The organism is Duncaniella dubosii (assembly GCF_004803915.1).
GTDB classification, from domain to species: domain Bacteria; phylum Bacteroidota; class Bacteroidia; order Bacteroidales; family Muribaculaceae; genus Duncaniella; species Duncaniella dubosii.
Genome location: NZ_CP039396.1, coordinates 2,709,339 through 2,767,009 on the forward strand (window position 1 = coordinate 2,709,339; position 57,671 = coordinate 2,767,009).

At 42.1% G+C, this 57,671-nt stretch carries 56 protein-coding genes and 1 pseudogene (2 of these 57 cut by a window edge); 3 read left to right on the forward strand and 54 right to left on the reverse strand.

Going from position 1 to position 57,671, the window contains the following annotated elements; translation table 11 throughout:
- From pglZ to E7747_RS12170, 19 genes are all read right to left on the reverse strand, one after another.
- Window positions 1-1,719: the 5' portion of a BREX-4 system phosphatase PglZ gene (pglZ, locus tag E7747_RS12080; protein WP_136416188.1), read on the reverse strand. The gene continues 729 nt to the left of window position 1, outside the view; only the first 1,719 of its 2,448 coding nucleotides appear in the window; its start codon is at window positions 1,717-1,719; its stop codon lies off the left edge, out of view.
- Between the two features lie 357 nt (window positions 1,720-2,076).
- A complete protein-coding gene (locus tag E7747_RS12085) occupies window positions 2,077-3,306 on the reverse strand; it encodes an IS4 family transposase (protein WP_136413786.1) in 1,230 nt (409 codons plus the stop codon).
- Between the two features lie 94 nt (window positions 3,307-3,400).
- Window positions 3,401-4,165, reverse strand: a complete 765-nt coding sequence (locus E7747_RS12090) for a hypothetical protein (RefSeq protein ID WP_136416189.1) — start codon at window positions 4,163-4,165, stop codon at window positions 3,401-3,403.
- A 146-nt stretch (window positions 4,166-4,311) separates the two neighbouring features.
- The gene (locus E7747_RS12095) at window positions 4,312-5,982 is read right to left on the reverse strand and encodes a hypothetical protein (RefSeq protein WP_136416191.1); all 1,671 of its coding nucleotides are present in this window, start codon (window positions 5,980-5,982) and stop codon (window positions 4,312-4,314) included.
- A 117-nt stretch (window positions 5,983-6,099) separates the two neighbouring features.
- A complete protein-coding gene (locus E7747_RS12100; RefSeq protein ID WP_136416193.1) occupies window positions 6,100-6,579 on the reverse strand; it encodes a hypothetical protein in 480 nt (159 codons plus the stop codon).
- Window positions 6,580-6,594: 15 nt separating this feature from the next.
- The gene (locus E7747_RS12105; RefSeq protein ID WP_136416195.1) at window positions 6,595-9,132 is read right to left on the reverse strand and encodes a phosphoadenosine phosphosulfate reductase domain-containing protein; all 2,538 of its coding nucleotides are present in this window, start codon (window positions 9,130-9,132) and stop codon (window positions 6,595-6,597) included.
- A gap of 6 nt (window positions 9,133-9,138) precedes the next feature.
- A complete protein-coding gene (locus tag E7747_RS12110; protein WP_175578482.1) occupies window positions 9,139-9,357 on the reverse strand; it encodes a helix-turn-helix transcriptional regulator in 219 nt (72 codons plus the stop codon).
- Window positions 9,358-9,428: 71 nt separating this feature from the next.
- On the reverse strand, window positions 9,429-9,992 hold the full coding sequence (locus tag E7747_RS12115; protein WP_317130196.1) for a hypothetical protein: 564 nt from the start codon (window positions 9,990-9,992) through the stop codon (window positions 9,429-9,431).
- A gap of 59 nt (window positions 9,993-10,051) precedes the next feature.
- Complete coding sequence (locus E7747_RS12120; protein WP_136416197.1) at window positions 10,052-11,314, reverse strand: type II toxin-antitoxin system HipA family toxin; 1,263 nt, start codon at window positions 11,312-11,314, stop codon at window positions 10,052-10,054.
- Between the two features lie 3 nt (window positions 11,315-11,317).
- The gene (locus E7747_RS12125) at window positions 11,318-11,638 is read right to left on the reverse strand and encodes a helix-turn-helix domain-containing protein (protein WP_120470935.1); all 321 of its coding nucleotides are present in this window, start codon (window positions 11,636-11,638) and stop codon (window positions 11,318-11,320) included.
- Between the two features lie 198 nt (window positions 11,639-11,836).
- A complete protein-coding gene (locus tag E7747_RS12130) occupies window positions 11,837-13,150 on the reverse strand; it encodes a hypothetical protein (protein WP_136416199.1) in 1,314 nt (437 codons plus the stop codon).
- Between the two features lie 13 nt (window positions 13,151-13,163).
- A complete protein-coding gene (locus E7747_RS12135) occupies window positions 13,164-13,931 on the reverse strand; it encodes a metallophosphoesterase (RefSeq protein ID WP_136416201.1) in 768 nt (255 codons plus the stop codon).
- Window positions 13,928-14,506, reverse strand: coding sequence for a metallophosphoesterase (locus E7747_RS12140; RefSeq protein ID WP_136416202.1), 579 nt, complete (start codon window positions 14,504-14,506; stop codon window positions 13,928-13,930). The genes E7747_RS12135 and E7747_RS12140 overlap by 4 nt, the downstream gene beginning before the upstream one ends.
- A 487-nt stretch (window positions 14,507-14,993) precedes the next feature.
- Window positions 14,994-15,269 carry a hypothetical protein gene (locus E7747_RS12145; RefSeq protein WP_021862420.1) on the reverse strand — a complete coding sequence of 92 codons (276 nt, stop codon included), beginning with the start codon at window positions 15,267-15,269 and terminating at the stop codon, window positions 14,994-14,996.
- A 126-nt stretch (window positions 15,270-15,395) separates the two neighbouring features.
- The gene (locus E7747_RS12150; protein ID WP_120470416.1) at window positions 15,396-16,025 is read right to left on the reverse strand and encodes a hypothetical protein; all 630 of its coding nucleotides are present in this window, start codon (window positions 16,023-16,025) and stop codon (window positions 15,396-15,398) included.
- 11 nt (window positions 16,026-16,036) lie between these two features.
- Window positions 16,037-17,428 (reverse strand): ATP-binding protein, encoded by a 1,392-nt coding sequence (locus E7747_RS12155; RefSeq protein WP_022276582.1) that lies wholly within the window; start codon window positions 17,426-17,428, stop codon window positions 16,037-16,039.
- 547 nt (window positions 17,429-17,975) lie between these two features.
- The gene (locus tag E7747_RS12160) at window positions 17,976-18,899 is read right to left on the reverse strand and encodes an IS110 family RNA-guided transposase (RefSeq protein WP_136416204.1); all 924 of its coding nucleotides are present in this window, start codon (window positions 18,897-18,899) and stop codon (window positions 17,976-17,978) included.
- Between the two features lie 557 nt (window positions 18,900-19,456).
- A complete protein-coding gene (locus E7747_RS12165) occupies window positions 19,457-20,686 on the reverse strand; it encodes an IS4 family transposase (protein ID WP_136413786.1) in 1,230 nt (409 codons plus the stop codon).
- A gap of 567 nt (window positions 20,687-21,253) precedes the next feature.
- The gene (locus E7747_RS12170; protein WP_136416206.1) at window positions 21,254-22,528 is read right to left on the reverse strand and encodes a hypothetical protein; all 1,275 of its coding nucleotides are present in this window, start codon (window positions 22,526-22,528) and stop codon (window positions 21,254-21,256) included.
- Window positions 22,529-22,646: 118 nt separating this feature from the next.
- Here E7747_RS12170 and E7747_RS12175 point away from each other — a divergent pair, with 118 nt between their 5' ends.
- Window positions 22,647-23,825, forward strand: coding sequence for a PDDEXK nuclease domain-containing protein (locus tag E7747_RS12175; protein ID WP_136416208.1), 1,179 nt, complete (start codon window positions 22,647-22,649; stop codon window positions 23,823-23,825).
- A 157-nt stretch (window positions 23,826-23,982) separates the two neighbouring features.
- Window positions 23,983-24,381, forward strand: coding sequence for a hypothetical protein (locus tag E7747_RS12180; RefSeq protein ID WP_136416209.1), 399 nt, complete (start codon window positions 23,983-23,985; stop codon window positions 24,379-24,381).
- Window positions 24,382-24,775: 394 nt separating this feature from the next.
- On the opposite strand, the gene E7747_RS12185 is transcribed toward E7747_RS12180, so the two are convergent.
- From E7747_RS12185 to E7747_RS12295, 24 genes and pseudogenes are all read right to left on the reverse strand, one after another.
- A complete protein-coding gene (locus E7747_RS12185; protein ID WP_136416211.1) occupies window positions 24,776-26,284 on the reverse strand; it encodes a hypothetical protein in 1,509 nt (502 codons plus the stop codon).
- 78 nt (window positions 26,285-26,362) lie between these two features.
- A complete protein-coding gene (locus tag E7747_RS17030; RefSeq protein ID WP_228449150.1) occupies window positions 26,363-26,518 on the reverse strand; it encodes a hypothetical protein in 156 nt (51 codons plus the stop codon).
- A 145-nt stretch (window positions 26,519-26,663) separates the two neighbouring features.
- A complete protein-coding gene (locus E7747_RS12190) occupies window positions 26,664-29,204 on the reverse strand; it encodes a restriction endonuclease subunit M (RefSeq protein ID WP_136416213.1) in 2,541 nt (846 codons plus the stop codon).
- Window positions 29,205-29,258: 54 nt separating this feature from the next.
- Entirely contained in the window at window positions 29,259-29,459 is a 201-nt protein-coding gene (locus E7747_RS12195; RefSeq protein WP_136416215.1) for a helix-turn-helix transcriptional regulator, read from the reverse strand.
- Window positions 29,460-29,624: 165 nt separating this feature from the next.
- On the reverse strand, window positions 29,625-29,882 hold the full coding sequence (locus E7747_RS12200; RefSeq protein ID WP_136416217.1) for an N-6 DNA methylase: 258 nt from the start codon (window positions 29,880-29,882) through the stop codon (window positions 29,625-29,627).
- Between the two features lie 76 nt (window positions 29,883-29,958).
- The gene (locus tag E7747_RS12205; protein WP_136416219.1) at window positions 29,959-30,222 is read right to left on the reverse strand and encodes a type I restriction-modification system subunit M N-terminal domain-containing protein; all 264 of its coding nucleotides are present in this window, start codon (window positions 30,220-30,222) and stop codon (window positions 29,959-29,961) included.
- A 57-nt stretch (window positions 30,223-30,279) separates the two neighbouring features.
- Window positions 30,280-31,122, reverse strand: a complete 843-nt coding sequence (locus tag E7747_RS12210) for a hypothetical protein (RefSeq protein ID WP_136416220.1) — start codon at window positions 31,120-31,122, stop codon at window positions 30,280-30,282.
- A gap of 20 nt (window positions 31,123-31,142) precedes the next feature.
- Window positions 31,143-31,364 (reverse strand): hypothetical protein, encoded by a 222-nt coding sequence (locus tag E7747_RS12215; RefSeq protein WP_123615796.1) that lies wholly within the window; start codon window positions 31,362-31,364, stop codon window positions 31,143-31,145.
- Window positions 31,361-31,848: pseudogene (locus tag E7747_RS12220) on the reverse strand (DUF3990 domain-containing protein). The gene E7747_RS12215 and the pseudogene E7747_RS12220 overlap by 4 nt, the downstream one beginning before the upstream one ends.
- Complete coding sequence (locus E7747_RS12225; RefSeq protein WP_136416222.1) at window positions 31,845-32,069, reverse strand: DUF3791 domain-containing protein; 225 nt, start codon at window positions 32,067-32,069, stop codon at window positions 31,845-31,847. Before E7747_RS12225 ends, E7747_RS12220 begins: the two are co-directional and overlap by 4 nt.
- Before the next feature lie 2 nt (window positions 32,070-32,071).
- Entirely contained in the window at window positions 32,072-32,281 is a 210-nt protein-coding gene (locus E7747_RS12230) for a helix-turn-helix transcriptional regulator (protein ID WP_123615828.1), read from the reverse strand.
- A 171-nt stretch (window positions 32,282-32,452) separates the two neighbouring features.
- Window positions 32,453-33,199 (reverse strand): hypothetical protein, encoded by a 747-nt coding sequence (locus tag E7747_RS12235; RefSeq protein ID WP_136416224.1) that lies wholly within the window; start codon window positions 33,197-33,199, stop codon window positions 32,453-32,455.
- A 2-nt stretch (window positions 33,200-33,201) separates the two neighbouring features.
- Window positions 33,202-34,056, reverse strand: a complete 855-nt coding sequence (locus tag E7747_RS12240) for a relaxase/mobilization nuclease domain-containing protein (RefSeq protein ID WP_228449318.1) — start codon at window positions 34,054-34,056, stop codon at window positions 33,202-33,204.
- Window positions 34,057-34,137: 81 nt separating this feature from the next.
- Window positions 34,138-34,524 carry a plasmid mobilization protein gene (locus E7747_RS12245; protein WP_136416227.1) on the reverse strand — a complete coding sequence of 129 codons (387 nt, stop codon included), beginning with the start codon at window positions 34,522-34,524 and terminating at the stop codon, window positions 34,138-34,140.
- 214 nt (window positions 34,525-34,738) lie between these two features.
- Window positions 34,739-35,227, reverse strand: coding sequence for a DUF3408 domain-containing protein (locus E7747_RS12250; protein WP_136416229.1), 489 nt, complete (start codon window positions 35,225-35,227; stop codon window positions 34,739-34,741).
- Complete coding sequence (locus E7747_RS12255; RefSeq protein ID WP_136416231.1) at window positions 35,224-36,309, reverse strand: DUF6371 domain-containing protein; 1,086 nt, start codon at window positions 36,307-36,309, stop codon at window positions 35,224-35,226. The genes E7747_RS12250 and E7747_RS12255 overlap by 4 nt, the downstream gene beginning before the upstream one ends.
- Window positions 36,310-36,398: 89 nt before the next feature.
- Window positions 36,399-37,754 carry a DUF3987 domain-containing protein gene (locus tag E7747_RS12260; RefSeq protein ID WP_136416233.1) on the reverse strand — a complete coding sequence of 452 codons (1,356 nt, stop codon included), beginning with the start codon at window positions 37,752-37,754 and terminating at the stop codon, window positions 36,399-36,401.
- A gap of 3 nt (window positions 37,755-37,757) precedes the next feature.
- A complete protein-coding gene (locus E7747_RS12265) occupies window positions 37,758-38,162 on the reverse strand; it encodes a helix-turn-helix transcriptional regulator (protein WP_136416235.1) in 405 nt (134 codons plus the stop codon).
- Window positions 38,163-38,254: 92 nt separating this feature from the next.
- Window positions 38,255-39,346 carry a hypothetical protein gene (locus E7747_RS16650; protein ID WP_168185335.1) on the reverse strand — a complete coding sequence of 364 codons (1,092 nt, stop codon included), beginning with the start codon at window positions 39,344-39,346 and terminating at the stop codon, window positions 38,255-38,257.
- Window positions 39,347-39,477: 131 nt separating this feature from the next.
- On the reverse strand, window positions 39,478-40,050 hold the full coding sequence (locus E7747_RS12275) for a hypothetical protein (protein WP_136416237.1): 573 nt from the start codon (window positions 40,048-40,050) through the stop codon (window positions 39,478-39,480).
- 27 nt (window positions 40,051-40,077) lie between these two features.
- Window positions 40,078-40,437, reverse strand: a complete 360-nt coding sequence (locus E7747_RS12280; RefSeq protein WP_228449151.1) for a helix-turn-helix domain-containing protein — start codon at window positions 40,435-40,437, stop codon at window positions 40,078-40,080.
- A 10-nt stretch (window positions 40,438-40,447) separates the two neighbouring features.
- Window positions 40,448-40,747 carry a type II toxin-antitoxin system HigB family toxin gene (locus tag E7747_RS12285; protein WP_136416240.1) on the reverse strand — a complete coding sequence of 100 codons (300 nt, stop codon included), beginning with the start codon at window positions 40,745-40,747 and terminating at the stop codon, window positions 40,448-40,450.
- Between the two features lie 76 nt (window positions 40,748-40,823).
- Window positions 40,824-41,930 carry a site-specific integrase gene (locus E7747_RS12290; protein WP_136416242.1) on the reverse strand — a complete coding sequence of 369 codons (1,107 nt, stop codon included), beginning with the start codon at window positions 41,928-41,930 and terminating at the stop codon, window positions 40,824-40,826.
- Between the two features lie 108 nt (window positions 41,931-42,038).
- Entirely contained in the window at window positions 42,039-42,923 is an 885-nt protein-coding gene (locus E7747_RS12295) for a helix-turn-helix domain-containing protein (protein WP_136416244.1), read from the reverse strand.
- Between the two features lie 570 nt (window positions 42,924-43,493).
- Between E7747_RS12295 and E7747_RS12300 the strand changes: the two genes are divergently transcribed.
- Entirely contained in the window at window positions 43,494-44,609 is a 1,116-nt protein-coding gene (locus E7747_RS12300) for a Fic family protein (RefSeq protein ID WP_136416246.1), read from the forward strand.
- A 109-nt stretch (window positions 44,610-44,718) separates the two neighbouring features.
- On the opposite strand, the gene E7747_RS12305 is transcribed toward E7747_RS12300, so the two are convergent.
- The 11 genes from E7747_RS12305 to mobC form a co-directional block, all read right to left on the reverse strand.
- Window positions 44,719-45,531, reverse strand: coding sequence for a TIGR02391 family protein (locus tag E7747_RS12305; RefSeq protein WP_136416248.1), 813 nt, complete (start codon window positions 45,529-45,531; stop codon window positions 44,719-44,721).
- 37 nt (window positions 45,532-45,568) lie between these two features.
- Window positions 45,569-46,483, reverse strand: coding sequence for a DUF5677 domain-containing protein (locus E7747_RS12310; protein WP_136416249.1), 915 nt, complete (start codon window positions 46,481-46,483; stop codon window positions 45,569-45,571).
- Window positions 46,484-46,517: 34 nt separating this feature from the next.
- Window positions 46,518-48,422 (reverse strand): ATP-binding protein, encoded by a 1,905-nt coding sequence (locus E7747_RS12315; RefSeq protein ID WP_136416251.1) that lies wholly within the window; start codon window positions 48,420-48,422, stop codon window positions 46,518-46,520.
- Window positions 48,409-49,569, reverse strand: coding sequence for an SIR2 family protein (locus tag E7747_RS12320; RefSeq protein ID WP_136416252.1), 1,161 nt, complete (start codon window positions 49,567-49,569; stop codon window positions 48,409-48,411). The genes E7747_RS12315 and E7747_RS12320 overlap by 14 nt, the downstream gene beginning before the upstream one ends.
- 61 nt (window positions 49,570-49,630) lie before the next feature.
- Window positions 49,631-50,224 (reverse strand): type ISP restriction/modification enzyme, encoded by a 594-nt coding sequence (locus E7747_RS12325; protein WP_136416254.1) that lies wholly within the window; start codon window positions 50,222-50,224, stop codon window positions 49,631-49,633.
- 8 nt (window positions 50,225-50,232) lie between these two features.
- Window positions 50,233-52,818 carry an N-6 DNA methylase gene (locus E7747_RS12330; RefSeq protein WP_136416256.1) on the reverse strand — a complete coding sequence of 862 codons (2,586 nt, stop codon included), beginning with the start codon at window positions 52,816-52,818 and terminating at the stop codon, window positions 50,233-50,235.
- Window positions 52,812-53,861 (reverse strand): DNA cytosine methyltransferase, encoded by a 1,050-nt coding sequence (locus E7747_RS12335; protein ID WP_136416258.1) that lies wholly within the window; start codon window positions 53,859-53,861, stop codon window positions 52,812-52,814. Before E7747_RS12335 ends, E7747_RS12330 begins: the two co-directional genes overlap by 7 nt.
- The gene (locus E7747_RS12340; RefSeq protein WP_136416260.1) at window positions 53,851-54,966 is read right to left on the reverse strand and encodes a DNA cytosine methyltransferase; all 1,116 of its coding nucleotides are present in this window, start codon (window positions 54,964-54,966) and stop codon (window positions 53,851-53,853) included. Before E7747_RS12340 ends, E7747_RS12335 begins: the two co-directional genes overlap by 11 nt.
- 240 nt (window positions 54,967-55,206) lie before the next feature.
- Window positions 55,207-55,716: a very short patch repair endonuclease gene (locus tag E7747_RS12345; protein ID WP_136416262.1), complete on the reverse strand. Its 510-nt coding sequence runs from the start codon at window positions 55,714-55,716 to the stop codon at window positions 55,207-55,209.
- Window positions 55,717-55,841: 125 nt separating this feature from the next.
- Window positions 55,842-57,599, reverse strand: a complete 1,758-nt coding sequence (locus E7747_RS12350; protein WP_136416264.1) for a relaxase/mobilization nuclease domain-containing protein — start codon at window positions 57,597-57,599, stop codon at window positions 55,842-55,844.
- On the reverse strand, window positions 57,596-57,671 hold the final stretch of the coding sequence (mobC, locus tag E7747_RS12355; protein ID WP_136416266.1) for a plasmid mobilization relaxosome protein MobC. Its footprint extends 302 nt past the window's final position; only the last 76 of its 378 coding nucleotides appear in the window; its start codon lies off the right edge, out of view; the stop codon is at window positions 57,596-57,598. Before mobC ends, E7747_RS12350 begins: the two co-directional genes overlap by 4 nt.

Here is a 57,671-nt window from a genome sequence, read left to right on the forward strand (position 1 = left end):
ATCAAATGAGTTAAGATGCGTGTTCGATGGAATAGTTGTGCGAGCGATTTGCGAAAGTATGGCTTCATAATTGCTCTGTGAGTTTTCAAGCAGGTAGTGAATGAATGGAATAAATTCTGCGCCGAGGCCGTCCACCCAATAGATTTTGTCTATGGGGTAAACTTGACTATTCTGAATTTCATTCAGCAAATCGTGACTATTCTGGAACGAGTAGTACCAATTATAAAAAGATTCAGCACTCGCGTTGCGTTCCTCTACAATTTCCTTGAGTTCTTCGGTGTAATTATCAACTATCTTTGCCCTACGGAATCGTTCTAGATAATCAGCTGCCCACGAGGCTGTAACTTTGGTCGCAACAGATTCATACGCAGTAAGGTACCCGGCAAGGTCAGGATAAAATTCTTTAAGGTGTGAAAGACCGAAGTCTTTCTCTGCCATAAGAACATACCAGCCGAGGAACAAGATTTTCTCAAAGTCAAAGATGGAAGTACAAAGTCGTTTTGCTTGAGAAAGGCTATCGTCCTTTTGAGCTATTTCAATGATATGATTCTTGACCCATAACTGATGTTCCTCAGGAACAAGTGTGCGGAACAATTCGCACTGAGACTGCATAATATATTTGCGGCTGTCGAAGTTTTGAAGACGTTCCGCATTAGTCATATAGAATATCCGCTCGGTAAGATTGACAAACAATGTGTTAGCAATCTTAAAGTCGTCGATCTCATGAAGGACATCGCACATATAACCCGACAGTTCATCCCCTTTGTAAGCAAGTGCGTAAGCTTTAAGAAGCCAACGCTCATAAGCCAGTGTTTCATTTTTTGCCCAAAGCAAAAGAATATCGTTTGCAGTTATCGTTTTTCGATTAAATAGGTCTTCAACATAGCTCGGAAAGTCGAACAGCTGAGCGGCCTTCTTGCCGATGTTTTGAAGCATTGCGTCCCAATATTCCAATTCTGATTCCTTATATTCTATGGGTAATGATATTTCAAGGAAGTCGGTTATAAACTTATGCGAGTTATCTACAGACTGGAATGTGAATATTGAGTCCGGCTTAGCATTCGGCCAGCGGTTTAGAATTGGTGATGCACCACACAAGATTTTATCTTTAGGTGCCTGTTTCTTCCAGAAACTAAGCCAATCACGCATGGTAGGCAGTGAGCAAATATTAAGCTTGTCAGGAATAGTATAGTTTTTGAATTTTGAGACGTATACCATTACCTTATCGTCCTTAGGCGTATAATATTGCCAAATGGGGGCGCTCTCTTCAATGCGTCCAAAGGATTTGAGGAAGTCTGTAAACCGGTTATGCAGCCCGATGATGGGAATATAAATTCGCTTTTGAGGATGTGCAATATCTTCAGATAAGATAATATCATTAAAGAAACCCTTGAACTCGTCCTCTTTGAAAAATCGAGCAAGTTCAGAGAAGGGTGTTACGATGCTAGAGACCTTCAAGTTCCGTACGGCATCGCTCAGAGTGTCGATGTCAATGGTTTTGTCCGGGCCAAACGCAAGCTTTTCAAGATCGAACTTTTCCACACCAAGTTCCAAAACAAGAAACTTGGTTAGTTCTCGAAAAGCATCAAAGTTATTCAACATAATGAAGCGTACACAATATCGTTGCGCTAGCACATCATATGACTTTACGTCAACGCTAATGGCCTCCTTAAGGTCATCAAGCGAGTGAAATGCTATTACTTTGTCGGTTGCATCCATTTTTATAGTCGATTGAAAAAATCTGCGGTTTCAGGATACTGTTCGAGAAGATTAAGTATGGCCATTTGCCACATGGTGTTTGGCATATTTGTGGTCTTGATTTTCTCTTTAGCCTGCTTAACGATGTCCGTCTTAGAGGTCTTATTTTCATTGTTAGAGTCTCCATCATTACCACTGTTGTTGCCGTCTTCACCATTGTCGCTGTCCCCATCGCCTTCTCCATTCTGTCCGCCGCTACCGGAGGTTTTACGGATATAGAATTATTGCTGTCCGATAAAACTCAAATAGCGCAATAAAGTATGGCTCGAACGCTGATTTTACGGTGTTCGAGTCTTCTTTTTTACCTTACAAGCCCCCTCAGTCAAACAATGACGGTTCGGGAGGCGCTCCGGAGGCCTCGGAAAGGATGATTTCCCACTCTTTTTCCGGGTTGTTAAACAGGCTGTTGAAGTCAACGTAGTACATCAGGGTAATTCTGACCATTGTTGCCAGCCCGGAGAAGCTCCACTGGCGTTTCAGCCCCTTCTGCATAACCATCAGCAGTAGATTGGCGATTAGTGTGATCCAGATCTGGATCTTGATGGCATTGGCGCTCTCGCCATAGAAGTATTTAAGTGGAAAGTTTTGTTTCATCTGCTTGAACAGCAGCTCAATTTCCCATCTCTGTCGGTATATCGCGATGATTTCCTCCGGGTCGGACTCCATATCGTTGGTCAGCAGCGATATCAGTTTGCGCTTCTTGACATCCACATAAGTGATTATGCGTGATTTATGTCGAATGACCTCTCCGCCTTTAACCTGCTTTACAAACTCCACTTGCTGTATCCTGACCTCCATCAGTCCGTCAGGAGTCTGATACATAGTGTCCGACAATATGCTGTATTTCAGGTTCTTCTTCATCTTGGTGACGTATGTTACGCCACGCTCCGTCAGTTGTTGGAACTTCTCATAGTCGATGTATGCGCGGTCCATTGCCATTATGTCGCCTTTACTCAATGTTGTTGGCTTGAGCATGAATGAGTCGTTTGTAGCCGCTGATGTGAACTTTATATCCGACGGCACACCTTCGTTGGCATGTATGACGGTATGAACCTTGATTCCGCCTTTCTTTTTTCCGGTCTTTGGATGGCGTCCGACTCCCTTGAACAGCAGGTTGGAGAACAGAGTAATAGTCGTGGAGTCGATAATCTGCAGCCGTTTCATCCATTTTGGAGTCTTGCGGCTGTGGCTGTCCGAGGAAAGAACGTGGCGGTAAGTGGCATATAAATCGCGATATATAGCCTCAAATATAGCTTCGGGGCGCCTCTTGTTGGCATCCGCGAGTGTGCTGCGCCCGATTTTGAATGTAATACCTATATGAGACAGTTTACGCGTCTCGGCAAGCAAACTGGCTGTTATCTCACGCAATGAGTCGAATCGCATTATCACCGCATAGAGCATTACCACCAGATGAATCCAGCAGTTAAACCGTTTGGTATATCTCTCTCCTCCGTATTCGCGGCTAAACTGAAGAATTTTCGACTTGTCAAGCAGTTTTATTACCTGACCATAGAGCGGCTGTCCGCTAAAATGACTACTTTTGGGCATAGTTTAGAATATGTTTTGACCAACACAAACTAAACTAAAAGGACTGACTCCTGCAATAGGTGCCAGTCCTAATTTTGTTTTGCCTCAAAAAGTTTTATCGGACAGCAATAATATAGAATTGGTAAATGGCTTTTTCAACATCGGACTCCTTACGAAATGCGATTTCGCTGGGAAGTTGCGAGAGCTTTTCAAGCATCTCGTTCCACCATGCTTTCTCGATTTTGATACCTTCTATACTGTCAACGAAGTTTACAAATCCTTTTTCGTAATTATCAACATTGGTGATAAGTATAAGAAGCTCCACATGATTGTTTTTGATGTTGCGATAAATCGCTTTAATTTTCTCGACAGGAGGAGCCTCCTGAGCAAAGATTGCAATAAGAGATTGTATCGCATTCTTCAAATCTTCCGATAAACTGGGAATATGGACAAGAGTCCATAGAGGTTGTTTTGCATATAGCTTGCAGAATTCCTGAATGTACCATTTAGCATTGTCGAGACTCTTGACATCATCTGGTTTGGCCTTAATTGTATGGCCGAGATCGAATGTATCATAAAGTAATTTGGTAAGGTCACTTTCCTCCTTCGAGCCAAAACGGAGAAGCATTTTGGAGTTTGAGTCAGACTTACCGTCTTTCCACATCTTGAATAAGTCGGTCACCATGGTGCAAAGTGCCTCGTCAGAGATGGGCTGGGATATAGTTGTTTGGAACAACTCAGACTTATATTTGCGGAGAGCGTATGCTATAGCTGCACAATTCAGCATGGAAGTAAACATGCCATAGGGTGGCTTTATGAACGAAGCGAACACTACAGGCAAACTGAATTTATCAGCGTATTCCTTACGTGCTTTTTCCATGCATTTTTCCACATGATGGCAGATTTCTACCAGCCACGAATGCCCGTTAAGAGCATTTTCAGAAAGCACTCCATCAGATTTAACAAGAGTATTTCCGTTTTCCTCAAAGAGATATTTTAGCGGCGAAGCACTACTGCCGTGCGATATTAGCTGATCACGGTTTTGCGCCTGCAGTATTTGTTGGATAACTTTCGGACAGTTACCGTCTTTGGAAAACGCATTGTCTCAAATCCCATGTTATAAATCTTAGCACAGAGCTTATTGTTAAGAAGGTCTGGAAGTTGATCAATAGTGCCTTCACGATAAGACTCACCATTGAAATATACATTATAGGTGTTGTGCCGAAGTTGTGTAATCCACTTAGAAACAAAAGCATGAGCCGCTTTCTCAAATTCCTTAGCCTCAGATTCATTGAAATGACTACGAGCAACTTTAGATGTGGCCACGGCATCAATGAATTTGTTATAAGCCTGTATAGAGAATGTTTCTTCAGCCAGTACAATAACCAGATTTTCAAATTCCTTTGAGAAATTGTTGAGCAGTGTCGATTTTATTTCACGGTTTTCTTCATCAAGAGCGAGGAAGAACGCAACGTGCATATAGTTGGGCTTGTCAGATGTGAACTTATTCAACCTACTGCGAAGGAGTTGCTCGCTATCCTCGCATGAGAAGAACTGGACGGCAGTTTCTCGCTTAACAGAAACGCCTATTTGGAACAACCCACCGAGGTCTTCTTTACTGACAGTGTCATAATCAAGAACAGAAATAGACGTCTTATAGGCCGACTGTTCGTCCTGCCGACGTTTGTTCATCTCATTCTGATTGTAGGAAGTGCCGCGGATTTTGAACTCGCCAAAGATGTCGCGGACTACAATTTTGTTCTCGTCGAGATAGTTCAAGATGTCGATAACTTTACTGTGAGCACGATCACCAGCAAACATACAACGGAGTACGTTGTCGTTTGGGGTCATCAGCTCGATTGACTTCTTGAACTTGGGTGATAATGCGTTGAGCAGCAAAATCGCTTTAAAGACTCGCAAATGGTCTTCACCTTGAGCACGCACTTTGTCTTCAAACGAATTGAATAGCCCAGTGAACGTTACGCTAGCGGGGTCTGCATCAAATGTGGGATAAAAGAAATCCCACAGAGTGTCAGCTGTCATCAGCATATCCACATCATAGCAATTTTCGTTATTGAGGAATGCCTCGAAGCCAGAGTCGCCATCGTGCATGAACTTAATGACGCTTCGATTTGAAGAACCTATGAAGTTTGATACTTCCGAGCAAAGGAAAGCTGTATAAGGATGCATTGGGAGGAGCTCCTTGATATGGCCTACCTGTTCGGCATTGCCATGTGTCAGGAAGTCAAGTACTTCTCCGATTTTTGGGAGTACAATATTTTTGAACGCCTTAAACTGCTCATTCGATTCGATATCTGGAATAGTAAAGCTGTGACGCATAATCAAATATGTACTCAGACTATCCATCTTATAATCAATTTCATCGAACCGATCACTCATCTTCGTGATGTCCTTCGCCTTGTTGTCGGTGCTTTGCGCCTCTACACGGTGCGAGATAAGGAACAGAAATATGTTGTGATGCTGTGATTTCTCAGCGATATTTTGGAGAAGGTTGATTCGATCGCTTTTCAATGTATCCATCACAGATGTGAATTCATCCCAGAAGATTATAAGTCCGTTAGCAATACTGCGCTTCTCTATTTCCTGTTCAACTTCAGCAAGCCATTCGGCAATCGCCGTTTGCTCAAAAACTGAGCCAATGGTTTCACGGATGGCATTTTCAATGGTAATATACATTCCGGGATTGTAGTTCTTAAGGAATGTAATGGCTTCATCAGCGGTATTAATGCTGTCGGAAAGGTCTTTTGCATTGGGGATGACTTCTTCCTCAAAAATGCGACGATGCCCCTCAATTCAGTTTATGGCGGCTGTGAAATCAGAATTAACAACAAAGTCTGGCACAACTGCTTTGACAGCCTTCGACACCTCGCGCTGCAACGACAGCGTGAAGCGTGGAATGTCATATGCCTGTTGCACCCCCTTAAGTGTTACGGCGAAGTAACGTTTGTTTTGGCGAAGGTTCCTTACTTGGGATTTTAGCGCTGGATCATTGATGTTTTCTATATATGTTTTAATTGAATCAAAGTCATCACAAAGCAGGTGCTTGACCACTGCACTTGCGTGACTTTTACCGGTACCGAAAGTACCGCGTACCCAGATGCTTCTTCTTTTACTTATCTCGCTGCTGGTAATTGCGGTGAGCGAGCGTTGGAGCATCTCATTGAACTGAGCAGTTGGGATGAATGATTGCCACGAAGAAACTCCTTCTTCCAGTATGTCGTATACCGGAAGGAAGTTCTGTAAGTGAATGAAGTCTGAATATTTTGTTGCCATGAGTTTACAGGTCAATTATTTCAACATTAGTTTGATGATGTCTTCTGAGGTGAGATCCTCACGAAGGATAATATTGTCAAGCCCCATTTTCAGTTCGGCGCGGAGCACTTGATTCTGCTCCTGCTCAAGAGAACGGAGAGTAGCCTCGAAATCTTCACGCTCAATACCGAACTGGCGAACGATGCCTTCTGTCTGACCGGGATTGTAGAACTCTGAAACGGTCAGTAAGTAACGACCATTTTTCTCTGCATAGCGATATAGAGAGTACGCAGTGGCTACGAGCGAAAGATCATTGTGTGCCTTGCGAATAACCCCAGGTTTACGGTCAACCGTAGTAGGTATAGCAATAGCGGATCCTAGCGGACTCTCCTTAAATGTATTCAGCAGAGAGTTTAATGGATTTTTCAATGTACGGTCTTTCAAATCGGGATAAGAGTCTTGAATCATAATTTCAAGTTCCTGCTTTGTGATGTTACGATCGTAAGGAACTGTTGATGAGAACCATCTTGCGATTTCTGAGTTTTCTGTAAGGTTAACCCAGATAATATCCCATACAGTATTGGCATTGTCTGCAAAAGTGTCAGCCATTCTTTTGCCAATCGGAGAAATAAATTTGTCTGATTGGTTGAGAATCCCTGCTTCACGAATCCAGTTTGTGAAAGGAGGAATCTGATAACGTGGATTTAGACCATGGTTATCGTTGTCAAAAAAAGTCTCATATGTGGCAAAATATTTTTTTAGCCATATTTCACGAAGGCCCATGCCATCGTTGTAGCGATTAATACCTGATTTAACGGATTGCATTTTATTTATTTTTTCTCCGCTCGAGATGCTGACCGAACTTGCGGAAAGGCAACCCTTGCCATCAAACTCGATACATTTCAAGCAATGTATACATTTGTTTTTGTCAATTTTAACTGTTGGAACAACAGAGAGAGCCCCAGTCGGGCACTCAACTTCGCAAACTTCGCAATGGATGCAATAAGTTGCTTTATAGAGCACCCTTTTTATGTGACTCATAAATACAACATCGTTCTCCGTTCCATTCACTTCGATGATTGAAATATTTTGCGAACCATAGGTTATTTTGAAGTTAACCATTTTTTTTCTGTATTTGAGAGTCCCAGAAAAAAAATCATTTTCAAAGTTTCCTTGAATTTCACCCAATACTCCAAACCAAGTTAAAATATCTTCTCTGGGATTGGAAATAGTTGCTTTAAAGTCCTGTCCTTCTTCTATGAACGAAATATCAGAGTGGCATTCAACTGTACGACCGCCAGCTCTTTCTTTCCATTTACCCAGCTTGATATAGTTGTCAATGCCATGTACTTTAGACTTTTCTAATGACAAACGAATACTATTAATAAAGGGCTGAATAGAGTTCGGATATACTTTGGATGCTATATTCTCGCTCCATTTTGACGAATAAGGACAAATAACACAGCCAACTCTTGAAAACCCTAAACGATAAGCAGAGTTAAACGGAAGTCCTTTAAGGAGTATATACAGATACGTTTCTGTGGCATTCCATGATATAATTGGGCTAACATTAATGATATTATTATGCTTTGCATTTTTGCCAATTCTGCTTCTGTTAGCTCTGTTAACACTTTCTTCGTTACGAACCCCATCAAAAAGTATTGCAGAAGGCTGTTTATCTCCACCGCAAATTTCTTTCAGAAGGCGAGCTAATGGAGCAGACTTCATAATGCTACAACACCAGCGTAAAACACGGCTTGGTGCCCCCATCCTATCCCAATACAACATCAACTCTTGATGGTTCTTAGATACGTAGAAACGTAAATTGGGATACTTCTCATGATAAAAATCCTTCACCTCATCGTATAAATCAAGCGAAGGAGGTAATTCATAACCAGTGTCTGAATAGATAACGACCAAATCTTCACTGGGAATTACTCTTGTAACAAGGTCTAGAATTACTTGTGAATCTTTACCTCCAGAGAAGGAGCAAACGAAGATGTCTATTTTACTCTTTAGTAAGGCTGATTTTCCAAGTTTCTCTATGTCCTGAATAGGCATAACGTCAAAGCTATCGCAAGACTCTTTTACCACAGCGTATTCTGTTTTAGTTCTTTTAGATAACTTTGAAGCTAATTCCTGGAAATCAAAATCAGGATTTACTTCTTTTGCTTTCTCTGCAGCCTTATATTTACGATACTCCCCATCAATAAATTCCATCGCTTCATGTTCGATAAGGAAAAGGGGATCTTCATTGGCTTTATTCAAAGCCGACATATTGACAGGCTCTATATCAAGTTGAGTGTTGGCAACAAAAGTAAAAATATGTGATTCAAACAGGTCTCCTCCATTGGTTTCGAGAACCATTTCACCTTTATAGAAATAGCGACGATCACAAGCCCATAAAAGAGGTTCTTCACAATGAGGATACCTCCAACCTATTTGGTCGAGTCCAAGAAAGTCAAGTTCTTCCCAAAACACGGGACGTGGACAAACATTTAGAGCCTCACCAGACGGTGGTGCCATCGTTAGACGAACTCCATTATTTTCTTTATCCCATATAACCTTAAACATACGCAATTACTTAGTTGGACATAATAATTCTCTCACATCCACATCAAGGATGTGAGCTATTTCTTGAAGTTGTGTAACTGACGGCTGAATTTTATTATTACACCATCGCGATATTGTGGTTGCATTTTTACCAACAGCGACACTAAGCTGTTTAGCTGAAATTTGTTTTTCTGCCAATACCGCTTTTATTCGGTTTACCGGAATAGGTCTATCTTCAGTTTTCATTTTATTACAACTTCTTGTAAGAAACTGCAAAGATAGCGAAAAACTCGAAAAGTCCACAGTGGTTATTGCTTTTATTCCTCATCTTCATCGAGATATGTCCAGTCTTTAACAGCATATTCCTTTTCAAACTCCGCCAAGTCTTCCTTGATGCGTTCCCGGAAGCTCTCCTCGCTATCATCGCCACTCATCATCCAATCTACGCGAATTGCATATATTTCTGCTATGCGCATTTGCCGATACGCCTCCTTCATTGCATTTATCGTCTCATCTGACAGTTCCAATACATCAGCATCATCCGGATAACGGTCATAACAACAATGATAGATTGAGTATAATACTGGAATTTGTTCACCATCAGGAGTATCAGACATATTATGCGTTGTTGACTGGAATATTATGTCATCTGCGATAAAAAGGTCTGCATATTTTTGTTCTGCCTTGATGATAGTTTTATCTCTCAGGAGAAAAGATTCTGCATCTTCATAACTAGCAAACTTCATATAGCTGTTATAGTTATGGAATGAGCTAAAGCTGTCTTTCTCATAAATTACCCAATAATCCATATGCTCCTTCTCTGGCTTTGGCTGTAAAGCTCTCGCAATATCACGCTCCATAGTATCTGCGATTTCACGCATTGCATATGTGCTCCTATCAAAATATCCTCCACTCATAGTTATTTTTCTCCTTATCAAATTTAAATACTACCATATCGTTCATCCAATACTCCTGAAAACATATCCATCTCTCTTTTGGAAATACTCAATCGTGTTGCCAGTTCTCGCCATCCTTTCACGGCTTCAATCACTTCTGAAATAATCTTTTCTGCCGTTTTTGGGTTAAGCATATAATCTTCGCTGGCATCCAGCAAAATACTCAGCTCTGCTTTATTAGAAGTTGATGAAACAAGCAAACTTTGATATTCATTCAAAGTTGGATTCATATCGTATGCAGGAGAAAGCGTCCAACCTTTTGCAGTCAAAAGAAAACCGTGATTACGGAAATGGTCATCGCTATTACCAATGCAGATATTGAAAGCCACACGGCGATAGAGTTCCTGCAGATTCCCTTCTACATTCGTACAGTTCTGGATTATGAAATCGATTATATCCAGATAACCGTGCCCTGTAGTTGCATTATCGCCGTCATTAAGACCCAATAAAGTCATGGCAGAAGCAAAATGAATCCGTTTCCCCTCTTGGGTTCTGTCGAAGCGTTGCGAAAGCAACGTATGATATTTCTCTCCTGTTGCCAGCACTTTGGTCTTTGCGGCATTTATACCGGATTTTGCAGCAAGAAGATGGCTGAAATGCTCCCAAAGTCCTGCATCGTAATCATCTTTGCGAGATGGGAACTTGGCTATACAAAGCGTTTTATCCGTGTCTATCACACTGGCTTTAGGTCTTGCGCCACCCAGTGAAGAACCGGGCTGCACGAGTTGGGCAACCCATTTCCTGTCAGGCAGGACATTCCCCTCTTCGCTTTTCTCGATTTCCGCACTGGCTGCAATCAACTCCCTTATATCCGTCAGAGGTGGGATTTTCAACGACTCACTTACATTTATAAATCCTCCGTCTTTTGACTCCTTGAAACGGAAAGCACCCATTCGGGAAAAGTCATCGATACCAGTCAAAAAATCGAAAGAAGACAGTCTCCGTACCGGTCGCTTCTCTTCCATCGCAGCAATCTGCTCACGTCGCAACAATAGCGTTCGCCCCCAACGATCCGGCAGGGCATCCGAGAAACATCCGAATATATCTTTCTCCGGTTGCGTATATTGCTGTCCCGGATAATTATTCAGGTCATCACTCAGGAACAAATCTCCATGTTTCTTCAGCCATTCATCGCTGAAGGTAAAGCAATAGCTGTCCGAGCCACGAAGAGATTCATAGCCTAACTCGCCAACGAGTTCTGTTTCCTTGAGCCAATCAAAATCGGCATAAACACATAGCGTCTTCATCGTTTACTCCTTTTTTGAAGCACGTTCCCTCGTCTTCAAACTCAAATCCTGCAAGGTTTTTCCCAATTTGTCTTCTTTGGCCAACCACAGAATATCATCATCAAGCTGTAAAGCATACAGCACACGCAAATAGATTCCGATTGCTACGGTCGGTGCACCTTTCTCTATTCGGGACACAGTCAATGGAGAGCAAGTGGCACGTTCCGCCACCTGAGCCACACTCAGATTCCTGCGCAAGCGAGCCAGTTTAATCTGCTCTCCCACAACTGACATTTTCTGCTCCAACTTTCGGGGCAACTTGGTTCCCATTGTATTTTTAGTCATAATCAACTTATCATATAATATGCAAAGATATTACTTTTTACCTATTTAATGATATATTGCGGACGCAAAAATCACAAATTCAAAAGATACGACTATTAAATACTGATTTTGCTACCAAAATAGAGATTTCAAAGAAGCAGACTTCTACCTTTATCTATGTTATAGTCAAGATAAAAGCCAGCTTCTTCAATTTAAGCATCACTCGATGGGCTTCACCAATTCTTCATCCTGCCATTCCGCAAGAGAAACAATCGCATTGTATTGCTCCAAAGTCAAATCCGATTCACTATCGTCTGAGCATTCGTATTCCCACGGCAGTTCGTAAACAGTACCTTCTTCCTGATAACCCATATAGTTATGGTACGTATTAGGAATTAACCGCACATAATCTTCTTCGCGCAGAATCATCAAAAGTTTCTCGGCATCACGAATCAATAATGGCACTCCGACCTTATATAGAGCAGTGGCAACCTCAATGGCCAGCTCGACATTTGCCGAGTAGCTATTAGAAACAACTATCATCCAACCCTGCTGTGGCACCTTCGATGCAATGATGTTCAAGCGCGAAAACCCCAACTCGCCATAGTGGTCTGTTGCAAACCGTATAAAATCCTCCGGGCTGTCAATGTCATAGAGTTTATCTACATCTACGAATTTCACTCGTTTGTAATAGACTACATCTCGCAGTTCTTCCGGGATATTCGGTTGTTCTTCGCAGAGACGGTTTCCAATACTTCGCTTCCGGTAGTATGCCTCATAAGCCTCGTTAGCGATACGATAATATGTGCAATATTGCCGAATGGTCATAGTCTTCAGATGAAGTGCGGAATGTTCCTTCGCAGAATCCTCCAAAGCCTTTATCGCTGTTTCCCGATCTTCCACATTAATCTTAAAGCTCGGAGCTATCCTATTGAGTTCCTTTCGTGCAATCCGCCCAATCCGTTGCTGGCACGGCAGATTGTGCGCCACATAGTCGTTGAACCCATCAGGATTTGCAACAATAACATCAACCAGCCTCTGCAAATAGCAGAAAAGTCGGGCAAGGGAATCCTGATACCATCCGTCATCTGATTCTCCGTCGGCACAAGAGGAGCGATTTGTTATGACGAAATGCGCATGTTTTCGGTCTGTAATGCGAATCGACCGGAACTCTTCGTATTTATAAGAGGTAACATGAAACCACTGCGTTTCCGTTGGATTGAACGCAAGCCAGTCCGCAAGGAAGGCTTCTTTGCTTTGATACTCTCCCGAAGCAATCAGTTCCTCGACATCACCCCATTCCTCTGGAGTGGGTCGCGGTACCACAATGTAGAAGCCACGGTATTCATCATCCCCCATTACGGTAAGTTGCTCGAACTGATGCTGAATTTCAACTAGACGTTCCAGCATATTGCCGCTAACTGTGATTTCACAATGACGCATTTCACCCATTGCTTCTATATGCGAAGCGTTCAAGCCAACCTCATTTGCCAAATCAATAAAGAGTTTTCTATCTATTATTCTTTCATCCATTGCTTAATGATCATTAAATTTCAACATGCTTTTTCGGATCAAACCCATTCACAATGTGCTCATTCGCAAAAATATATCCCATCTGATTACAGATTACTTTTGTACTACCAATCTCTGTGTCTATATTGGTATGTGAATGTCCATAAATCCAAATATCTATCCGACTGTTGGCAATCCAATCACCATATTCGCTAGCAAATGCACTATTCAGTACGGAGTTCTTGTGCTGTGGATCAATCACCTCCAAAGTAGGCAAATGATGAGTAACCACCACAATATGACCAGCCGTGCTCTCTTCGACACTTTTCCGGATAAAATCAATACAGGTCTCATGCATCCGATTGAATTCCTCTACCTGTAACAATTTTCCGTCAAATTTGATTTGGCGAAAGTCATTCATACCTTTCCACACGAAATACTCGTCATTCGGGTTAATCCGTGACCATAGCGTACTCAGGACAAAATCGGTATCATCGATACGGATTACCTGATTCTGATAGAACCCTACATTCTCACGGAACATCCACTTCCATTGTAGCCCTCGTTCCATCACGTCCGAATAATTATAGTATTCGTGATTGCTGGGAACAATCAGAACCTGCCTGTAATTATCCGAAGCCCATTTCCAGAATTTCATCATAGGAGCTATCCTATCCCTAAGATAGAATATATCTCCAGCCAAAACCAGCACGTCACCGGTAACAGGCAATTCATTATGCTTTAAATATCTGCTGTTCTCCCTTAACTCCAGATGTAAATCGCTCATGTATTGTATCTTCATTGCTCTTTCATTTTTGATTCTTCAACTTGTTTTTCAATAATTGTCTTCACCTGTGCAAATGGAACCGGCATAAAGTTGTTGTTATCAACACCTACGTCATATTGTGTAGGATAGAGGTACTGAAGCCGTGTGGCATCAATCCCAGTGTTATCCTTCCTCGTATGTACATGACCGAACAGTTGCCATACATCTTTATAGCCGCCATCAAAGCACAGAAACGGATAGTGATTCAAATATATCTTCTGTTTATCCACTTCTATATGCATCTGCATGGTCACACCTATCAATATACCCTGCCTCAAGTTCTTTAAATCATGGTTGCCGAGAATCAGATATATCTTGCCATTCAATCTATCAAGAATTTTAGTCCATTCAGCTGAACCGCCCAGACAGAAATCACCCAAGTGAAAAACAGTATCATCCAAGCCAACTGTATTATTCCAATTGGAGATAATCGTTTCATTCATCATTTCCACATTCTCAAAAGGTCTGTTGCAGAAACGAATGACATTTCCGTGATAAAAGTGGGTATCAGATGTAAAAAATACTTTGCTGCCATCAAATTTATAATTCATTTCTTCTCAATTTATGTGCATCACTGCACGTTAATAATCTGTTTGTCAATCACCCATCAGACGGAAATGACAGAAAAGCATCGTAAGGTAACTGTCACAAATGGGTATAAAAACAAAATAGTTGGAAAGTTCGGTAAAGACTCTCCAACTATTCAGTTTATATTTTCAATCAGGGTAGAATAAACTACACCATGCTATGTTCTTCGTTGGAAAGTATTTATAATACAAGGTTCAATGCCAAAGACATGAACACACAACACAGATTCAGGACGTTTGTTACCCCAAATTGTGACCTTAGATAATATGTTCATTCTATTTCTCTGCATTGCCAGTTTTTATATCGTTTCAAAAACAGCGCAAAATTAGCAAATAAATCCTATATCACACATTACTTTCCGAGAAAATCCACGTAACCTTTTGGTCTATATGCCACATAAAAACTGAACCTATGCAATTAATGCACAGATTCAGTTCCTTATCATTTAGCTCACTCCATTGATTCCCGAATAATCCGCCGAGTCTCTTTCTTATACTCCTTGCGGTCATATTCGAATCCCCTGCACATCCAACAGCTACACGGAGTACCTGTTGTTTTGTAAACTTGTGCCCATTTCTCTTTTGCCAATTCAAACCAACGGGGATGCTCATAATAGCTTCCATCCTCACGAATGATGCAATGACCATAAGCGGCATAAAGAATCATGCGAGCCTTAAACACACGAGCCATTTGTTGGCGTCTCCAAAATTTGTTTCTTTTGTCCATCGTCTCTTTCTATTAAAGTTAGGATGAACGATGATGTTACTTTGGTGAGACTTAATATATCCATAGAATTATACTTTTAATAATCAAATTATTGCAGCTGTATATCATTCTTAATCTTCCATCTGATTAGAGAGAATCTTCATCATCCTCTTCCTCAAAACCTTCTGATGCATTTGCTATCAGTGCCTTCCCTATTTCCAATTGTAGGTATTTCGGAAGACGAAGCAGTTTTGCCATAAGATGGCTATAAGTGAACTCTACTTTAGTGTCGAGTATTGGTTCTTCTTCAATGCTCGTATCAATTTTCTTAACAGCATCAGCATCTTTAATAAAGTCGGAAAAGTCTGGCTTCTCCATCCAATTTTCTATCATACCGTCATGTTTGATTCTTAAACGGATATAATCCCCACAATCATCCGCCTCCGGAATTAAGCCATTAGGTACATAATCGGTAATTTTACATATTACCTTTTTATCTTTATCAAGCAAGAAATAGGTTCCGCTATCACATACCTTAGCTTGAAGATATAAAGTTCCATATTCTGGTTTCCAATCAAGAAGTTTATGAACTTTCAAGTCAATTATGCCAGACCACATCCCTTTAGAAACCAAAGGATACTTGTTTTCATATAGCTCACCAAGCCAATCATCTGTATAGCTACACATTTCCTCATTGTATGGGAAGTATATCACCAGATAGTGAGCCACCTCATTCAAATTCTGTTCTTCAACTCCAACTAATATCTGTTTTGCCATAATCAAAATTTTTAAATAGTAGTCAACAGACTCACATCAACATCAGGAATGATAACGTCCGCAAGCCTGTCTTCGACAAGGAATCCCATATACAACGGAATGGTGAGTATATCTCCCTCACGTCCTACATTATATTGCCCCAACTTGATTGCATTCTTGACATGATACACATCCTTATTTTTAAGAATGGTAGCCATACTTTTTGCCTTACCGGTCTTAGCCTTGACTTCAAGGATGACGCATTCGCCTTTGAACCTTACCAAGAAGTCCAGTTCAAGCCCACTGTCCTTATGGAAATAGTATAGCTTCTGTCCGGACTTACACAGGAAATCCGCCATGAGGTTCTCAAAGATAGCTCCCTTATATCCAAGAAGATTCCCCTTCAATATATCAGCCTGAGTGCCATAGTCGAGCATTGCTACAAGGACACCTATGTCAGTAGTGTACACTTTGAAACAATCTTTGATGGAATTGCCCTCCAACGGCAGTTCCGTAATCTGCGTGTTATAGCACCTACGGACTATTCCGGCATCCTCCAACCATTGAATGCTACCGATGTATTGAGAAGACCTTCCTCCCTTTTTGACTATGGAATATTGGAATTTCTTATTCTCCTTGGCTAATTGCTTCGGAATGGATTCAAAACATTCACGGATATTAGGTTTGTCCGCATCATCTGCATATTTAACCATATCCTCCTCGTATTCGGCAATAAGATTACGCTGCTTCTTATATATGAGTTCGATATTCTTGGTTTCAAGGAAGCAATTCACCACTTCCGGCAGCCCTCCTACAATAACATATCTGTATAGCAGCTCCATCATTGCCTTGTGAATCCCATCGGGAACAGCCTTTTCGTTCTCAAAACATGATTTGACAGAATCGATAACAGCCTCACCGATTCCGTTTGCCCATAGAAATTCCTCAAAATCCAATGGGTACATATCAATTACGGTTTCATATCCGACAGGAACAGAATCTTGCCCGACATCCTCTTTCTTTTTCTTGCTTTGACCATAGCCTTTCACTCCTAAAAGAGAACCTGTGGCAATAACATCAAAACGTCCGTCTATATGAAATGACTTCAAGGCTGTCCTTGCTTCTTTACATTCCTGAATCTCATCAAGGATAATGCAGGTTTTCCCTTCAATGAACCGACTGCCTTGAATCAAAGCAGAGAGGTTGAGAATGATGGTATCGACATCTATATTGCCAGTAAAGGCAGACTTCTTGTCAGGTTCAAGAATGAAGTTCATATAGACCACACTTTCATAATTCTCCCTTGCGAATTTCTGGACAATATATGTTTTCCCACACTGGCGGATACCTTTTATCACAAGGGGCTTTCTGCCCTCGGCCTCTTTCCAATTAGCTAAATATGTTTCTATTTTCCTTTTAAGCATAGCGCAATCTTATTCTTTCCGCTACAAAATTACACTTTTTCGAGCGAATAAACCAAGGTTAAATACACTTTTTCAAGCGAATAAATCGAATTTAGTCACACTTTTTCCAACGAATCATCCCTATTACACGACATTTTTTCAAGCGAATCACAGCATAAACCTTTACTTTATCTCCGTATTCATATATACGTGCATTAAAGTAAAGCTAACAGAGGGAGAAAAAGAGATGGCTTCTCCAAAGCCATACTGAACCATATCTGCCGACTTTCTCTTTTGGCTGCAAAAGAATTCGACACCCCAACCCAAAAACAAAGCAAGACTCCCCTTATCAAACCACAAAATCCCACCCAAAAATCCGTAAATCCATCTCCGACTTTGCAGCCCGAATCGGCGAAATTATCCCCGATATGCCTTATCTTTGCGAAGCGGAGGTTTCGGGGCGAAAGAGAGCGATTTTCCCCATTTCCCCTCTGTTTTGAGATTGGTAACGAAGAAAAGTGTTAAATCTTCGATTTTTGACGAAAAAACAAGTAAATTTTCGAGTGGTCTATCTTTTAAGTCGTAAACTACTGATAATCAACTGGTATAATATACTGCATCGGAAAGTCTTCTCACCGACGTATTCCTTGTCGCCGCTTGACGACATCATCGGCACGAGTCCGAGGAACGATGCGAACTGGCGCTGGTTACTGAAGCGACCGATGTCGTCAATCTCGGTAAGCAGGCTCATGGCAATTGTCGAACCAATGCCTGGAACCGACATCAGGATGCCGTATTTCTCGGCATACCTGTCGCTGCGCGCCAGCGAGCGCAATCTGCGGTTCACATCAAGGAGGCGTTCCCTGTAATGGAGTACCTCGGCAATGAGCAGGTCAAGCGAGACCCGTGTGTCGGAGAGCAACCGCACGTCATTCTGCAACCACGTTATGAAACATCTTGTCCAGTGGCGGTTGCTTCGGAAATATTCTTCGGGGTACTCCACGCCGTTGTTGTACAGCAGATGCTTGATTCTGGATTTTATGCCGCCGGAAAGCTTCACAATAGTGGCGCGGTGGCGTACCAGCGCACGGTCGTCGAGGCTGTCCTTCGAGTGAATGTACACACTGCCGAGCTCACCGCGCATAAGGGCTTTGGCCAGCTTTTTTGAATCCACCGGGTCTGACTTCGAGTCCTTTTCCTTCTGGGTGGTCGGAACGTCAGCCGCATGTACCATGGTGCATTTTATACCAAGCTCAGTCAGGGCATAATAGGTCGAGAAGCCCGAAAACCCCGTCTCGTAGGCTGCATGGTAGCTACCGTTAGGATAATGCTTGTTCAAATGTTCAAAGAGCTCTTTGGCCGAAGCCTTTTGAGTATGAGTGCGCATAAAACCAGAGGGGGTGAGCACCGTGACACTCCATGTTCTCAGATGGACGTCGATACCAATAGAGATATTTTGTCCGCTGAAATCTTTTTTGTTACTTTGTACCATAGACGTATCGGTTTTGCTGTTAATGTATTTTGCTTTTACAAATTTACATGCAATTGCCCTTACGTCTATCTTTTCTCCTCACTCCTCTCGGGGGAAGCCTTAGCGGCAAGGGGCAGACAGCCCCCGTTGAGCGCCCCGTCAGCTAATCTGATGCAAACATAGTGACTTTATATTGGGGATAAATTCTCCTTATTTCTCCCGGATTTTGTCAACACATGTAAACCACTGTCAACACACGTCAACTAATGCGTCACTGTGACATTCGGGCTAACCGTGAATTTCCGTCGCGGTAGAAATATGTAGGAAAAATATGGATAAAAGCCGTTACTTCCAAATGCGGATTGGAAAGTGTTAAAATAGAAAAATCGCTGATATACAGCGACTTTATTCTAAATAGTTATAGTTGGTTACGGCTGTTTACAAGCCATCACTTGCCGATGCAATTATAGCATATTCTTGATTATTGCTGTCCGATAAAACTCAAATAGCGCAATAAAGTATGGCTCGAACGCTGATTTTACGGTGTTCGAGTCTTCTTTTTTACCTTACAAGCCCCCTCAGTCAAACAATGACGGTTCGGGAGGCGCTCCGGAGGCCTCGGAAAGGATGATTTCCCACTCTTTTTCCGGGTTGTTAAACAGGCTGTTGAAGTCAACGTAGTACATCAGGGTAATTCTGACCATTGTTGCCAGCCCGGAGAAGCTCCACTGGCGTTTCAGCCCCTTCTGCATAACCATCAGCAGTAGATTGGCGATTAGTGTGATCCAGATCTGGATCTTGATGGCATTGGCGCTCTCGCCATAGAAGTATTTAAGTGGAAAGTTTTGTTTCATCTGCTTGAACAGCAGCTCAATTTCCCATCTCTGTCGGTATATCGCGATGATTTCCTCCGGGTCGGACTCCATATCGTTGGTCAGCAGCGATATCAGTTTGCGCTTCTTGACATCCACATAAGTGATTATGCGTGATTTATGTCGAATGACCTCTCCGCCTTTAACCTGCTTTACAAACTCCACTTGCTGTATCCTGACCTCCATCAGTCCGTCAGGAGTCTGATACATAGTGTCCGACAATATGCTGTATTTCAGGTTCTTCTTCATCTTGGTGACGTATGTTACGCCACGCTCCGTCAGTTGTTGGAACTTCTCATAGTCGATGTATGCGCGGTCCATTGCCATTATGTCGCCTTTACTCAATGTTGTTGGCTTGAGCATGAATGAGTCGTTTGTAGCCGCTGATGTGAACTTTATATCCGACGGCACACCTTCGTTGGCATGTATGACGGTATGAACCTTGATTCCGCCTTTCTTTTTTCCGGTCTTTGGATGGCGTCCGACTCCCTTGAACAGCAGGTTGGAGAACAGAGTAATAGTCGTGGAGTCGATAATCTGCAGTCGTTTCATCCATTTTGGAGTCTTGCGGCTGTGGCTGTCCGAGGAAAGAACGTGGCGGTAAGTGGCATATAGATCACGATATATAGCCTCAAATATAGCTTCGGGGCGCCTCTTGTTGGCATCCGCAAGTGTGCTGCGCCCGATTTTGAAAGTAATACCTATATGAGACAGTTTACGCGTCTCGGCAAGCAAACTGGCTGTTATCTCACGCAATGAGTCGAATCGCATTATCACGGCATAGAGCATTACCACCAGATGAATCCAGCAGTTAAACCGTTTGGTATATCTCTCTCCTCCGTATTCGCGGCTAAACTGAAGAATTTTCGACTTGTCAAGCAGTTTTATTACCTGACCATAGAGCGGCTGTCCGCTAAAATGACTACTTTTGGGCATAGTTTAGAATATGTTTTGACCAACACAAACTAAACTAAAAGGACTGACTCCTGCAATAGGTGCCAGTCCTAATTTTGTTTTGCCTCAAAAAGTTTTATCGGACAGCAATAATTCTTGATAGTGAGCAGGTTGCGCTTTAAGTCTACAAAATTGATTTTTACGGGGTTCACACCTCCAAACGAAGTTCATCGAACACCTCTAAAATCTTCTCAATGTGAGATAATTTTAACAATTTCGACTCTCTTAAAGTACCCATTCTTTACTTATGCAAATTTACTGATTTATTTGGATATCTACAAACTCAAATTCGTATACCAAGGATCAATTGACACCTTGTGCTTTATCAATCAGATTCTTGTGACTCCAAATCACAGGGTTTGGTTTCATTTGATTCTACAAATGTATCATTGCGGACAACAATTCGTTTTTCAAATTGATTGAACTGTCTTTCAATTTCTGATTGAATTGATTTCGATATTTTATTAGCCTCATGCTCAATTTCCTGAGGGGATAATATCCCTCCGGACGGTGTCTGAAATGATTTTATTGTAAAATAATTCATAAGGCTCAACGATAATAATTATTAAAGAAATGTTTGTTTAACTCTGGATTAAAATAATGCTTTCTGTTCATCCATATAAATCCATCTCCTTTAGAAATAACTGCAACATCAATTGGACCTCCAACGGTTTCTTCACTTGGACTCATTCGCCGAATTAAACAAGTGAGAGATATGAAACTTTCTGCCATATTTGCAAGATCCTCCTTTGCAAGTCCTGCAATGGTATTAAGTAGAGGCCTTGTGTAAGAATCTCGCATGCTGTCTAATACTCCTTGGCTTAAGGTTTTAATTATAGATGAGATGTCAAGTTTGCTAATCTCATCTGCAAACTTTTTACCTTCAGGTTTAGATGACAAATATCTACATAATGTGTCTGTGTACGAATCAACGCCATTTTTAATTGTATTGAATATAATATTTTGACAATCAGGCGTTAAGCCTTGTGTTATGGTTTGAATAACATCGGTTTGAGCAAAAGGGGCAATAGTGACTGATGTACCATGTTCTGATATTGAATCAGCCTTAGCTTGATTAATGAAATATTTTAACCGTTTATTATATCCTGTGGCTACAACACAGGGAATGATTGATGGGTACAAGTCATCGTCGCCGTAACCACAAAATACCAAACCTGTATGATAATCTGGCTCTAACTGAATTATCCAATAATAAAAGAATGCTTCACAAAACAAATCTCTTAAATCGATTGGAAGATTGGATACTTGAGGATGTTGGTATATTTCATCAAAATCCACTTTGGTCTCATTCTTGAATTGCTCAAATGTATAGCCTACAAAATCATCACAAATCGATGGATTGATTTTGTTTGCATCCAGACAGCTATTTAGTTCATCCTTAAGCTTTTCAATAATTAAAGGGTCGTTGTAATCAAAATTCTTAAAGTTGAATTTTTGGCATATTATTCTTAAATTCAGTATATAAAATGCCTCAATCTGATTCTTCAGCCAATTGTGCTGTGTTATATCGTCTGTAAAGAAATTATGTGTATGTAGAAAATGAATAAAGTCTATTACATAATCAGAAAGATGAGGAAAATGCTTTTCCCCTAACTGTTTACGATAAATCTTGATTATAATCTCCCACGGTGTCCCCATTAAAGCAGCATTACTATAAGTTGCAATCCCAACAGGTTCGTATTTGGAAAGCATAAATAGCTTATTCCCATTATTAACAACCTTATGGGTGTTACCCATTGTTACTGCGCTATCCGCAGCAATAGCAATGGCATGTCGATTCATTACTCCTACTATAGCTGTCATGGCTTTTGTTGATTTGACCGCAAAGATAGCAAATTTCGTTGGATTATTGGCTCTAATCGATTGGAAAAATATAGTTTGATTTGTGGATATCAGGATTTTGGAGTAATTTTGTATTACGATGACTGATATTATTCCAAACAACGAACCCCATATTGTCAGGGTCAAGGATTTTAAGATTGACGCTGACTATGCCGCTTGGCTCTCTGAAATCAAGCGACGTTATCACTCTGCCCAAATAAAGGCGGCGGTTAAGGTCAATACGGAAAAGCTGGCATTTAACTGGAGTGTTGGGCGCGACTTGGTGATGCGCAAGGCGGAAGAAACATGGGGCAGTGGGGTTGTGGAGCAGCTTAGCTTTGACTTGCAGGAGGCTTTCCCTCACGACAAAGGATTTGGAAGTCGCAACCTTTGGAATATGAAGAAATGGTATCTGTTCTTTTCTTCACTGGAGGCAACGGAAAAACTGCACCAAGCTGGTGCAGAATTGCAACAGGCAAATATTCAGAATATTATAAAACTGTACCAAATTGGTGCAGAAATTGATTCGGACTTTCCTCTTGTTCTTGGTCTGGTGCCATGGCGTCATCAGGTTAACATTATAACCAAATGTAAGTCGGCAGATGAGGCTGTTTTTTATTTGAAAGAGTGCATATTGAACGGATGGACTCGTCAAACGTTGGATAACTCACTGAAAGCTAATCTATACAAGACACACGGTAACGCTATCAGCAATTTTCCTCAATATCTGCCGGAAGCACAAAGCCGTATGGCACAAGAAATCACTAAGGACAACTATGATTTCGGTTTTGTAACTGTTCCAGCCGACTATAAGGAGGAACAGCTTGAAGCGGCGTTGGAGCAGAATATAACCCGTTTCCTGCTTGAACTTGGAACAGGATTCGCTTTCGTAGGACGACAAAAGGAACTGATTGTCGGGGGACGTACCCGCCGGATTGATATGCTGTTCTACCATATCCGCCTAAAGGCATACGTTGTGGTCGAACTAAAAGTTAAGCCATTCGATCCTGAGTATGCAGGAAAACTCAACTACTATGTCAATGCTGTTGATGAACTGCTAAAAGGAACTGATGACAACCCCACTATCGGACTGTTGATTTGCAGCGATAAAGATGAAACCGATGTACGTTGGGCTTTCAAAGGAATACAAACCCCAATGGGAGTGGCTTCGTACGATAATGTCCAGATTGCTTCTCCCTCAAATCTGCTTCCCTCGGCTGAGGAACTGCAAGCAAGAGTGAGGTTGGTTGAAGAAGAATTAAACAAGTCGAATGACTAAATTCATTGCATTTTCTGCATTATCCGCATATTCTATAATGGTCGGCTTCTCCAACGCAACCTATTTATCACTCTTTTGTCCTCGAATAATAAGTTGACTGATAGCACCATCAGTAACACCTGAAAAATATATTCAGAAGCATTAATAATAGATATTTATGAAACATAACGAAGAACTCTATACAATCACACTTACAAAGAAACAGATGCGTCTTATCGCAAATTGCGTTGAAGACTGCTCAAGGTTTCTTGCCGGACAATGTGAACTTGGCTTTACCACATGTGGTCTTGATAAACAGCAAGAGATTCAAGAGAAACTCCGAGAACTGCACGACCTTGTGGCAACCGATTTAGCTAATCAACCATACGCATCTTACGGATGGTCAGGGGGCGGTTGTTCTAACGATTACCAGCGCAACAAAATTATTCAGCTATATCCTCTATATCGTGAAATTCTCCATTTCATAGCAAAGGAAGAAGGTCATAATAGCGTATACGCCGGAAGCACCCCAACGTGCGATGAGCAAGATCCATTCATAAAAATCAACAAACTTTGAGAATATCCAACACGGTGATTGTATCCCATGTATCTTAAAACAGGGTATTCAACAATTACTAAATTCATTGCATTTTCTGCATTATCCGCATTATCTCATTATTAGGTAAGTTGGCATACTGTTATAAGATTATCAATTATTTACTCTCTCAATGGATAACTGGTAGAGAAAGGGGGGTACTGGTATAATACTGGTATGGTACTTGCGTTTCGTTTTGTCGAAATTTAGGCGACTGTGTTTAATCTTTGGGGTAGGAGAGGATTCCAAAGCTGTCCTTTTTGCCCAGCCTAATATATTGGTTTAAGTTTTGTTGGGCATATATAAAGCCCGAACCAGAACCAACACAATCACCTTCTATCCCCATAGGGCTATCAGTTATAAGAATTGTTAGGTGTTAGCCTTTGTCATTATATTGTTCTGTCATCTCTCTAAGTTGAAAAGTGAGATGTTTATTTCCATGACCTGCTGCAATTTCTCGTTTATAAACAATCTCCGTATCACCCCAATCAATGACATATCCATTGTAACCTGCTTTTTTTAGCAATAGCATCGCTGAAAGCATACATAATCTGTCCGCTATTAATAACTGTAATTCTTCTTGAGTCAAGTATTCATATTTGTTCCCTCTTGGCTTGGGAATATTACCATGAAGGTATAAGTTTCTGCATGCTATACAATATTCTTCTTCTTCCAAAAGGTTTATTTTTAAATTGGCAAATGGACTTGATAGTTTGTCAGCATTGGGCAATTCATTGAACTTATTTACTTTATTCCATAGTTTATTCCATGTGTCTTTATCCAATTTATCCTTGACTTTCTTTGTCGCCTTCTGTAATTCATGTTTCAACTGAGATATGATTGCTTTATCTTCAATAAGTTTCGCGCTTTGATGTTTTTCCGAGCTTACATTGTTAAGTGCAGAAGTTATAGTCTCAAGTGAAACGGACGCAAGGCTTCCTTTAGAAACATTATCAAGTGTTCCCGCTTGTGTAATGAGGATACAGGCTCTTCTAAGCTCAACATTCTTATACAAGAGCTTAACTAAGTTCTCGAATACATCTGATGACATTAAGAGCCTTTCATCATCAATATTTTGGTAATGGTGGTAGTCTAAAATTGGCTTAGTTGAATGAATTGAACGATTTAAGCTCTGATACCTGAAAGTTAGTGATTCTTTATCTTTAGGTCTCATGCTAAAATAAAAAACACTTTCAGCAATGAAATAACCTGTTAATAGAGCATAAGCAGAGCGTATTGCATCGACAACTTCTTCAAAATCAGCATGACCGACTAAATCCGGGCTTTTAATGATAAAGAATCCTAAATTCTTTGAAATTTCTTCATAGTAGAATAGATACAACTTTGATTTAAGCTCAATTTTAACGGCGTTTTTGAATTTAGATGTCTGATCTTTATTTGTTGTTATATCATAAATTAGTCCTCGATGAGAAGGATCATATTTAGAGGGATTGAATCTAAATATAGCCGTTTGTTTTGATTGGTTCCATATTTGGTCATCAAAGTCAGCCCTAAAAGCTTTTAATGTGACTGCTGCTTTACGAGATTCTCCATTAATTGATAATTCTACGCTTTCGATGTCATTTTGGCTAACTATAATATTAAAATTGGGTACATTGGCATTGTGTGATGGTATCATTAAAATCACTGGTTTTTTAAAGAAATCATCAATGTCAATAGATTTTGATAAAGACTCAGGTATAGAGAAGTTCATTTGATACCTGCCATTATCTAATCTTTTAATTGTTGCGTTAAATATGGCTTTTTCATTGTAAAGCGCCATAAAGAAATTGGTTTCCCCAGCCTCCAACAGAGATACCAGCATTAAAACGGCGTTATCATCCGCAAAGATTGTATTTTGGATTGAATAGATATGGTTTGACATATTATACACTCATAATTTTTATTGGGACTGTCATATTCTAATTACCAAAATTAGTAGCCAAAACTCATGATTTTCTATCTATCCTGATACTACAGGCAGATTGCCATTGTCAAAGCAAGCTGCTCGCAATACACCCCAGAATAGTTCATCGGGAAGCATAAGCATCGTTTCAAAGACAGATGATGTCTTTGGATCCTCGTTAGTGTCTTTGTTATAGTATGTGCTGTGAATCATTGAATTTATTCAACATCATCATCTTCATCAACGAAAATATCATCTTCTCCTCGGGAATCTATAAGATTGCTGAAGGCAGCCATTGATTTATTAAAGTTGACGTCAGCCAATTGTCGATTAGCTTTACCGTCCAGAATGTCGCTAATCAATCTTCTTTGTGTATCTTTATCTGGGGAAAACATACATCTATGTCCTCAAAATCTATCGTTTGTGTTCTTCTTCTATTGCTGTGACCAGTCGTAATGGCTCGAAAAGCTCGACGATAGTATCTCGTTCTAAATAAGGCTGCTAAGAAATCGGGTACAATTTCATCAGAAGTCATTCGATATATAGGATATTCTTTTGTAACAATGGCTCCATCAAACTCCTCACCAACCACAGATATGCAACCCTTCCATAAATCAATAGATGAAAATACCACGTCATTTTGATATGCTCGATACCATTTTGATGGGCTATCTTCGAAATACATTCCTAACCATTCCGGAGGATTTTTGCCTTTCCCCGCAGCTCTAGATCTAATATCTCCTGTTTGGGATAGGGTCATGACTTTTACATATTCCTCTGGAGTATATTCTGGATGTACTTGTTCTTCGCGTCTTTCCATAAGAGTGGATAATTTTTTGCAAATCCATCCCTCTGGAAGATTCTGATTTTCCTGGACTTTAAACAAATGATATTTGGGATCTAAACGATGACTAGGGTGTGCAGACCAAATATCTACTATATCAAAGGCGTAGCAATCTTGCATCCCGGGAGTATAACTAAGGGAATTATTTTCAAACTTTCTATATTCTCCGAGAATTGTGCCAGTTTGATCTTCGTCAAGATGTCCTCCCTCGAAGCCTTTGTATAAATCGTTCTTATCAGATAAAATACCTGTTGGTGTATAGCCAATAAATTGTGCCTCTGCCATGAAAGTTCGATATCTCACGGCTGTCAAGGCATCTATTATTGCTAATTCCTCTGTTTTTGATGCCAAGCTTTCGTTTAGAGTTTGCTCAAATAAAGATTTTTCTCTTGTTGTATATTTTTGAAAGAAAAGTATGGAGGTTTTATTTTGAGCTCCAGATTTTCTAAAAGCATAATCAGGAAGTGAAACTATTGATAGAATCTTTCCATTTTTTATGAGGAAATTTCTAAGTTGAGGGCAATAAGATTGCTCTCCTTGATTGTTAAAAACACCATCAGGCAGAATAAGGCCAAGTCTGCCCCCATTCTGAAGAAGGTTAATTGATTTCTCTATAATGATATGTTCTGAAGCTACCTGACGTTTGCCTTCAGCTAAGACAAAATTTGAGAAATTGTTTGCCCCAAGCTGATCTTCATCATGATCTTTTATATTATCTCCGAATGGAGGATTGCCGACTACCACATTAAAAATTTCATTGCCACGATTTAAGAGTGGTTTTGAGAAATTTATATCCAAACAACTCTTATCGCCTTCTATATTTGTATGACCATCGTGATGAAGCAACAAATTGATTTTACAAATACGTGCTAAAATTTCATGTATTTCTATGCCGTAAACCTGAGTTAATGCAAAGTCATTTTTAATTCGTTCCAGTTCTCTTCGTCCGGAAAATTCTTTATCAATTCTATTCCATACCTGAAGTAAAACCTCAAGAAGAAATCCACCACTACCACAAGTCGGGTCAATAATATATTCCTCATTAGAAACATTTAGCATTGAAACGACAAAACGAGAAAGGGGTCTCATGGTAAAATACTGTCCCAGTTCTCCTCGGAAAATAGAACCAAAGAAAAGTTCAAAGGCAGCGCCGATATTATCTGTGCTGGTATCAGTGAGACTTATGTCCTGTAATATCTTAACGACTTCGTATATTTTATTATCGGACAAATTAATAGATATTCCTTCAGGAAATATATTCGGTTCCGACATGATCGCCCTTGAAAAGAGCTGGTGAATACGATTGGCAACAGCAACAGCACTCTCGTTTATACCGATTTGGAATTGTCTGAAACTGTTATTGGGAGTATGACGTTCATCCTCAACCTTAGCTAACATAAGTTTGCTCCATTCATCAAAAGCCTGCAAAGGATCTCTCTTGCCACCCGCCCATATAACAGAGTGACTTCTGCGAACTTTTGATTCAAGAGTTTTTGCATCTATAGGTTTGATGTCATTGTTATTCGGCCCCGCTATATATTTGTATTCCGGTATAGCTCCATAATTCGCAGGTATAACTTCTCTATCACCAATCAAATTGGTGATACGTTCTGTAGGAGGAAAATCCGCAACATTAAATAATTCCGAATTTACCCCATAGTCAAGTAATCCCAAAGGTATCCTTAGCGAATTTGCATTGCCAAATAACTGTTCGACTGCTTGCCTTTTCTCGCTGTCACTTATTGTTCGCTTTTTATTCTCTACGACCAAGTAAGGTTCGGTACATGTTCTATCTCGATATACAACGATATCGGCCAAATCCTCAGGAGTCCTTCTCGGAACAACTACTTCAGTCCGGATGCAAGAAGGATTATAGTTTTTTTCAAGAACAAGAAAGGCCAATGTCTGTGCTCTCACATATTCTTCGGGGTCACTAAGACGGTATGACTTTTTTTGATGAATATTGTATATCACTCTGTCACCCTCTAATGAAATAATATTCCTAGAGACTGCCTGTGCAATTAATTCATCGTTTTTATATTCTTCGATAGTCATATTCTACATAAGATATGATTTGACTAAAATGAATTTGAGCTATACTAAGGTCGTTTAATCTTTGCCATTGATTAATTCCCTTGGATCGACATCCAATAATTCTGCTATTCTGTTAAGCGTCGGCAGATCTGGCTGAATAGTATTGGTACACCATTTAGACACTGTGGCAACATTCTTGCCTAACTCTTCAGCGAGCCATTTGCTTGTTCGCTTTTTCTCTACCAGAACAACCTTCAATCGATTTAGGTCTTTCATTTCAATAAATTTAATTTTGATGCAAAGGTAGTGATTTTATGTTTAACGACAAAGTAATATGCTGTATAACATAACAAGCGGAATCAAAAGGGGCAGATTCCTTATTGATGAGATGTTATTATCCTAGAATCATCCGACAATCATTCATATCATTCCATATGACAATCAGGCTGACGAAGGGGCGGCAATCAATTCAACGATTGATTGAGGCGTATAGAACTCGCCGTCCTCCTTGTTGGCGTTGATAGCAAAAGTTTGGAGGAAATATTCATACACGCGGCCAATCAAATCTTTTTCCTTGAATTTCTTATGTGGAATCTTGTCGATTTCGTCCATAACCTGCTTGATGACATTGTCCTCGGTGCCTGAGTTAATAAACAAAGCAGAAGGCGGAGCATTTTTGAGTTTAGGTTCGGACTCCATCAGTTTCAAGGTAGCATCATCAAGAGCAACAGCAAGACCTTTCGGCGCAATGAGTTTTAGCGACTCCTAATCGGTTTCAGGGGACGCCCTTTTCACCGAAAGCAGTTCGTTTCTGCGAGATAAGCATTTCTGCATATTCGGGACCATCGGCATTTTCCTGGCGTATTTCATCGCACCGATCGTGGTAACGCTCGGAGATAAATCTTAGGAAAACAAGCCTAAGCAGCATATCTCGCTTATCAGTAAGCGCGGCGCGGCCACGTAGGGAGTCGCGGCAACTGAACAATATATCTTCGAGGACCTCCACTTTCTGCTTTTTATGAGTCGTTTCCTTAGCCATTATTTGAATTTAATTCATCACGATGAACTTAATAAATGTCATGGAGAAAGGTTAGACTTACTTGTCTGTTCCTTTAATTTGTAATAATGTTTTTAATCTCAATGTTTCATCAAGATATATTTTTGTAATTAAATCCCATGTTTTATCCAAGAAATTTGGGTTGACTGCATCAATCCTTTTTTCTAATAAGCTATCTAACCAAACTTTTGGCTTTTCATCATTAAGTTGTTGGAATTCTTTCGCAATTATTTCCTTAAGGATAGGACTTGAATGTTTATCTATTAAAATATTCTGTCTGATATAAGTCGATGATAAATTGAGATATGAAGTTATAACCTCAATATCTAATAAAATCGTATTATAATACGAAATAACACGTTCCTGCTCTGATATTAGATCCAAATACGCTTTTGTTGGTTCTGCAATCATGTATAATTGGCTTTGTCTTTCTGCTTCAACGGAATTTGCAAATTCTTGCTTTATAAGTCTTATTGGACTTTCATTGCATCTGAAAACATTTACTATTTCAGCAATATTATTATAGGAGAAGGTCCTGCAAAAATAGTTGCCTGCTTCTTTAAATAGCTTTAGATTATCACAACCAATTTGATAAAGCATTAGATCATTTTGCATTTTTCGATTCTGTTGATTCTCAAATTGATTCTGTTCAAGTTGCTTGTGGAGGACAAAAAGTGTTACACCAGCCATAATCGTAGAACCTAAGTAACCGCCCCAGAAACTCAGCCAAGCTGAACTTCCGGCATTATTAAAGAATGGAATGGAGAAGTAACAAGCTACATTTAAAATTAAAGGTATGGTTACGAAAGTAATAGCTAATGCCTTATACTTTCGTAGGAATGTCCATATATAATTTCGGGTAGTAGGATTCTTTATATCCATAATATCAATGGTTATGCTATTTATGCAACTTTGCCGGTTTCGATTTCGGATTTGAGGAATTGGAAGATGTAGACGGCTCCCTGATAGTAGAGACCACATTCGGGGTCGTTTAGCTTGGCGAAAGTGGTTGATGAATATAGTTCGTCGAGGGCGCGGTGTATGTCCCAGCCATATTCTGCCATGAGCATCTCTGCAAGTTCTGCCGCAAGGCATTCTATTTGAAACTGTATGTCTTGTGTCATATTTCGATGCGTTTTAAGAGTTGTATGGCTTTGGGTGTGCCGAAAAAGTATTGTACAGCATGGTCGCCCTTGAATCTCAGTTCTTCGACCAATGCCGATGCCGACAGATAGCCCATTATGAAACGGCGAATCTGAACGCCAACAGTATCGTCGGCAATTGGCCGATAACAATGTCGTAGGGATGAGCCGGAACATCGGAGTTGTTCTTGCGGTTCATCACCACAAATTCCGCCCATTCTTCGGAATAGTCAGGGAAAATCTTGATGTTAAGCCCATTCCTTTTCGCCTCGTCTTCATCAAACTCAAAGCACGATAAAGTGGCGGCTCCTTCGTTGAGAAATCGGGTTGTCCGGACTGCCATTTCCATAGCTTGGTCGGGATTGGCATTGAGATAGAAGCCTTGTCCGAAGTCCTTGCCACGCTTACTGCGTGAGAGGTCAATATGCTCAATGGCTACGTTTGACCCGTGATAGAGGCGTTTCATATTTTCCCTCCTTCCCGTTGGCAAATTACCTGAAGGTCTGAAACAGCGTCATCAATGGAAAGGGTATGTTCGGCGGCATAGCAATCAAGAAGGAAATCTATGCCAGTGAAACGGCGCAAATATGCGTATGCCTGCATATTGGAGAGCTGATGCCGTTGGGCGAAAGCTCCGACACATGCCACCACATATTCAATTCTATTAAATATTTCTTTGTTGTCCATGACTATGCTTTATTGCTTACAATTAAATCTTTAACATCAATATCAAGTAATTCTGAAATCCTCACAAGTGTATCAAGGGACGGTTGCATTTTGTTGGAACACCATCGGGAAACGGTGGCTTCATTTTTACCGACTTGCTCGGCAAGCCATTTACCGGTTTTACCATTCTCAACCAATGCAATTTTGATTCTGTTTATCTTTGGTGATTCCATATCACTTGTTTTGCTTACTGATTACAATTCTTTGATGTTAAACGCAAAGTTACATATAAAATCTGAGATTACAATCAAAACAAGGATAAATTTTGCAACTACCGACAACGATGTCAGGCAATTATAGACAAAACGCCGCCGAGAGGGTGGTGGCTCTCGGCAGCGTTGGAATTAGTCTTCGGCTGGGCTGAAGTAGAGGAAAGTCTTGTCGAAATCTCCTTTTTGCTCCCAGTAGCGGATTACGTCTTTGATGCTATCCTGCTCATGGGACGTTCCTGTGAAAAAATCCTTTTCGTGATTCAATAGGAGTTGAAGTTCTTTTTCGCTCTTGTAGAGTGTACGCTCTCTGCGGTAGAGCCATTCGGTTTCGATAAGTCGGCTGTTCTGATTCAACAGATAGAAGAATCCATAACCGAAACCTCCGGCGGCGATAAGTAGAACCGCAAAGATGGCATAGACCCAATGTGGGGTTGCACGCCACCATTGCCCCCAGATTATCGACTGGGCTTTGTAGCGCATGTCGTTCACCACGTCATAGAGCTTTTTTCGCTCATCCGCAAACTCCCTGCGGAATCCTTCATAAAGAGCGTCCTTGACCTTATCTCCCAGATTGTCCGACAGCACATCCGCAACTCCTTTCGACAGGCTGCCCGGCAGTTGCTCCATGACTATTTTGAGTGTGCCGTCGGTTGAGGTTGCTGGTAGCTTTTCATCAAGCAGTTTGCTGATGCTTTCATTGGTTGCTATATTGTCGGGCAATTTCACCGTTATCGGCCCTTGATTGACTGCTTGTGGCGGTGGTGTTGCCTTTGCCTTGGTTTCGAGGGTCTCGATGCGAGTGGTGTGGTTGGTTACTGTCTTTTGCAGGTCGTCAATCTGCACTTCTTGTTTCTTGACGTCATCATATAGCTTTGACATATTCAGATTCTTCTTGATTTGCGTTTACGTCTGGCTTCTTCTTTCTTGATGGCGTTTTGAAACGCCTGTTCCTCAGGGTCGAAGCCGGGGCCGAGAGTGAACAGATTTCCGATTGCCCCGACGGTGGCTTCAATCACATCTTCTACAAGTGAGGGCTTTTGCGTCGGGGTATATTCGACCGTTACTTTGGGGCGCGTCGGAGCGCGATCAGACTGTTGTTGCCCATGCTTGCAGTTAAACTCAAAGAGGTTGTTCAGGCGACGATATGTGAACGCACGGTCTATTTTAGATCCGTTGACCGTTATGTCACCGTCTGTAAATTTCACGCCGATGGGTTTGCCGGTGTTGTGGTCGTCATGAAATTTCACTTCAATTCCGGCACAGGCGAGTCGGCGCGAGAATTCATCCCACGACTTACAGCCATAAATCGCCTGACTAATCCGCTCCTTGAATACCGGAATTCTGTCCTCGTATTTCTGTTTCAGCGGCGAGTATGTGAGTTCGTATTTGTCCTTGATGGCCTTTACTACACGGTCGCTGCGCCTGAAATTGTTGCGCTCGTCGACAGCCTTGCCTGACATATCCACACGGTTATAGACGATGTGGAAATGCGGATGCCCGGTTTCCAGATGGCGCACGATAAGATATTGTGTGTCCTTGATACCCATACCTTCCATATACTCTTTTGCGAGCTGAGCCATGAATTCATCGGTCAGGCGAGGCGCATCGGCGTTGTCAAAACTGATGGAAATATGTCCTGCCGGATTCTCTTTGCCGGGCATAAATCCATGTATCGCTTCAAACGACTGCACCATTTTCGCATAGTCGGAGGTGAAGATATTATCGCTTTCGATGATGCGCCATGTGTCCGGCGTATATTCTTCGGGTTGTGGAACTGGCGTGTCACATACCCTACGACATCGTGAAACGTGCCGCTTTTAAGTATTCTTGCAAACATATTCGGTATCTTTATTGGGTCTTAATTTTTTGAGAATGTCAAACATCTTATCGACGACGGCGGCTAATTTATTGGCCGCGCTGCGAAGTTTGAGCTGATGAAAACAGGTCATTGCCTGATTGAAATCGGAACTGAGATTTAGTATTCCTTTGGCAATCTCCTGTTCAATCCCGCTCAGGCGACTGACAATCGTGAGCCGGAACGCGCCGTGTCTGACATACTCTGCCATCTTTACTCCGGCGGTTTTTGACCGCTCCAGAAGGTCGGAGTATTCTGCGTTGTTCAGTTTGATTGTCACCACATGGGTGCGCTTCTCATCGGTCGGTTTAGAGGGACGACCGCCCTTTCTGACAGTTGGTTTACTCATAGTAGACATTGTTGTGGTTTATGTGAATCGGGGAGGCAAAGAGCGGCTTATGCTGCGCAGTTTCTTTGCGGAGCAAAGCGGCGGAGCCGGTTATGGGAGTCGTTTTCGGAGAAAAAGAAATCCCGAAACATATCCTTGCCTTCCCAATTCACTACGTTCATCGGGAAGCTGCCCCACGGTGTACCGGGTGCAGTGGTAACCTGACATTATTATCTCAGAGTTTGCGCCATATTTCGATGTCGTTGGCATAGAGATTGAGATGCTCCAAGAGGACGGCGTTGATGTAACTGCCGACGGTGGTGTCTCGGTCGCCGAGGATACGGGCGATGCGTTCGAGCTTCTCCCATACGCTGTCCTCGATGTTGACCGGGTGACGCTTCACCAGCTTAGACGGAGCGAGATAGGTAGCCTTGAACTCAGCGTAATCGGATTTACGCTGCTGCTTGCCCACGCGCTGTTGCTTGGGCTGCTCGGTAGTGTCGGTTGCCGTCTGCTCGTTGTCAAACAGATTATCCGTGTTGGCAGGAGAAGTGCTGTTGACAGCGTTGTCGCTGTTTACAGCATTGATAGTGGGAGTTGAGTTGATGGAGTTATCTGGTTGCATAATAATTTGTGGTTTGATGGTTGATACTTTGGATTCGGGTGCATCGGTCAACTGAATTGACTTGGATGCGGTTGTTGACGGAGATTTCTTTGCTGTCATGATTTATCAGTTTTTGAGGGTTTGTGAATAGTATCAGTATCCGGGTTGTACCGTTCAACTGACACAAGAGTGAGTTGCAGATCATCTATGAGTTTCTGCAAAATCGGATTGCGGCGTATCATTGATTGCAGTATCGCTTGGTCAGGCTCGATTTGCAGCAGATAATCTGCTATGTCGAGTCCGGCTGTTCGCTCGTCATCAGTGGCAACTTCTTCAAGGAAGTTGAAGATGCTTGCCTCGATACCGAGACTGCGTAACAAACTCAGCTTCTGTCGCCACTGGTCAGTTGCGCCAATATCGGGATAGAGGATAACCTGACAGCTACGGAGAACACGGAGTGCATCGGCATTGACGCAACCGTTTTTACCACCTGTCGCCAGCCATACATATTCCGGCAGGTAATACGCCGACACAAGAGCGGTCTTCTCGCTCTCGACGATGGCAACCGGTTTGCCTCGGTTCATCGGCAAGAGGTGTTCGCCGAAAAAGCACTGACGCAGATTGAAGTCGGGCATCTTTAACAGCGAGAGAACCCATGTCACATGATTGAATGGCTCCTTGACACGCTTGCCGCTGTCTGTATTATAGAGCATGACCTTTCCGGTACGGGTGACACCATTGACATCGGTCTGCCAGAACACGCATGACCCCGGCCAGTGTTTCGATGTGCCTACGCGATAATCCTTCATCAGACGGAGCGCGTCCTCTGCTCCGAACTTGGAGCGGAGGAACTGATAGAGATTGTTCTTCTCATATCCGTGCAGAGTCTGTGAAACAGTCTCTGCCGCGATGAAGGAGGTAGGCTTTCGCTGCTCGGTCGGCTTGGCTCGCCATGCTGACGGAGCTGCGAAATCGCAGTGCAGAGGCTTCGCCTGAGGATTACGCTCGAAATATTCCTTCGGCGTAAGATGATAGCCGCAGCTCTGTTCATGGTCGCATCTGCCCACATCGTCGGGAAACGAGATTTGTTTCTTGGTGTCAATATATCGGCTAAAGCAACGTTTCTTGTGACAGGCGGGGCAGGTGTGCCGTGTAGCCACTCCTTTGTATGGCTGGAGAATGAATCGGTGTGTGTTATTCATAGATTCTCAAAAAAACGGTTCGCACTATCTGCATTATCCGCATTTTGGAGGCAGAAAATGCCGAAAGTGCAGAAAATGCAGGTTTACAGTCATATCTTGCCATAAATTCCATGACGTATTTTCTGAAAGTGAATCCCGGTGAAACGCCTGATAAAATCCTTGAAGGTACGCTCTGGCATAGAATTTTCGGCGGCGATTTCCACACCCTGCTCAGTTGTGAACTCATCGGGTAGAGCCGACATCACGGCTCTTTGTAGTTCCGACAGCGACAGCTCGCGGATAATGCCCTGTACTCTTGTGGCGGTTGTCTTGAAATAATCCACAAGTGATATGGCATTTTCAACCGAGACAAGATCTATTTCCGATTTGTCAGCTTCACCACAGGCCCAGCGCGCCATTTGCATTATTAGACAAAAGCGTATGGCATGGAAATCAAACTTGTTATAGACACCTTTCAGTGCGTCACTTTCCTCCCGGTTACATTCCTCAGTGTTCTGACGTTGCCATTCATAAAGTCGCGATTTTGCCTCAGGAGTGAAAGGCAGGATACCGGCGACTATATTGCCGTCATCATCGGTTTCGTAGGGCATCGCCACAAGTCTGCCGATGATGTCAGCCCATGCCGCTTCGATGTCGAACGACGGTTCTCGGTCGCTCCACGGCTGCTTGTCCTGATTGCCGGGCATAACGAACAGCAGACGGTCAATGAAACCATTTGAAGTGCGACTTCCCTGAGCCAGCTCATTGAGTATGCCGTTCTGTATAGTGCCCACAACCGAGATAAAAGGACGGCTGATATAAATCGAGTTTTTCACGCCTTTGCGGTCGGAGTACGACGGATTGGCATTGAACAGTTTGAGCCAATATTCCTCGTCAGAGCCTTTGTTGTAGCGGTTGAAGTTCTTGAACCATCCTGCAAGCTCGTCATTCCACATAAGTATGCCACGCAGATTCTGCGAGTGAATAAGCAGCATGGCTTCCGGGGTGGCGTCAGAAATAAGAAAACGTTTGCATACCGGGGCCACAGGGTGCGGGTCTGTACGCTCCTTCATCGGCAGTTCACGTTGACGCTCGTATTCCTCGCACTCCTTGACGTATGCGCGTGTCGCCTTACCGTCCAGCTCCGTGAACGGACGTATGGCGAAATTCAGCGGATGCGACTTACAGGCACCGGGTCTGCCGACAAGAGCCATGAAAAGAATCGCGCTCTCATCCCATTTCCCTTTGAGCCGGGCGAAATGGGTATTGCCGATACCCAGCCCGACAGCCACAAGCATAGCTCCTGCCAGATAATCCACCGGGTAACCGTAACACTCATTCGCCTCCCGCACGATACGCTGAATCTTCATAGGCATGGCACCCAAAGGGAAATCGCCGCCTTTAATCTTTACGTTCATGTCAACGGCCTTGCCGAGCACGAGCATCGGATCGATAGACTTTCCCATAAGCTATCGTCGGTTAATGGATTTGGCGCGTGTGCCGCGACTGATTTCGGATTCCATCTCGGCAAAAGAAAGAACAGAAGACTGACGTTTGTTTTCTTTTACATGCTCAACGAGTTCACTCTCGATGAATCGCCATTCTTTTTCTCCCGGCACTTTGTATGCCGGCACCAGACCCTCCTTTGCAAGACGGTAGACTGTGGATTTAGCCTTGCCAAGAATTTCACAGGCCTCTGCCAGACCGATGAATTTTGTGTTGGACTTCTGGTTACCTCTCTCGGAGGTGAGTTGAGCGCGAAGCTCCCTCACCTCATCGGCCAATTCCCTGACGAGATTGACCAGTGATGACACTGCACCCGGCAGCTCATCGAATGTAATGGTGTTGTTGTACATGAAAACTGGCGAACCCACGTTTATGTGAATTCGCCAGCAAAGTACGGAAGTGTATAAATGGTGGAATTGAGCACCCGGTTCAGGGCTATTCCCACCGTAGCCCCACCATGTCACCACCCATCGTTATAACTGTATTCGTCAGGGTCTTCTAAAATGTTATCTCCGGGATTATAGGGAGTTAACGTCTCTGCCATATCAGCCATTGCCAACTCCATCGCACTCATGGCGCGTTTTGGCTTATTTGTTTCTTTAGCGGATTTTTTAGATTTGGATGACTGTTTTTTCGAGGCCGTTTTTTCGGTTACGGATTTGGTGGGAGCTTCCACCGGATCATCTTCATCAGGGATTACAAAACATTCAACATTTTCGTTGATTTTTATCTTGCCTTGTGTGCCGTTATATTTCAGTTTTCTTTCAATGGTGCATACCTCGACATCGCGGAACGTATCGGCAAACACCTGTTTCAAGAAATGTGCCGTGTGAAGATTATACTTCTTGAACGGTTTGGCTATGTTCCAGCCAAAGTGCATCATGTCGGTGGTGGTGAGTTCGTCAGGCAGTCTGATTGCTGCCTCTTTTGGAAATTCCGGTACACCCGACGTGTGGATAAATTCAGTTATTGCGTCAATGATTTTCTCCACAACATTCTTTTCAACGAACGGAGACATGATATAACCCACATATAGGATTACATTAGCTTCTTTTTCATAGGCTCTGTCTTCCTGACGTTTCTTGGCTTGTTCGCGTCTTCCCTCATAGTCGATGACAATTTTCTTCGGTGTAGGAGTCTCGATTTTTACAATACCGGATTGTGCGGTATCTACGGTCTGTTCAGTCGTCGGGACTTCGATGGCGTGTTGCTGAATCTGCGCTGTTGGCTTGACCGTGGTATCTTCAGAGATTGGCAACGATTCCGTTGAAGATTCTGCTTCTGCCAACTCTATGGTCTGTCGCTCTTGAAAGCCGAGCCATTTGAAAAGGCTCTGGAAGGCGGACTCGAAAGTTTTGATAAAGAAATCGCTGAATCCCAAGTACAACAATACAAAGGCAACGATAATGCCGATAAATATCAGATTGGCATTGAAACTACTCATGCCGCCGGTGTCTATAGCGGATTGTCGGGCAACTGCGGCGAGCGCAAGAGCAGCTAAGCCAATCCATAACTTTAGTTGCCATTGTTCGGGGATATGTCCGTTCTTCATTCTTTTAATTTTGTGAAAAATTCATCAATTTTTATAACGAACACAACCACAATGATGTTCAGCGACATAAAAAGTGCCACCCCAAATCAATGGAATGGCACTGGGAATATGAGAATAATGGATATTTTGTTTCAATCTGTATTCCAGCGATTCGATTCATCTCCTTCATAAGCATCTAAAGGATTCCCATAGTCGGGCTTCTCCGACCAGTCATCTCCGTCACTTGACGTTTTCGTTAGAATTCCATCTTTTGACAACTCATAATAGCAAAATAAGATGCCTGTTTCCCATGTGTCAACAGTATATAACTCAATGGAACCGTCTTTTTGTTCTTTGTATTTATTAAAACATAGACCCGATATTCGACTCCCGTCTAATCGATACAATTCATACATATCATTTCTATTCGCGATTATAAATGTGTCAAAAGGGGCAATTTCTTTGAACTCAAATGGAATAATGATATCTCCTTGCAGGTTTACGATACCACACTTACAATCTTTATATACATTTATTCCTGTTTTGAAAAGTCCATTAGGATTTATAGTCGTTGGTATACCAATTATACAATTAAATAAATCGGTTCCCCAAAAGCCCTGCACTATCAGTTTTTTCTCAGATAGTATCTGAGAATCTAATTTTATAGAAAGAGTCTTACCAAGACTCTTTCTATAATCTTTATTTATGATTTTCTTATATGCCATTAATCTGTGGGAAATATGGTGATATATTTACATTCCAAGCATGGCTGCTGGAGCTATGCCAAGAATAAGGCATATGGCTCGTGCTATGCGCAGGGTTGGTTCGGCACGACCTGAAATGTAATCGCTTACTCTTGACGGACTCACACCGAGCTCTTTGGCAAGCTGTTTCTGGGTCATGCCTTTTTCCTCTATTGAGAGACTGATCAGTTCTCCAATAGTGGGCTTTGCTATTGGATAATGGATTTTCTCATAGGCTTCAACCACATCTGAAACAATGGTAAGCTCAATGGCATTCTTGTCGCTTGCCGGAGTTTCGTCCGTTACGAGCGGCAACAACTCCTCAATGCGGTTGAGTGCATACTCATATTGCTGTTTTGAAATTTCCATATCGTCGCTATTAGATGGTTGAACAATCAATTTTGTCATATTCACTATGAGTCCCGACAAATCGTATGAAGATTCTTCCGATAGTGAACTTTATCACTACGACCAGCCGATAGTTATTGCCTTTTATGTTAAAGACATAGTGCTGGTTGCCGACATAGTCTGTTGCAGGGAAATCATCGCGTATTTCCGACAGATTATGCCATTGCGCTTGCTGAGCAATGTCGTACCATCGCTCCAACGCAATTCTCGAATCTCCGTTTCCGGCTGATTCATAGAACTCTTTGAGTTTTCTATGTGAAATGATGTGCATAACTTTTCTGTTTGCAAAGTTAATAACAAATTTTGAAATGCAAAAGTTTTTAGTTTAATAATTCTGTATGACAAAATTATTTCAGAGAAATGACCATAGATGCCTCTCTCGCTCGTTCATCAACAACTTTGGCGTAGATTTGCGTGTTTTTCACGCTTTTGTGGGTTAGCATCTTGCTGATGGTGAGAATGTCCACGCCGTTGGCGGCAAGCAACGTAGCGAAGCTGTGGCGCATCGAATGGAAGGTTATCCGTCGGGTAATGCCAGCGGATTTAATCCACTCTTTCAGAGGATGATTCACCATGTGGCGTTTAAGGCCTTTGAAAATCAGCCCTTCCGAACGCTCACCGCAGAGTGCGAGAGTCTCATCGCTGATAGGGAGGTTTGTTTCTTCCTCGGTTTTCTCAGTACACATTCTTATGAGATAGCCTCCGTCCTGTCCCATTTGGATATGTTCCCATGAGAGTTGCAGAATGTCGCTTATGCGTAGTCCGGTCATGCAGCTAAACAGAACCGCCTGTTTCAGAACGGGGATCTTACAAGGCGTAGCGACAAGTAGTTTGACTTCCGCGAGTGTAAGAAACTCTTTCTTGACTTCTTTCCACTCGATTTTATCAAGGAAGTCATTGATATTCTCGCGGAGATATTTCTCCTGATAAGCCATTTTCAGCAAGGCTCGGAATGTCGACCAATATCCTGCCGCCGAATTGTGGGAGATTGGTCCTTTGCCGTTGTTGCGCTGACGTTGGGCAGATAGAAGATAAGTACGGAAGCCCTTGCAGAAGTCAACTGTCAGGTCACAGAAACGACACATGCCCTTACAGTAGATCTCAAAGTGCCGGAGAACGCAGTCCCATTTCTGATACTTCTGACGGCATTTCTGTTTGAAGTATGCAAGGAAGTCCATGCGTAACTTCTCTTTATCGAGAAAATCGAACTGCTCGTTGAGCAACTGCTCGAAGCGACGGCAGCGGATAGCCTCTGCCTTTTCAAGCATAGAGGAGTTGAACTGACGCTCCCGCTCATTCTTGGGCGAGGCATAGATATAGATGCCGAGGGTTTCACGGCGGCTCATCCGGTTGGTATGGGGATTACGGATGGCAGGATAGAAATCAAGGTAGAGCGATATGCGTCCACCCGAAATAGCCTTCTGACGAAGGAAAACTTTGGTGCATGTATTCATACGCGTTTGATTTAGAGATTTGATGCGAAGGTAGGGAGTGTTCAAATGGTGGACTCGGACACCCAGTTCAGGGCGTTTCCCACCGCTAGTCCACTGTTCTCCACCGCATCATATCTTGGGTGGAGCAAACAGATTATCAAGCTCTCGCTTGGATATTTTGACGATTCTTCCGACCTTAATCTTGCTTATGCCGTAGGTCTTGACATAATGATAAATCTGGTCGCGTGTCATGTTGTACTTTTCAATTGCCTCCGGAATCGTATAGTATTCTGGCTCATTGACTGCAACACCTTTTGCCTTGTCGAAATGCCATTTTGAGTAGCGGGCTTCACAACCTATTTTCATTTTCGGAATTCTCTCCTTTGAGACAAGATTATAGATTGCCGAGAGCGACATACCATAACGCTCCTGTATCTCCGCAGCGGTGTACCATTCGGTAATTTCTTCTTTCGGGGTAGATTTGGCAAAGAACCGATCTATATGCGACTTGCTCCAGAGCGTTTTTCCTCGTTGGGTTAGCTTTGGGAAATTGTTTTCTTTCGCCGCCTTGAATAGCCACGAATTACTGATGCCGAATTTTTCCAGCACCTCTTTGGTGGTGTAGAACTCAGTGATAGTCTGCTTCTCCTTTGCCGGACGTAACTGATAGAGATGTGAACCATCGAAAAGAGAATTAAGGCTATTTCTGCTGATAAGAGTTTTTCCCTTGAACTGGAAACAAGGGATAGAATTAGTGGCAAGATAATTGTAGATGCTTCTTCTGCTCACTCCTAAAAGATGAGCGCATTGTCCCGGAGAAAGAAAGGGGCTGCTCTCGATTGTCTTTGGACTGTTAGCCTTTGACTGTTCTTGCGCTACATGTTCCTTTCGCTTTGCGTTTTTATAGGCGTGTTCGGCACAACGCTTGGAACAATACCGCGTTGTACACTTGCGAGCAATGAAGGTGCAGCCACACCACTCGCAACTCTTTGTGATTTCAATAGTGCTACTCATTGATTTACGCTTTTATTTCTGTTAATATTCTGTTAAAAGTGTGCAAGGGCGTGCAATGGTGTGCATCAGTGTGCAAATCGTCCACAACCTTACATTCAGTTCAGCCCCGATTGAGTAACGAGATACAACCGGGATACAAAAATGGGCGTAAAATCGAGCAGAAACGGTTAAAACCGAGAAATGCGGCAACAAAAATGGCACCCAGTAAAGAGTGCCATACTAACATATTATGCTATTTTGTAATCGTTTCTAACTATATAGTCATTTGCCGATGCACACTATATAATCAATTAATAAACAGTGAGTTAGCCTCTTGAAAGGTACAGATGGTGGATGTGCTAAGTCGCTTACTTTCAATGATTTATTGTGTGATTGAATTTTGAAAGTGCAATTTGCTTGCAATCAGCGTTTTCGGGCAAATCGTCTGTACCGCTATGTTCTTGTTTCCGAGAGCAAAGTTATACAAAATCACAGAAACTACAAAAATAATCACGGTAAAAAATTACGCTATTCTCCGTAAATTTAAGGAGAATGTTTGGTGGTTTAGCTGCAAATGACTAACTTCGCGGTATGAGACGAACTGTAAGACATAGTGCCTATATATGGCAACGGAAGGATTGGCCGGAGTTCTGCTGGGACTCTGAGGCGTTGCTTGAACCGCTTAGTAGGCTCAGTCAGTTGCATGGACTCCTGAACGGCAGGATGTCTATGCTTGGATTCAACGAGAAGTGTCGGTCGCTGTTGTCGGCCATGACTGAGGAGTTGATAAGTTCTTCGGAAATCGAGGGCGTGTTGCTCAATCCGAATTCGGTGCGTAGCAGTATTGCACGACGGCTCGGAATCGAGGATGACGGACTATTGGTTGAGGATCATTATGTCGAGGGGTTAGTCGATGTGATGCTTGATGCCGTGCGTAATTGCAGGGAGCCATTGACAGATGAACGATTATTCAATTGGCACGCTGCTTTGTTTCCTTTTGGGAGAAGTGGTATGCACAGAATCACAGTTGCCGATTGGCGTAGGGGTGAGGAGCCGATGCAGGTAGTGTCCGGTGCTTTCGGGCATGAGAAAGTGCATTATGAGGCTCCGCCATCAGATGCTGTTCCGGCTGAAATGGAGCGGTTGATTGAGTGGTGTAATACAGCCAATCAGTCACCGTTCATCATGGCTGCTGTGGCACACTTGTGGTTTGTGACCATACATCCGTTTGATGACGGCAACGGTCGCATAAGCCGCACACTTGCCGATATGCTTCTCGCTCGGCTTGATGAGGATTCAGCGCGATATTACAGTATGTCGGCTGAAATCAACCGCAACAAAAAGGCATATTATGAAGTTCTTGAAAGGACGCAAAAAGGAAATCTCGACATAACCGAATGGATGCTGTGGTTCTTTGGCTGTTTGGAAAATGCCATTGTCCGCGCTTCGGGTATAATCGAGCGGACATTGCAGAAAGCGGCATATTGGGATGAGTTCCGCGATGTTGACATAAATGAGCGTCAGCGCAAGGTAGTCAACCGCCTGTGGGATGGCTTTGAGGGAAAACTGACATCTTCAAAATGGGCGAAGATATGCGGTTGCTCGCAAGACACAGCGTTGCGCGACATCAACGACCTTATAGCCAAAGGAATGCTCCGCAATAGCGGCGAAGGCGGACGCAGCGCCAACTACCTCCTGCCGGATTGAGCGTTCGATAGCAAATCAGTTGTTGCATTTTCTACAACAACTGAATTCCACCGTTTCAAAAATATTATTGTATTATTTTGAAAAATGAAAGAATGGTAACTTTTAATTTCTAAGATATTCTTTGAGCATTATCCAATTTCCTGTGACAGAGCGAGACCATTCCTAATATGTCCAAGGCATCTACTTTATTGATTGGCCACTTTTCTCTGGGAGAATGAGATTCAGGATTTCTAAACATTGAGTAAAGTGCTTTAAGCATTGTTCCAAAGCCTTTATGCTCAGAAATTTCGGAGTCAGTTTGGAATCCATTTATCAGGAGTTTGGGACACTTCTCTGAAAGAACAAGATCCACTAGAACAGCACCATCCTTTCCAAAAATAGATGATCTTTCTCTTAGCCGTTCAAACAATCCTTTGATTGCTTCGTCTACTGCATGAAAATAGTCATCTGCAAGTAACTCCGGCATGCAATATTGAAAAATTTGCTGATGAGTGTTTCTGGCTTGAAGTTCAAGTTTTAATGAATTGGCTCGCTCTTCCGCTTCGGGTATTGTTTTGATGTTGGCACATTTTCTCAACCCTCCACTTTCAGAAATTTCATACCCTCCAAATGCCAACAACCGATTGGCTTCCGCACGTTGTGAATCAAAGAGGAGTTTATCTCTATTGACGAACCTGGTAGGTTGAAAATATAACTTACAAAAATTTAGAATGGCGTTACAACAATGTTTTCGGTTCTGATAAATAGCAAACGCATTGAAGAGCCTTCTCCATTTCGTTATTCCGGGAGAATAGTCTTCAATTTGTGCTTGAGCCAAGTAACGAGAAATATCTGGTCCCGTTAGACCATCTACGGTATCACCCATGATTTTCGCCAGCCCTTGGATTATACCTTCGCTTAGTGGAGGATATGCTATTGCCATTTTTATTGTTTGTGAAGTCGGTTATATTACATCTAAGTCAACAATTGTTTTTTTCTATAACATATCGTTCTGTAAAAGGATATAGGGTTTCATAATACTTTTCAGCATTTGTCGTGGCTTTGCAAAAATCGAGGACGAGTTCAGACAATAAATGATATGTTAATGATAGATAGATATGCACTAACTCTTTCTCGTCATCTCTTTCTTTATATCGTTGCCCGAATTGAAGTATACCTAAATATGAAGGATGAGATGTTAGAGACAAGTAAGTATAGCAATCTCTCATGTTATCGTCTTTAAAGAAGTATAGAGGAGATTCTTCTAATGATATTGATTCAAATTGAATGATTCGTTCATGATCTTTTACAAACTTAAAACCTTTTAATTGGGAAGTATTTTTTTTAATCGCATGTGATATTTGTTCTCTCGCGGATTTAGTCGTATCTAAACACCCAACTATATCTGATAAATTCCGTCTTAATTCTTCTACCGAATTCTTATCATAAAGCTGGATGTGGCGAAATGATTCCGTAACATTTTTCAGGTTTACACGATTGTTTAAGCCTCTAATCTCCCATATATAAAGCAACAAATCACGCTCCAATACATTATCAGTTGAAACATAGATATTTCTAAATATAAAAGCTCGCTCATAAAGAGCCCGAACTAAGGAGGCGCAGGAATGTACATCTATAAGAAATGTACTATGATATCCCCAATGAATTCCTTTTGCTAAAGATAAAATTGATTGTGCTGTGCATGTTGCCATTTGCAGATTGCATTGAGAAATGCAATCTGCCTCTTCTGCGTTAGGATTCTCTTTTCGCCAGAGCAAAATCATCTCAACGGATTTTTCTATAAGTGAACTTATAGCGTCTGTTACAATGTTTTTTGTATGTCTGGGATGAGAATCCATGAATTGAAGGAGGATATTTTCTTTTTCTGTATTCATACACTTATCATTAGCTTTAGCTATTGAGCTTAGTTTATGCTTTCCAGTAATCAAGCAATTTTAGTGTCTCATTGTCAGGCTTATGCCGATCATTCATCTTGTCAATTTGTATTATGAGAGGCATTTCAACGACCTGACCAGCCACTACACATGATCCAGTTGGCAGAATAGGGAGAGATTCTTGCGAAATTCTATCAAGATACGAAATAGTTTTTGCGACCTTGGTAAGATCTTCATCATTTACCAATCGATGAATAAAGTAATTATGAAGCTGAGATACTATGGTAGATGAAATGTCAGATGGACGCTGGCTTGCTATAGTCATAAATACACCGAACTTTCGTCCTTCCTTGATTATTTCCTCAAAGACTTCAAGACGGTAGTCTTTCCAACTTTCACTTTCTCTCGTGGACTGATACGATAGAATATTATGAGCCTCATCTATCACTATATTAAGATAGGGAGTAGCCTTATCTTTATTTTGAGTATGTTGCTTATATGCACTATGGCAAAGAAGAAGAGGAATCATCTTTTTTGTGTCTTGATTTGCCATCCGTAAGTCAACGACCACAATATTTGACTTATCCCAAAAATCGACATCCTCTTTGAAATCAAGTACCATAGAAATGTTCCTGACCATGCTTTTCAGTTTTTCTATTGCGGGATGGATATGGTCATTTTGTGCGCGACTATTTTTTACATCTTGTACTAATTGTAAATATAGGATGTCAATGAAGAATCGAATAAAATCATCTGGAATTTGATATTCTAGAGCTTGAGTATAATAATGAGTACGCTCAACGAATTCACCATTTTTATTTCCCTCAAGATCTCTGTCGCTTAATTTCCTCTTATAAGCGCTCTCTCTATCTCCTGGAAGGTAGTAGTATTTATGCGTCTCATGATATGATACACTTTCCCTAAGGTCTACACCAAATCCGTCTACATCATATTTCGGGGGTACAATTGATACTATATATTCCAGTAGAGGTTCAACTTTCGATTTGTCCTCCATTGTAAAGATTGCTTTTATATTTTTGCAAAGCATTGCTCGGAATATATTTTGCATTTCGTCTTTATTACCGCCCTTATCCCTAAGCCAATGATATAAATTGAGTGCCCTTGATATGAATGGTCTTTGAGTCTTCTCGGTAGCTGACGCGAAAATACACAGAGTGTCCAGATCCATCACCGAATCTTGACTCATTGGTATCTTATTTATAGGTGTATATGTTGACAACTTATAGACCTTCTTGCCCTCTGTCATTACGGAATCTCCTGAATACTCCCCATTGAAATCTATAAAAAGGAATCGGGAGTTGGCTTTGAAGTTGTCATTTCCTCTGAAGAGTTCAAATAACCTGTGGTAGATTTGTGCCAGCGTATAAGATTTACCACTCCCAGTATTGCCAAAAATACCAACATGGTTTGAAAATAGATTTTGAACGCCTAGACTAACAATAATCTGTGAATCAGTGGATAATGTTCCCAGCCTGATTGTGAGTTCGTCATCGTTCTGAACAAAGCGATGAATCGAACTAAACTCTTTAGTGTTTAGAATATATGCCTCATTGCCTACTAGAGGAAGAGTCTTTACGCCCTTGACAAATCCAGAAGTAGTCATATAACCTATGAGAGACGTACAGAGTACTCGTTTTATATGATGCCCTTGTTCTTCATAGTTTACAGCTTCTTGAGAGTTGTCTTGATTAATAAATTCGGTTTCTATTTTGGCAATGAGCATATCAAAACCATTTAGAATCTTCAAGTATGAACCTACTGAAACATTCTTTATAAGTTGCCCATAGAAAAAGATATGAGGGAGATTCTTTTCTTTGTCAACCGCAATTTTCACCTCACGTCCGCTTATAGAAATGACTTCGCCAATTCTAAAGATTGACAGCTCGGATATGATAGCCTCGTTGTTAAATGGTTCCATGCAAAAACTGAGGTGGAATTAAATTTTTGATATGGTTAAAGATGACGTTTATGCCTTTGAATGAAAATTCTGGCGCTAACGGAGTTCCATCCTTGTCTTTTAAATCAGAGGGACCAATGATAAAGACGTTTGGGAATCCCTCGAATTTGCTAGAAAAACCGTCTTTCACACTGTCTTGATATGCAAATATTATTATATTTAATGTCGGATTCCTGCGAGCCGTCCGGCAAGTAATATTAAGAATATGTTCATCAGCAAAAGAAAATCCCATTGCAAATAGCAATGAATTTTCCTTCTCCAAGGAATTAGAATACATGCGCATCATCTCATAGAAATGAGAATCTGTCACAGTTAAACTAAACTTACTTTTATTAGGATTCACCATAGCAATCTTTTCATACTCAGCCAAGAATGGTTCCGCTTCTTTTACAGAATCTTCTGGATTTTCAAGCAAATCGAAATCACAACGCATGGTGGATAGTTCTCCATATTGAATCTGGTTCTCATTTTTTAACGCCTTTAAGGCATCCGATACCTTTACTACCTGTGATAATGCGCTGTCCTTAGTAATATCACCGACTTCGTTTGTTAGCCAATTAATTCCTCCATGTATTTTAAGGAGATTAAATGTCGGAACTTCGGTAGTGTTCATGAAGTGGACGCTATTCTTCATCACTTTCTTTTGGAACATTGTTTCATCCAAAATGGGATTGATTGTTCCACGGAAGCCGTCATTAAATTCCACCTTCATAAGATCGGCAGCTCGCTCCACAAACATATCTATATTGGTGGAATATATGTTGATTTGTCTGGAAAGTATATTATTACTCCTATGGTGCAGTATGTAAGACCATAGTTGGAAGAAAAGAGAATACTGTTCCATTACCTCTTGGTAACGATTCTTATCTTCTCCTTCAACAACCGGAACAGAGAGGTTCGGATAAATGACACCAGTAAAGTATTCTTTGTAAATAGCCGTTTCTATGATTTTCCTTTCATCTTTGCCTATAGTTGCGTCATGAGATAATTGAGTCAAACGAGATTCAATCTCGCCCAACACCGGCAAATATGGTCTGGAAAGCCCCGAACCAAACATAAAGTTTATGTTCGAAGATTGGATAAAATTTTTAAGTATGTCTATTGTCATAAAAACATTTGAGGAAAGTGTGATTAAATTTCAACATCTACATCCTAAAATTTAGGCATTCTTATGAATTTAACTGGATGAGATTAGATGCCATCACATCTCTTACTACGGTATCCAAATTCTTGTGTTCGGCAATATAGATACGCAGCCGATTGACAAGATTCATGAAGTCATCAATTTCCTCTGCCGCTAACGCCTTTCGATAATAGGAGTAAGAATGGTATTTAAGCCACTCTCGGACAATACCGTATCCTGAGACACTGAACTCAAGAATCTCTGATGGAACAGGCTGAATAAAATGATTCCCTTTTACAGAGGTAAATTCAACGCCATCCTCATTAATCGAATAACCTTTAAGCTCAAAGGATGCCAAAGGATTCATCCAAGTAAAATTTCCATCTGCCTCTTGTTGTGAGAATTTGTAATCGCTTCTTTCCAATGCCGCGAGACGTTTCCCTATCTTGACAAGCTCTAAATAGAGCTTTTTATCATTGGTTATAGGAATGGCAGGCGTTTGCCCAGCCAAAGAATGAAGCTTGGCTGAGAACTCGTTTAAAAAATAAGGCGAAGACAAAACTGCATAGGCATAGAATACCAATGTGTCCTGCACTTTTGCTGATTCTAAGCCAACCTTTTCCGATAATATTTCGAGCAATTTAGGGTTTATATTTGAAACCGCATCAGAGTTCCAATTCGAGCCCTTTTTGTAATTCGGAAAACGATTGCAGAACACATGAGCATTTCCCGAGTAGCCAAGTCATTGTCGGGAAGGTGCCAACAAAATGAAGTAAACTTCGTAATTGTCCGACTGATTTCAGCTGGAGCAGGTGCAACGGCAAATCCAAAGACATTCGGGTCAGAGAAAGCCGCTCTTACCTCTGGACGATACCTCATACCGCCACCTTCTGCATTTTTGAGTGCAGTCAATAGAGTTTCGTCATCGTTGACATAAGCCTCCAGAAATGGACGATACGAATACTGGCTACCATTCTTGGATGAGCGGGCAACCAGTACACGAACTGAATTTGACAATTTCTTTTCTGCCGGAGGTTTTGCTTGTCCGCTATACCATCGGTCTTTAATGTCAGAATAAGAATGAGCAAGATCACCAATATACTTGCTTCTTCTACTCAATTGTCCTTTGGAAAAATGTACCAGCAAGTGTGTCGGTGCAAGTTTCATTCCGGAACAATGACGCAAGAAAATCCCATTTTCAGAGCCATGTTCGGCAGCCAATGGGATGAACTGAGAATACAACTCCACATCGTACTCGCCCTTCGGACGCAACGAATACTCTTCATCAATGGATAATACATCCCAATCCAATGCAGTTACATCTTTAGAGAAGAACTCCATTTTTTGAGCCTTTGAAAGTCCACGCAAATCTTTGTACCGCACAAATTTAGATGTATTGTCGGCTGTAAAGGATGCAAGAATCAGGAGCCGGCCCTGAAGTGTATTGAATACATTCTGGTTGGCACTTTCAACGCGATTGTCAGAATCAAACTCAATTACTGATATCTCATTAGCATTCTCAATTAAGAACTTGCGAGCATATTTGAACGAGATATTTTCAGCAAATGCTGAGGGAAGGATAAAAGCAATTATTGATGGTTTGCTTATCATAGCCTTATAGATACCCCATCGCAAGAACTTTATCCACTCGTTTGTCAATTGCATCTGTACGTTCTGCCTTCCTCGTCTGATTGGTGGTCGGAAATCGTTCATAAGAGACTCCAGGAACTGACCTGCATTGGTGACAGAAGAATCGGAACAAGGGGGATTGCCGATTATGATGGTAAGAGGCGGCTGAGAGAGTTTGTAGGATGCCACTTGTTCTTTTGCGAAAAAGAGACCGACCGAATCTAATTTGCTGAAGTCATATTCCGGCTTGCAGAAAGTATTGTCTCCCAGAGTGTTTGTTAGATGCACAGACAAGGTAAGAGCCGTCGGGATCTCATAGATTGACAATCTATAATTGGCCAGGGCATATGGTACGGGAAGAATCTCAAAGCCGATGAGTTTTGATTGAGGAGGCAACGTAATATTGTCCAACACAGATTCAAGGAATGTTCCCGTTCCACAACATGGATCAATCACGAAAAATGGATTGTTCTGAAGTATCTTTAAATCAGGATTCACCTGAATATTGAAGAACACCAGACGAGCAATGAAGTCTGCTAATACCACGGGAGTATACCACGCTCCAAAGTCAATGCGTGTGTCCCTGTCGTATGCGGACAAGAACTCCTCATACAATTGATGGAAATTAGGACGACGCACTGCGTTATGAGACAACTTTACAAATGCCAAAAAGCGTCTCGTATTATCATACCATCCACCTATTTTGCTGAGTTTGGAATCCAGTTCCTCAGAAAGAGCGTTAAACAAATGAACAAATGGCTCCACATGGTCAGAGTATTCCTTATATGGCTTTTGCGTCCAGAAATAATGGAGCATCTCATATTTCAATGAGGGTGAAAACTTCTCATCATTGATGAAGCGATGGGCATATAATAGTCCAAATGCAAGAATTTGAGAAATAAATCCTGCAAATGTTCGGTCATCTGACAATGACGCATCAAGGTTGTTCGCTGCAATGTCCCACAACCGTTTCAATGTGCGTATAGTGGTAAGCTCGGATTTCGATTCAGCTTCGTCTTCTTCCAAATTCAGTAATTCAAGAAGATCGGTGCAAAGCAATTTTGCTCGCGTGGACAATTCTGTGATAACCATCTGCTCGGGAATGGTACGGAAGCCAATCTTGGAGAAGAACTTCTGAAAACGTTCCAATGTCTGAAGGTTATATTCAGGTTCCTCCCAGTTTACAGGCTTTTGAAATAATTCAAACGAATCAGCAGAACCGTCTACATCATAATAAACGAACTCAATCCCGTCTGTGAGCAAGACTGGATTGCCTAAGTTAAGATACTTCTCTACCTGCGATTTGTATTCCTCTACATTTATGTTCTCCTCAGGCGACAACCCTTTGGCCTCAACATATCCATATACACCCATAGTGTTGGAATCGGTAAATGCCCAATCAGGCCGTCCGTACTTACCCTGATTTCTCGGTTCAAAAATCCGCTGGATATTTGAACCGAAATAAGAACATAGGTTAGCGAAGAAATTGTCGAGAAATGGGCGGAAGGATAGCTCTGCCGTAGCCAGCCCCGTAGAACTATTGAATTTGTAGAAATCCTTAAGTTCAACAAAATACTGTTCTAATATGCCTTTATATCTTACCATTTCTCCAACGCTTCAATTATAGATTCTCCAATATGTTCCGCAAGTTTGACAGGGACGGCATTTCCTATTTGTCTTGCCACTTCAACCTTGCTCCCAACAAAAATATAATCAAGGGGGAAAGTTTGCAGCAAAGCCCCTTCCCGAAGAGAAATAGTCCTATCCTGCACCGGATGTCCAAACATTCCACGAGAAAAGCTATCGAAACGAGCAGTTATTGTTGGTGCGACTTTGTCCCAACACATTCTGCCGAAAACATTACGGTGCCCCATTACAGATGAACTAACTTTATGACATGGCAGCAATAAGTCTTCAGGTAGAAAATCTCTTCCCTGGCCTTCTTTCACTGCTTGAATGCGTTTGAGACTATCAGGAGATAACCTGTCTCTCCTATGATTTGGGAAATCAGGATGATCTGTGAAATCATCAGGTGGTGGAGGAAGAAATCCTATTGATTCCCTTACGGTGATTGTTCTGTCGTTGGGTTTCGGATACTGGTATAAAGGAGAATCATGGTCTTTACGTTCTCCTATGATGATTATACGCTTGCGTCGTTGGGGTACGTCAAAGTTTTGTGCGTCCAACATACGTTGGTGAATAAAATAACCTTCGGCAGAAATCTTGTTTAAGTTCTCCTCCAATATGGCGGCTCCACGTTTCCCCACAATGCCGGGTACGTTCTCCATAAGAAAAAACTTGGGTCGTACCGTCTTTACGACTTCAATGTATCGACTAACCAGATCATTTCGTTCATCGTTATCCTCGCCTCCTCTTTGGATAGAAAAACCTTGGCATGGAGGGCCGCCAGCAAGTAAATCAAGTTCTCCTTTTTTAAGGTCGAAGTGTTTTAAAAGAGTATCTGTGTCCAAATCATAGATGTCCTGAACTTCAGTCTGATGATTCTGCAGATACTTCAAGTTAGAGCGCATTGTCGCTATAGCCTTAGCATCAATGTCAAAGCTATAAAGTATGTCAAATCCTGAATTTGACAATCCAAGCGCCAATCCTCCCGCGCCACAGAAACAATCAATACAATTAAAGCTCATTGGGTTTAGTCTCCTGTAAATATATTTGAGTGGCTATCGCCATCGAAAGCAACGGAGGGACAGCCTCTCCCACTTGTTCATAGCGGTCGCTTGAACCGCCTTCAAAAATAAAAGAATCGGGAAAACTCTGAAGTCGGGCTACCTCTCTAAGGGTCAAACCTCTATCTTCTTCGGGATGGCAGAATCTACCACACGCTGGATTTCGTGAAGTTTTTGTAATTGTTATAGCCGGCTTATCCCAAAACAAGCGTCCGTACACATCTGAGAAGCCCTTGACTTTATCCAGACATGGAGGTCCAACATGAGGTGGGCGACTCCCACCATTCTTGGGGACTTGGGCTATAACGTCTATTGTGGACTGTTTGTGTTTTGAACTGAAATGGTATGGATCATTGCCATTTATGTCATTTGCTTTGGGCAGATTGCCAATAGCGTCTCTTACGGTATTGAAAGAATCTTGCTTCAAGACCCCGAAAGGCATAGTAAACGGACGTTTGGATGCTACAATGATGGCCCTAACACGCGCTTGGGGTACTCCAAAAGCGGCGGCATTATATACTCGTTGAGTAACGTAATATCCAGCTTCTGTAAATATGGCCTTTGCCTCTTCATAGTGACATCTGAACTTGCCGTTAAGAACCTCTTGAACATTTTCCATGACTATATAATCGGGATTAATCTGAATAGCCAATTGAGCAAATGTTCGGATAAGGGAGTTCCTTTGGTCTTCCGGTTTCTCCTTATCCTTCTTCCTGTGAGCAGAAAAGCCTTGACAAGGAGCACATCCCACCAAAATCAACGGCTCATCTTTTGTATGAGCAGCCAACTCTTTAATTTCCTTAAGGGTATCCTCAGTGATTTCTCTTATATCTTTACAGTAAGTTTTGCATCCAAAATTGCTCCCGAATGACTTTAGGGCAATCGGATTGATGTCAATGCCACAGACAATCTGAAAAAAGTCCGGAATGGCAGCGAAACCTAAAGACGTGCCACCACAACCACAGAAAAAGTCTACGACTTTCGCCCTGCGGTTTTTAGACACGGCATCTGGCCTCCAAAGTGGGAGTCCTTTGCTAAATTCTAAAAATTGCGATTCAAAATCCATAGAGATCTTGTGTGGCACCTAAATAAAAGAACTCCCGTGTAGGCAGACAGGCGACCAAGCCTTTTACACGACTACACGGAAGTCCTCTAATATGTTGAATATAAGTTGTTACTTACATTGATTGGTCTATTTGTCTGCGCAAGCGCGTATTATATTACAAAGTTACGAAATTTTTCTGAGACTTAGGTAATCTTTCGCAAAGATAGTGACAGGCATGGGCAAGATTTAGGCTCTGCTGGCTTAATTTTTCTTATCTCCATATGGGGCTCTTGGTTCTGCGGCTATTTGGTCGGCATCGGGCGGGGATTCATAAGTATTTGACTTATGCTCCGTCCCGACTATCTCTTGATATAGCCTTTCAAGAATTTCTCCCCGTTTTGCCTTGGTCTTTATGTCACACTCCCATACGCGTATTACTTTCCATCCGGCAAGCCGGAGGTCAACACCGTTGGCATAGTCGCGGGCTATGTTCATAGCTATCTTGTGACGCCAGAAGTCAACGTTGGTTTTAGGCAACCGATAATACTTGCAACCCTCATGACCATGCCAGAAGCAACCGTCGATAAAAACAACCGTCTTGTATTTCTTCAGCACAATGTCAGGCGATCCTGGCAGTTTACGGTTGTTGACACGGTAGCGCAAACCACGGGAGAAAAGATACTTCCGCACAATCATTTCCGGCTTGGTATCCTTTCCCTTGATAGCCGCCATGCAACGGCTGCGCTGCTCCGGTGTCATCACATCTGCCATAACTATATAACAAAATTAGCGATAATTTTCATGCGGACAAAAGGATATGTGTACGAATTCAGAATTCGAATGAGAGGAGGTTGGATTTGTCTATTTTGCAGTGCGTACCACGGAAATAAGTGTCACTATATTGCGAGTTGTGTGCCGGATTGTTGGTTGTCGATGTGATTGTAGTGGGATTGCTTGCCTACTTCCCATTCGCGGTTGACGGAGTGGGAGGATGAGATGTCGCGGGAGATGAGGCGAGCGAGGGCGGTGCATTGATGAGTAGTGAAGGCTTTGGCTTGTTCCGGTGTGTAGTCAGACTGACGGAGAGGGAGAGTGATGCTTCCGGTTGATTTGGCGGTCAGTTCCTTGATGCGGTTGGTCAGCTCGGTAGCGTCTTCATGAGTTATGCGCAGAATTGCGAGTTGACAAAGATAAACGTTTGCCGCGTTGTCTTGCAATCTCGCATGGAAGCGCAATTCATCGGCTGTCATCGGATATGTCGCCGAGAACCCATCGGCTGAGACTACTCGGATTGCTCTACCGCCATCGCGCATCTTGATAATGTTGACGCTTCCTATTCTTGAACTGATGTCGCTTACCGGATATTTCTGCAATACGGATTCAAATATTTCGGTTGAGAACATGGTGGCGGCTATCCGGATTGCTACATCTTCTCTTTCACTTTCGGGCGAGTTGAAGTACCATGCCGATTGTCGAGGTGACATCTTGCGAGTATGTTCTGAACCGTCGAACAACCGGATTGACATTATGCCGTCCATGCCGGATTTCCGTACCTCCATAGAGAACAGATCGCGGTATATATCCAGCGGGCATTCCTTGCGCTCCTGCTTCTTCGCGAAGTCTATCAGTTCTGACAGCTTCATCACCGTGTTGCCGTCAAGTGCCATCTTCCGGTTATGATCAACGATGCCGTAGCCACGGATCTCACCATTGCGGTCTTTCTGAAAATGAATGTCTATGCCGAATTTGGTTTTGAGAATGTCCATCAACTCCGACATATGCCGCTGTTGCTCCTGGGATAGTGTCTTGCCGTTCGAACCCTTGATTTTACGTATGTCGTGGTTGGCTTTCCGGCGCACATATTTTTTCTTCTGACCTTTGTGACCCTTGACATTTTCGACATTTTGAACTTTTCCCTCCGCAATTTCAGCCTTATATTTCCTGATAATCGCACGGAGTTGTTTAGCCCGTTCTTTCCGGGTGTCGTTTCCTTGCGAAATATGCCTCCCTATCTCAGACAACGAGATTGTCGTGGCCTTGACCCCTCCGCGAAACAGTACATAGCTGTCATCTACGCGCTCAAATTTATATCCATGTGAGCGGATTATATTGGCAAACTGTCCTTCGGTGAGATAGCCGTAAGAGAACATACGCTGAATGTCGCAGTTGATGTCCGATGAAAGAATACGATTTGCGGCGGCATTGAGTCGTGCATAGTCGTGATGATCGGGTATCGGAAAACCGTTTGGCTGTATGCGTGTGGAAAGTATATGCACATGGTTGTTGTCGGTGTCGTGGTGGTAGTACACGAAATACGGCTGTCTGCCATATCCGGCTTCCGCCATGAGCTGACGGGCAAAGTCGGTCAACTCGTCAGCCGACATCACCTGCCCCTTTACAGAGGCGGCGATGTGGAACTGAAATCGCGTGGTCTTGGTGTTGCCGTATGTCCTTGACCGCTCCTTCAGGTATTTCTCAATCTCTCCGGCGCAGTCGAACCCGGCTTCATGCAACAGCTTCACCTTATGACGAATGGCTGCATCGACATTCTCCATAGCCATGAGCCGGGCCACGCCTTCGGCAACCTTGCGTTCATTATATCCGGCACCGGGGAAGCCGCCACCGGATACCATGCCAAGTTTCTTGACTATCATAGACGCTCTTTGATTTTGATTTGGTTAAGATGCACCCAAATGGCAGACAAGTCATTTCGGAAGAATACAAAC

Bases quoted from the DNA above. Each gene is read 5' to 3' on its own strand.
- E7747_RS12085 (WP_136413786.1), bottom strand. From the start codon at position 3,306: ATGCCCAAAAGTAGTCATTTTAGCGGACAGCCGCTCTATGGTCAGGTA.
- E7747_RS12090 (WP_136416189.1), bottom strand. From the start codon at position 4,165: ATGGAAAAAGCACGTAAGGAATACGCTGATAAATTCAGTTTGCCTGTA.
- E7747_RS12095 (WP_136416191.1), bottom strand. From the start codon at position 5,982: ATGTATATTACCATTGAAAATGCCATCCGTGAAACCATTGGCTCAGTT.
- E7747_RS12100 (WP_136416193.1), bottom strand. From the start codon at position 6,579: ATGGCAACAAAATATTCAGACTTCATTCACTTACAGAACTTCCTTCCG.
- E7747_RS12105 (WP_136416195.1), bottom strand. From the start codon at position 9,132: ATGTTTAAGGTTATATGGGATAAAGAAAATAATGGAGTTCGTCTAACG.
- E7747_RS12110 (WP_175578482.1), bottom strand. From the start codon at position 9,357: ATGAAAACTGAAGATAGACCTATTCCGGTAAACCGAATAAAAGCGGTA.
- E7747_RS12115 (WP_317130196.1), bottom strand. From the start codon at position 9,992: ATGCGTGAAATCGCAGATACTATGGAGCGTGATATTGCGAGAGCTTTA.
- E7747_RS12120 (WP_136416197.1), bottom strand. From the start codon at position 11,314: ATGAAGACGCTATGTGTTTATGCCGATTTTGATTGGCTCAAGGAAACA.
- E7747_RS12125 (WP_120470935.1), bottom strand. From the start codon at position 11,638: ATGACTAAAAATACAATGGGAACCAAGTTGCCCCGAAAGTTGGAGCAG.
- E7747_RS12130 (WP_136416199.1), bottom strand. From the start codon at position 13,150: ATGGATGAAAGAATAATAGATAGAAAACTCTTTATTGATTTGGCAAAT.
- E7747_RS12135 (WP_136416201.1), bottom strand. From the start codon at position 13,931: ATGAAGATACAATACATGAGCGATTTACATCTGGAGTTAAGGGAGAAC.
- E7747_RS12140 (WP_136416202.1), bottom strand. From the start codon at position 14,506: ATGAATTATAAATTTGATGGCAGCAAAGTATTTTTTACATCTGATACC.
- E7747_RS12145 (WP_021862420.1), bottom strand. From the start codon at position 15,269: ATGGACAAAAGAAACAAATTTTGGAGACGCCAACAAATGGCTCGTGTG.
- E7747_RS12150 (WP_120470416.1), bottom strand. From the start codon at position 16,025: ATGGCAAAACAGATATTAGTTGGAGTTGAAGAACAGAATTTGAATGAG.
- E7747_RS12155 (WP_022276582.1), bottom strand. From the start codon at position 17,428: ATGCTTAAAAGGAAAATAGAAACATATTTAGCTAATTGGAAAGAGGCC.
- E7747_RS12160 (WP_136416204.1), bottom strand. From the start codon at position 18,899: ATGGTACAAAGTAACAAAAAAGATTTCAGCGGACAAAATATCTCTATT.
- E7747_RS12165 (WP_136413786.1), bottom strand. From the start codon at position 20,686: ATGCCCAAAAGTAGTCATTTTAGCGGACAGCCGCTCTATGGTCAGGTA.
- E7747_RS12170 (WP_136416206.1), bottom strand. From the start codon at position 22,528: ATGACAGCTATAGTAGGAGTAATGAATCGACATGCCATTGCTATTGCT.
- E7747_RS12175 (WP_136416208.1), top strand. From the start codon at position 22,647: ATGACTGATATTATTCCAAACAACGAACCCCATATTGTCAGGGTCAAG.
- E7747_RS12180 (WP_136416209.1), top strand. From the start codon at position 23,983: ATGAAACATAACGAAGAACTCTATACAATCACACTTACAAAGAAACAG.
- E7747_RS12185 (WP_136416211.1), bottom strand. From the start codon at position 26,284: ATGTCAAACCATATCTATTCAATCCAAAATACAATCTTTGCGGATGAT.
- E7747_RS17030 (WP_228449150.1), bottom strand. From the start codon at position 26,518: ATGATTCACAGCACATACTATAACAAAGACACTAACGAGGATCCAAAG.
- E7747_RS12190 (WP_136416213.1), bottom strand. From the start codon at position 29,204: ATGACTATCGAAGAATATAAAAACGATGAATTAATTGCACAGGCAGTC.
- E7747_RS12195 (WP_136416215.1), bottom strand. From the start codon at position 29,459: ATGAAAGACCTAAATCGATTGAAGGTTGTTCTGGTAGAGAAAAAGCGA.
- E7747_RS12200 (WP_136416217.1), bottom strand. From the start codon at position 29,882: ATGGAGTCCGAACCTAAACTCAAAAATGCTCCGCCTTCTGCTTTGTTT.
- E7747_RS12205 (WP_136416219.1), bottom strand. From the start codon at position 30,222: ATGGCTAAGGAAACGACTCATAAAAAGCAGAAAGTGGAGGTCCTCGAA.
- E7747_RS12210 (WP_136416220.1), bottom strand. From the start codon at position 31,122: ATGGATATAAAGAATCCTACTACCCGAAATTATATATGGACATTCCTA.
- E7747_RS12215 (WP_123615796.1), bottom strand. From the start codon at position 31,364: ATGACACAAGACATACAGTTTCAAATAGAATGCCTTGCGGCAGAACTT.
- E7747_RS12225 (WP_136416222.1), bottom strand. From the start codon at position 32,069: ATGGACAACAAAGAAATATTTAATAGAATTGAATATGTGGTGGCATGT.
- E7747_RS12230 (WP_123615828.1), bottom strand. From the start codon at position 32,281: ATGGAATCACCAAAGATAAACAGAATCAAAATTGCATTGGTTGAGAAT.
- E7747_RS12235 (WP_136416224.1), bottom strand. From the start codon at position 33,199: ATGTCAAAGCTATATGATGACGTCAAGAAACAAGAAGTGCAGATTGAC.
- E7747_RS12245 (WP_136416227.1), bottom strand. From the start codon at position 34,524: ATGAGTAAACCAACTGTCAGAAAGGGCGGTCGTCCCTCTAAACCGACC.
- E7747_RS12250 (WP_136416229.1), bottom strand. From the start codon at position 35,227: ATGACAGCAAAGAAATCTCCGTCAACAACCGCATCCAAGTCAATTCAG.
- E7747_RS12255 (WP_136416231.1), bottom strand. From the start codon at position 36,309: ATGAATAACACACACCGATTCATTCTCCAGCCATACAAAGGAGTGGCT.
- E7747_RS12260 (WP_136416233.1), bottom strand. From the start codon at position 37,754: ATGGGAAAGTCTATCGATCCGATGCTCGTGCTCGGCAAGGCCGTTGAC.
- E7747_RS16650 (WP_168185335.1), bottom strand. From the start codon at position 39,346: ATGAAGAACGGACATATCCCCGAACAATGGCAACTAAAGTTATGGATT.
- E7747_RS12275 (WP_136416237.1), bottom strand. From the start codon at position 40,050: ATGGCATATAAGAAAATCATAAATAAAGATTATAGAAAGAGTCTTGGT.
- E7747_RS12280 (WP_228449151.1), bottom strand. From the start codon at position 40,437: ATGGAAATTTCAAAACAGCAATATGAGTATGCACTCAACCGCATTGAG.
- E7747_RS12285 (WP_136416240.1), bottom strand. From the start codon at position 40,747: ATGCACATCATTTCACATAGAAAACTCAAAGAGTTCTATGAATCAGCC.
- E7747_RS12290 (WP_136416242.1), bottom strand. From the start codon at position 41,930: ATGAATACATGCACCAAAGTTTTCCTTCGTCAGAAGGCTATTTCGGGT.
- E7747_RS12295 (WP_136416244.1), bottom strand. From the start codon at position 42,923: ATGAGTAGCACTATTGAAATCACAAAGAGTTGCGAGTGGTGTGGCTGC.
- E7747_RS12300 (WP_136416246.1), top strand. From the start codon at position 43,494: ATGAGACGAACTGTAAGACATAGTGCCTATATATGGCAACGGAAGGAT.
- E7747_RS12305 (WP_136416248.1), bottom strand. From the start codon at position 45,531: ATGGCAATAGCATATCCTCCACTAAGCGAAGGTATAATCCAAGGGCTG.
- E7747_RS12310 (WP_136416249.1), bottom strand. From the start codon at position 46,483: ATGAATACAGAAAAAGAAAATATCCTCCTTCAATTCATGGATTCTCAT.
- E7747_RS12315 (WP_136416251.1), bottom strand. From the start codon at position 48,422: ATGGAACCATTTAACAACGAGGCTATCATATCCGAGCTGTCAATCTTT.
- E7747_RS12320 (WP_136416252.1), bottom strand. From the start codon at position 49,569: ATGACAATAGACATACTTAAAAATTTTATCCAATCTTCGAACATAAAC.
- E7747_RS12330 (WP_136416256.1), bottom strand. From the start codon at position 52,818: ATGGTAAGATATAAAGGCATATTAGAACAGTATTTTGTTGAACTTAAG.
- E7747_RS12335 (WP_136416258.1), bottom strand. From the start codon at position 53,861: ATGAGCTTTAATTGTATTGATTGTTTCTGTGGCGCGGGAGGATTGGCG.
- E7747_RS12340 (WP_136416260.1), bottom strand. From the start codon at position 54,966: ATGGATTTTGAATCGCAATTTTTAGAATTTAGCAAAGGACTCCCACTT.
- E7747_RS12345 (WP_136416262.1), bottom strand. From the start codon at position 55,716: ATGGCAGATGTGATGACACCGGAGCAGCGCAGCCGTTGCATGGCGGCT.
- E7747_RS12350 (WP_136416264.1), bottom strand. From the start codon at position 57,599: ATGATAGTCAAGAAACTTGGCATGGTATCCGGTGGCGGCTTCCCCGGT.